The 56,703-nt window shown below is 68.1% G+C and carries 52 protein-coding genes (1 of these 52 only partly in view); 32 read left to right on the top strand and 20 right to left on the bottom strand.

What is annotated here, in order from left to right:
• Window positions 1-1,437, bottom strand: the 5' portion of a protein-coding gene (locus tag JNB50_RS01670) for an acyl-CoA carboxylase subunit beta (protein ID WP_208038388.1). Its footprint begins 177 nt before the window's first position; 1,437 of the gene's 1,614 nt are visible here — the first part of the coding sequence; its start codon is at window positions 1,435-1,437; the stop codon falls past the left edge of the window.
• A 76-nt stretch (window positions 1,438-1,513) separates the two neighbouring features.
• On the opposite strand from JNB50_RS01670, the gene JNB50_RS01665 reads away from it, so the two are divergent.
• Both JNB50_RS01665 and JNB50_RS01660 read left to right on the top strand, forming a co-directional pair.
• Entirely contained in the window at window positions 1,514-2,275 is a 762-nt protein-coding gene (locus JNB50_RS01665) for a biotin--[acetyl-CoA-carboxylase] ligase (protein WP_208038387.1), read from the top strand.
• A gap of 8 nt (window positions 2,276-2,283) precedes the next feature.
• Window positions 2,284-2,832 carry a PH domain-containing protein gene (locus JNB50_RS01660; RefSeq protein WP_243767905.1) on the top strand — a complete coding sequence of 183 codons (549 nt, stop codon included), beginning with the start codon at window positions 2,284-2,286 and terminating at the stop codon, window positions 2,830-2,832.
• Here the strand turns inward: JNB50_RS01660 and JNB50_RS01655 are convergent.
• Window positions 2,794-3,375: a GtrA family protein gene (locus JNB50_RS01655; protein WP_208038386.1), complete on the bottom strand. Its 582-nt coding sequence runs from the start codon at window positions 3,373-3,375 to the stop codon at window positions 2,794-2,796. The genes JNB50_RS01660 and JNB50_RS01655 overlap by 39 nt on opposite strands.
• A gap of 92 nt (window positions 3,376-3,467) precedes the next feature.
• Between JNB50_RS01655 and JNB50_RS01650 the strand changes: the two genes are divergently transcribed.
• The 4 genes from JNB50_RS01650 to JNB50_RS01635 all read left to right on the top strand — a co-directional run bounded on the left by JNB50_RS01650 (window position 3,468) and on the right by JNB50_RS01635 (window position 7,917).
• Window positions 3,468-4,658 carry a 5-(carboxyamino)imidazole ribonucleotide synthase gene (locus JNB50_RS01650; protein ID WP_279553412.1) on the top strand — a complete coding sequence of 397 codons (1,191 nt, stop codon included), beginning with the start codon at window positions 3,468-3,470 and terminating at the stop codon, window positions 4,656-4,658.
• A 78-nt stretch (window positions 4,659-4,736) separates the two neighbouring features.
• A complete protein-coding gene (gene purE, locus JNB50_RS01645; RefSeq protein WP_208038384.1) occupies window positions 4,737-5,240 on the top strand; it encodes a 5-(carboxyamino)imidazole ribonucleotide mutase in 504 nt (167 codons plus the stop codon).
• Window positions 5,237-6,595, top strand: a complete 1,359-nt coding sequence (locus JNB50_RS01640; RefSeq protein ID WP_208038383.1) for an LCP family protein — start codon at window positions 5,237-5,239, stop codon at window positions 6,593-6,595. The genes purE and JNB50_RS01640 overlap by 4 nt, the downstream gene beginning before the upstream one ends.
• 104 nt (window positions 6,596-6,699) lie before the next feature.
• Entirely contained in the window at window positions 6,700-7,917 is a 1,218-nt protein-coding gene (locus tag JNB50_RS01635; RefSeq protein ID WP_307794567.1) for an acyltransferase, read from the top strand.
• Here JNB50_RS01635 and JNB50_RS01630 read toward each other — a convergent pair.
• The 4 genes from JNB50_RS01630 to rfbB are packed head-to-tail and all read right to left on the bottom strand — an operon-like array spanning window position 7,878 to window position 12,096.
• Entirely contained in the window at window positions 7,878-9,092 is a 1,215-nt protein-coding gene (locus JNB50_RS01630) for an acyltransferase (RefSeq protein WP_208038382.1), read from the bottom strand. The genes JNB50_RS01635 and JNB50_RS01630 overlap by 40 nt on opposite strands.
• 13 nt (window positions 9,093-9,105) lie before the next feature.
• Window positions 9,106-10,254, bottom strand: coding sequence for a glycosyltransferase family 1 protein (locus tag JNB50_RS01625; protein ID WP_208038381.1), 1,149 nt, complete (start codon window positions 10,252-10,254; stop codon window positions 9,106-9,108).
• On the bottom strand, window positions 10,226-11,107 hold the full coding sequence (gene rfbD / locus JNB50_RS01620) for a dTDP-4-dehydrorhamnose reductase (protein WP_208038380.1): 882 nt from the start codon (window positions 11,105-11,107) through the stop codon (window positions 10,226-10,228). Before rfbD ends, JNB50_RS01625 begins: the two co-directional genes overlap by 29 nt.
• The gene (rfbB, locus tag JNB50_RS01615) at window positions 11,107-12,096 is read right to left on the bottom strand and encodes a dTDP-glucose 4,6-dehydratase (protein ID WP_208038379.1); all 990 of its coding nucleotides are present in this window, start codon (window positions 12,094-12,096) and stop codon (window positions 11,107-11,109) included. The genes rfbD and rfbB overlap by 1 nt, the downstream gene beginning before the upstream one ends.
• Window positions 12,097-12,167: 71 nt before the next feature.
• On the opposite strand from rfbB, the gene JNB50_RS01610 reads away from it, so the two are divergent.
• From JNB50_RS01610 to JNB50_RS01600, 3 genes are all read left to right on the top strand, one after another.
• Window positions 12,168-12,773, top strand: coding sequence for a dTDP-4-dehydrorhamnose 3,5-epimerase family protein (locus tag JNB50_RS01610; RefSeq protein WP_208038378.1), 606 nt, complete (start codon window positions 12,168-12,170; stop codon window positions 12,771-12,773).
• 16 nt (window positions 12,774-12,789) lie between these two features.
• Entirely contained in the window at window positions 12,790-13,650 is an 861-nt protein-coding gene (gene rfbA / locus JNB50_RS01605) for a glucose-1-phosphate thymidylyltransferase RfbA (RefSeq protein WP_208038377.1), read from the top strand.
• Between the two features lie 78 nt (window positions 13,651-13,728).
• Complete coding sequence (locus tag JNB50_RS01600; protein ID WP_208038376.1) at window positions 13,729-14,643, top strand: class I SAM-dependent methyltransferase; 915 nt, start codon at window positions 13,729-13,731, stop codon at window positions 14,641-14,643.
• A gap of 1 nt (window position 14,644) precedes the next feature.
• On the opposite strand, the gene JNB50_RS01595 is transcribed toward JNB50_RS01600, so the two are convergent.
• Window positions 14,645-15,508, bottom strand: coding sequence for a glycosyltransferase family 2 protein (locus tag JNB50_RS01595; protein ID WP_208038375.1), 864 nt, complete (start codon window positions 15,506-15,508; stop codon window positions 14,645-14,647).
• 74 nt (window positions 15,509-15,582) lie between these two features.
• Between JNB50_RS01595 and JNB50_RS01590 the strand changes: the two genes are divergently transcribed.
• The 11 genes from JNB50_RS01590 to JNB50_RS01540 all read left to right on the top strand — a co-directional run bounded on the left by JNB50_RS01590 (window position 15,583) and on the right by JNB50_RS01540 (window position 31,450).
• A complete protein-coding gene (locus JNB50_RS01590; RefSeq protein WP_208038374.1) occupies window positions 15,583-16,419 on the top strand; it encodes an ABC transporter permease in 837 nt (278 codons plus the stop codon).
• Complete coding sequence (locus JNB50_RS01585; RefSeq protein ID WP_208038373.1) at window positions 16,416-17,156, top strand: ABC transporter ATP-binding protein; 741 nt, start codon at window positions 16,416-16,418, stop codon at window positions 17,154-17,156. The genes JNB50_RS01590 and JNB50_RS01585 overlap by 4 nt, the downstream gene beginning before the upstream one ends.
• A gap of 13 nt (window positions 17,157-17,169) precedes the next feature.
• A complete protein-coding gene (locus JNB50_RS01580; protein WP_307794566.1) occupies window positions 17,170-19,716 on the top strand; it encodes a glycosyltransferase in 2,547 nt (848 codons plus the stop codon).
• A gap of 72 nt (window positions 19,717-19,788) precedes the next feature.
• Window positions 19,789-20,073, top strand: a complete 285-nt coding sequence (locus JNB50_RS01575) for a hypothetical protein (RefSeq protein WP_208038372.1) — start codon at window positions 19,789-19,791, stop codon at window positions 20,071-20,073.
• Window positions 20,074-20,081: 8 nt separating this feature from the next.
• Window positions 20,082-21,620: a glycosyltransferase gene (locus tag JNB50_RS25700; RefSeq protein WP_307794565.1), complete on the top strand. Its 1,539-nt coding sequence runs from the start codon at window positions 20,082-20,084 to the stop codon at window positions 21,618-21,620.
• Window positions 21,621-21,769: 149 nt separating this feature from the next.
• Window positions 21,770-23,551 carry a hypothetical protein gene (locus JNB50_RS01565; protein WP_208038371.1) on the top strand — a complete coding sequence of 594 codons (1,782 nt, stop codon included), beginning with the start codon at window positions 21,770-21,772 and terminating at the stop codon, window positions 23,549-23,551.
• Between the two features lie 141 nt (window positions 23,552-23,692).
• Window positions 23,693-25,759: a hypothetical protein gene (locus tag JNB50_RS01560; RefSeq protein WP_208038370.1), complete on the top strand. Its 2,067-nt coding sequence runs from the start codon at window positions 23,693-23,695 to the stop codon at window positions 25,757-25,759.
• Between the two features lie 194 nt (window positions 25,760-25,953).
• Window positions 25,954-27,951, top strand: coding sequence for a hypothetical protein (locus tag JNB50_RS01555; RefSeq protein WP_208038369.1), 1,998 nt, complete (start codon window positions 25,954-25,956; stop codon window positions 27,949-27,951).
• A 50-nt stretch (window positions 27,952-28,001) separates the two neighbouring features.
• A complete protein-coding gene (locus tag JNB50_RS01550; protein ID WP_208038368.1) occupies window positions 28,002-29,090 on the top strand; it encodes an NAD-dependent epimerase/dehydratase family protein in 1,089 nt (362 codons plus the stop codon).
• A 14-nt stretch (window positions 29,091-29,104) separates the two neighbouring features.
• Window positions 29,105-30,229, top strand: coding sequence for a non-hydrolyzing UDP-N-acetylglucosamine 2-epimerase (gene wecB / locus JNB50_RS01545; protein ID WP_208038463.1), 1,125 nt, complete (start codon window positions 29,105-29,107; stop codon window positions 30,227-30,229).
• A 36-nt stretch (window positions 30,230-30,265) separates the two neighbouring features.
• Window positions 30,266-31,450, top strand: a complete 1,185-nt coding sequence (locus JNB50_RS01540; RefSeq protein WP_307794564.1) for a glycosyltransferase family 4 protein — start codon at window positions 30,266-30,268, stop codon at window positions 31,448-31,450.
• Between the two features lie 55 nt (window positions 31,451-31,505).
• On the opposite strand, the gene JNB50_RS01535 is transcribed toward JNB50_RS01540, so the two are convergent.
• The 4 genes from JNB50_RS01535 to JNB50_RS01520 all read right to left on the bottom strand — a co-directional run bounded on the left by JNB50_RS01535 (window position 31,506) and on the right by JNB50_RS01520 (window position 34,947).
• Complete coding sequence (locus JNB50_RS01535; RefSeq protein WP_208038366.1) at window positions 31,506-32,534, bottom strand: polysaccharide biosynthesis protein; 1,029 nt, start codon at window positions 32,532-32,534, stop codon at window positions 31,506-31,508.
• A gap of 66 nt (window positions 32,535-32,600) precedes the next feature.
• Window positions 32,601-33,845, bottom strand: coding sequence for a hypothetical protein (locus JNB50_RS01530; RefSeq protein ID WP_208038365.1), 1,245 nt, complete (start codon window positions 33,843-33,845; stop codon window positions 32,601-32,603).
• Window positions 33,842-34,210: a DUF2304 domain-containing protein gene (locus tag JNB50_RS01525; RefSeq protein ID WP_208038364.1), complete on the bottom strand. Its 369-nt coding sequence runs from the start codon at window positions 34,208-34,210 to the stop codon at window positions 33,842-33,844. Before JNB50_RS01525 ends, JNB50_RS01530 begins: the two co-directional genes overlap by 4 nt.
• Entirely contained in the window at window positions 34,210-34,947 is a 738-nt protein-coding gene (locus JNB50_RS01520; RefSeq protein ID WP_208038363.1) for a glycosyltransferase family 2 protein, read from the bottom strand. Before JNB50_RS01520 ends, JNB50_RS01525 begins: the two co-directional genes overlap by 1 nt.
• 58 nt (window positions 34,948-35,005) lie before the next feature.
• Between JNB50_RS01520 and JNB50_RS01515 the strand changes: the two genes are divergently transcribed.
• Together JNB50_RS01515 and JNB50_RS25390 are read left to right on the top strand one after the other, a co-directional pair.
• Window positions 35,006-35,992 (top strand): glycosyltransferase family 2 protein, encoded by a 987-nt coding sequence (locus JNB50_RS01515; RefSeq protein WP_208038362.1) that lies wholly within the window; start codon window positions 35,006-35,008, stop codon window positions 35,990-35,992.
• A 209-nt stretch (window positions 35,993-36,201) separates the two neighbouring features.
• A complete protein-coding gene (locus JNB50_RS25390; RefSeq protein WP_279553356.1) occupies window positions 36,202-36,324 on the top strand; it encodes a hypothetical protein in 123 nt (40 codons plus the stop codon).
• 79 nt (window positions 36,325-36,403) lie between these two features.
• On the opposite strand, the gene JNB50_RS01510 is transcribed toward JNB50_RS25390, so the two are convergent.
• The 3 genes from JNB50_RS01510 to manA are packed head-to-tail and all read right to left on the bottom strand — an operon-like array spanning window position 36,404 to window position 40,225.
• Window positions 36,404-37,693 carry an O-antigen ligase gene (locus JNB50_RS01510; RefSeq protein ID WP_208038361.1) on the bottom strand — a complete coding sequence of 430 codons (1,290 nt, stop codon included), beginning with the start codon at window positions 37,691-37,693 and terminating at the stop codon, window positions 36,404-36,406.
• 10 nt (window positions 37,694-37,703) lie between these two features.
• A complete protein-coding gene (locus tag JNB50_RS01505) occupies window positions 37,704-39,053 on the bottom strand; it encodes an O-antigen ligase family protein (protein ID WP_307794563.1) in 1,350 nt (449 codons plus the stop codon).
• Window positions 39,054-39,067: 14 nt separating this feature from the next.
• Window positions 39,068-40,225, bottom strand: a complete 1,158-nt coding sequence (gene manA, locus JNB50_RS01500) for a mannose-6-phosphate isomerase, class I (protein WP_208038360.1) — start codon at window positions 40,223-40,225, stop codon at window positions 39,068-39,070.
• A 112-nt stretch (window positions 40,226-40,337) separates the two neighbouring features.
• On the opposite strand from manA, the gene JNB50_RS01495 reads away from it, so the two are divergent.
• Window positions 40,338-41,516, top strand: coding sequence for an acyl-CoA dehydrogenase family protein (locus JNB50_RS01495; RefSeq protein ID WP_208038359.1), 1,179 nt, complete (start codon window positions 40,338-40,340; stop codon window positions 41,514-41,516).
• A 22-nt stretch (window positions 41,517-41,538) separates the two neighbouring features.
• On the opposite strand, the gene JNB50_RS01490 is transcribed toward JNB50_RS01495, so the two are convergent.
• Entirely contained in the window at window positions 41,539-42,051 is a 513-nt protein-coding gene (locus tag JNB50_RS01490; protein ID WP_208038358.1) for a hypothetical protein, read from the bottom strand.
• Window positions 42,052-42,145: 94 nt separating this feature from the next.
• Between JNB50_RS01490 and galE the strand changes: the two genes are divergently transcribed.
• The 4 genes from galE (at window position 42,146) to JNB50_RS01470 (ending at window position 48,401) form a co-directional block, all read left to right on the top strand.
• Window positions 42,146-43,108, top strand: a complete 963-nt coding sequence (gene galE, locus JNB50_RS01485) for a UDP-glucose 4-epimerase GalE (RefSeq protein WP_208038357.1) — start codon at window positions 42,146-42,148, stop codon at window positions 43,106-43,108.
• Window positions 43,109-43,293: 185 nt separating this feature from the next.
• Window positions 43,294-43,614, top strand: a complete 321-nt coding sequence (locus tag JNB50_RS01480; protein ID WP_208038356.1) for a WhiB family transcriptional regulator — start codon at window positions 43,294-43,296, stop codon at window positions 43,612-43,614.
• A gap of 70 nt (window positions 43,615-43,684) precedes the next feature.
• Window positions 43,685-46,978, top strand: coding sequence for a glycosyltransferase family 2 protein (locus JNB50_RS01475; RefSeq protein WP_208038355.1), 3,294 nt, complete (start codon window positions 43,685-43,687; stop codon window positions 46,976-46,978).
• Window positions 46,971-48,401: a DUF5719 family protein gene (locus tag JNB50_RS01470; protein WP_208038354.1), complete on the top strand. Its 1,431-nt coding sequence runs from the start codon at window positions 46,971-46,973 to the stop codon at window positions 48,399-48,401. Before JNB50_RS01475 ends, JNB50_RS01470 begins: the two co-directional genes overlap by 8 nt.
• A gap of 48 nt (window positions 48,402-48,449) precedes the next feature.
• Here JNB50_RS01470 and JNB50_RS01465 read toward each other — a convergent pair whose 3' ends face one another.
• Complete coding sequence (locus JNB50_RS01465) at window positions 48,450-48,893, bottom strand: metallopeptidase family protein (protein ID WP_208038353.1); 444 nt, start codon at window positions 48,891-48,893, stop codon at window positions 48,450-48,452.
• Window positions 48,894-48,935: 42 nt separating this feature from the next.
• Here JNB50_RS01465 and JNB50_RS01460 point away from each other — a divergent pair, with 42 nt between their 5' ends.
• Genes JNB50_RS01460 through JNB50_RS01445 form a run of 4 tightly spaced genes read left to right on the top strand, consistent with a single transcriptional unit; the run spans window position 48,936 to window position 52,677 of the window.
• Window positions 48,936-49,148: a DUF3499 family protein gene (locus JNB50_RS01460; protein ID WP_055918289.1), complete on the top strand. Its 213-nt coding sequence runs from the start codon at window positions 48,936-48,938 to the stop codon at window positions 49,146-49,148.
• 10 nt (window positions 49,149-49,158) lie between these two features.
• Window positions 49,159-50,598 (top strand): phosphomannomutase/phosphoglucomutase, encoded by a 1,440-nt coding sequence (locus JNB50_RS01455; protein ID WP_307794562.1) that lies wholly within the window; start codon window positions 49,159-49,161, stop codon window positions 50,596-50,598.
• Window positions 50,599-50,644: 46 nt separating this feature from the next.
• Window positions 50,645-52,126 carry an adenosylhomocysteinase gene (gene ahcY / locus JNB50_RS01450; protein ID WP_208038352.1) on the top strand — a complete coding sequence of 494 codons (1,482 nt, stop codon included), beginning with the start codon at window positions 50,645-50,647 and terminating at the stop codon, window positions 52,124-52,126.
• Entirely contained in the window at window positions 52,126-52,677 is a 552-nt protein-coding gene (locus tag JNB50_RS01445; RefSeq protein WP_208038351.1) for a GNAT family N-acetyltransferase, read from the top strand. Before ahcY ends, JNB50_RS01445 begins: the two co-directional genes overlap by 1 nt.
• 2 nt (window positions 52,678-52,679) lie before the next feature.
• Here JNB50_RS01445 and JNB50_RS01440 read toward each other — a convergent pair whose 3' ends face one another.
• From JNB50_RS01440 to JNB50_RS01425, 4 genes are all read right to left on the bottom strand, one after another.
• Window positions 52,680-52,946: a type II toxin-antitoxin system RelE/ParE family toxin gene (locus JNB50_RS01440; protein WP_208038350.1), complete on the bottom strand. Its 267-nt coding sequence runs from the start codon at window positions 52,944-52,946 to the stop codon at window positions 52,680-52,682.
• On the bottom strand, window positions 52,943-53,221 hold the full coding sequence (locus JNB50_RS01435) for a type II toxin-antitoxin system Phd/YefM family antitoxin (protein ID WP_208038349.1): 279 nt from the start codon (window positions 53,219-53,221) through the stop codon (window positions 52,943-52,945). The genes JNB50_RS01440 and JNB50_RS01435 overlap by 4 nt, the downstream gene beginning before the upstream one ends.
• Window positions 53,222-53,284: 63 nt before the next feature.
• The gene (locus JNB50_RS01430) at window positions 53,285-54,187 is read right to left on the bottom strand and encodes a cyclase family protein (RefSeq protein ID WP_208038348.1); all 903 of its coding nucleotides are present in this window, start codon (window positions 54,185-54,187) and stop codon (window positions 53,285-53,287) included.
• 44 nt (window positions 54,188-54,231) lie between these two features.
• Window positions 54,232-55,164: an RDD family protein gene (locus tag JNB50_RS01425; protein ID WP_243767903.1), complete on the bottom strand. Its 933-nt coding sequence runs from the start codon at window positions 55,162-55,164 to the stop codon at window positions 54,232-54,234.
• 17 nt (window positions 55,165-55,181) lie between these two features.
• Here JNB50_RS01425 and JNB50_RS01420 point away from each other — a divergent pair, with 17 nt between their 5' ends.
• The gene (locus JNB50_RS01420; protein WP_208038347.1) at window positions 55,182-56,177 is read left to right on the top strand and encodes a stage II sporulation protein M; all 996 of its coding nucleotides are present in this window, start codon (window positions 55,182-55,184) and stop codon (window positions 56,175-56,177) included.
• The last annotated feature ends 526 nt before the right edge of the window (window positions 56,178-56,703 follow it).

Below are 56,703 nucleotides of genomic sequence, written 5' to 3'. Positions count from 1 at the left end.
GCGTGCCCGCACCGCGGCGACGTCCTCTCCCGCCTCCTCCGCGCGCTTGATCTCGCCGCGGTAGAGGATGTTGACGGCTCCCTGGCCTCCCATCACCGCGATCTCGGCGGTCGGCCAGGCGAGGTTCATGTCGGCGCCGAGCTGCTTGGACCCCATGACGATGTACGCGCCGCCGTAAGCCTTGCGCGTGATGATCGTGACCAGCGGCACGGTCGCCTCGGCGTAGGCGTACAGCAGCTTGGCGCCGCGGCGGATGACGCCGGTCCACTCCTGGTCGGTCCCAGGCAAGTAGCCCGGCACGTCGACGAGGGTGAGGATGGGGATGCTGAACGCGTCGCAGAAGCGCACGAACCGCGACGCCTTCTCGCCGGCGTCGATGTTGAGCGTGCCGGCCATCGCGCTCGGCTGGTTGGCGACGATGCCCACCGAGCGGCCCTCCACGCGCGCGAACCCGATGACGATGTTGGGAGCGAAGAGCGGCTGCACCTCGAGGAACTCGCCGTCGTCGACGATCCCCTCGATGATCGTGGTCACGTCGTACGGCTGGTTGGGCGAGTCCGGGATGATCGTGTCGAGCCGGCGGTCGGCGTCGGTGATCTCCAGCTCGGGCTCCGACTCGAAGACCGGCAGCTCGGCCAGGTTGTTCTGTGGGAGGTAGCTGAGCAGGGTGCGCGCGTAGTCGAGGGCGTCCTCTTCGTCGCTCGCGAGGTAGTGCGAGACGCCGGAGATCTTGTTGTGGGTGAGCGCGCCGCCGAGCTCCTCGAAGCCGACGTCTTCTCCGGTGACCGTCTTGATGACGTCAGGGCCCGTGACGAACATGTGGCTGGACTTGTCGACCATGATCACGAAGTCGGTGAGCGCGGGGGAGTAGACGGCACCGCCGGCCGCGGGGCCCATCACGATCGAGATCTGCGGGATGACGCCGGAGGCCGCGGTGTTGCGGCGGAAGATCTCGCCGTACTTGCCGAGGGCGACGACGCCCTCCTGGATGCGGGCGCCGCCGGAGTCGAGGATGCCGATCATCGGAACGCCGGTCTTGATGGCGTGATCCATCACCTTGATGATCTTCTCACCGGCCACCTCGCCGAGGCTGCCGCCGAAGATGGTGAAGTCCTGGCTGAAGACCGCGACGTTGCGGCCGTGGATGGTGCCGACGCCGGTGACGACCGCGTCGCCATATGGCCGCTTGGCCTCCATGCCGAACGCGTGCGTGCGGTGCCGGACGAACTCGTCGAACTCCACGAACGACCCCTGGTCGAGCAGGAGGTCGATGCGCTCGCGTGCGGTCAGCTTGCCCTTCGCGTGCTGCTTCTCGATGGCGGCCTGGCCGCTTGCGGTCACGGCCTCGTGGAACCGCTCCTTGAGGTCGGCGAGCTTGCCGGCGGTCGTGAAGGGATCGGGGGTCTGACGTGCTTCGGTGTCGGTCACGCCGTTCACTCTACCTGCCAGCCGAATGCCCGTGCCGTCTATGGAATCCTACAAATCCGGGCGGGTTCGCTGGCAGAATTGAGCAATGAACTTCCGCCGCAGCCGCGCCGTCGTCCCTGTTCTCGAAGTGCTTCCCGAAGCCTCCTCCACCAACGACGTGCTGCAGTCGCGCGCCGGTGACCTGCCGGATCTCGCCGTCGTGGTGACCGACAACCAGACGGGGGGCCGGGGCCGGCTCGGCCGGGTCTGGGTGTCGCCCCCTGGCACGTCGCTGGCCATCTCGGTGCTGCTGCGCCCCGAAGGCCTGGCACCGGAGGCGCTCGGCTGGTTCCCGCTGCTCGCCGGCGTGGCGATGAGCCGCGCACTCGGCGGGTTCACGGAGCGCGATGTCTCGGTCAAGTGGCCGAACGACGTGCTCATCGACGAGGCGAAGGTGTGCGGCATCCTGTCGGAGCTGCTGCCCGGGATGGACGGAGTGATCGTCGGGGCGGGGGTGAACCTGACGCTGCAGCGCGACGAGCTGCCCACGCCGACCTCCACGTCGCTGGCGTTGTCCGGAGCCGCCGACATCGACCCCGACGCCGTGCTGGCCGCCTATCTGACCCAGCTGAGCGTGCTCTACCGCGAGTTCGTCGCAGCGGGAGGCGACCCGATCCGCAGCGCACTGCGCGACGAGGTGTCAGAGGCCTGCCACACGCTCGGCCGCTCGGTGCGGGTCGAGCTGCCGGGAGGCGACGTCCTGCTCGGCACGGCGACGGCGATCGACGAGACCGGCCGGTTGATCGTGGAGTCGGATGCGGGGCCGACCGCGGTGGCGGCGGGCGACGTGACGCACCTGCGGTATTAATGGGAGACATGAGCAGTACGCCGGAGGGTTCGCCCGCGCCGCCTCCGGAGCGGGTCATCGCCCGTCTCCGGTCCAACGCCCGCGCGCTCTTCTGGCCGAGCCTCGCCCTCATCGCCGTCGCCGGCGGTGTCGGCTACTTCGCCGGACGGGTGTCCGAGGTCTGGGAGGTCGTCCTCCTCTGGTCGGCGGCCGCCGTCGCAACCCTGCTGCTGTTCCTGCTCCCGCTCGCCGTCTGGTTGAGCCGCAGGTACACCGTCACGACCCGGCGGCTCATCCTGCGCCACGGCTTCTTCGTGCGCGTGCGTCAGGAGCTGCTGCACAGCCGCGGCTACGACGTCGCGGTCAAGCGGACCTGGCTGCAGAGCATGTTCCGTTCGGGGGACGTTCGCATCAACTCCGGTCTCGACCGCCCGGTCGTGCTCAAGGACGTGCCGAAGGCCGATCAGGTGCAGCGGGCGCTCAGCGAGCTGATGGAGCACGCGCAGACGATCGTCGGGGTGCGTCGCCAGCAGTCGGAGTCAGTCTCCGACGAGACCACCGTCTGGGGTTCGCGCTAGCGTCGAGCCGGTCACCGTCGCCGGCTCGGACTTCGATGGCTGCGCGGTCGCAGCCTGGGCCTCCCGAACAGCTGCAGCCTTCTTCCGCTCGGCGCGGGCGGGGGAGAACACCCACCAGCGGTACAGGGCGAAGCGGAAAAGCATGCCGAGCGCCAGCCCGACGACGTTCGCCGAGATGTTGTCGGCGACCGGGTTCGACAGACCGAGCAGGTAGTGCGACACCCAGATGCACAGCAGCGGGATGCCGGTGCCGGTCGCGAGGCTGACGACGAAGAACTCGACGCCCTCGCGGGCCGCGTTCTGCTGGCGCTGACCAGAGAAGGCCCAGTAGCGGTTGCCGATCCAGTTGGTCAGGATCGCGATGACCGTTGCGATGATCGTCGAGTAGATGGTGGCGTGCTGCACGTTGCGCAGCACGATCAGCAGCATCACGTTGAACACCACGAGGTTCACGCCGAAGCCCACTGCGCCCACCGCGCCGAACTTGATCAGCTGCGGGAGGAGGCGGGCTGTGCTCGCCGTGGCGTTCGTCTGGGTCGTCATGCTCCAGCCAAGGGGATCGTCATGCTCCCGCCGATGGATGCGGGAAGATAGGAGGTGCGTTCGCCACAATACGCGAGCAGGGGCGGCCGTGTCTGGGAGTTGCCCGCGCAGCGTGTGAAGAGTATCGAGGAGAGACATCGGAGATGGCCAGGAACACGATCGGAGTCATCGGCGGCGGTCAGCTGGCACGGATGATGATTCCGCCCGCGGTCGCGCTCGGGATCGACATCCGCGTCCTCGAGGAGGCCGAGGGGATGAGCGCCGACCTCGCGGCCACCGGAGTCGGCGACTACCGCGACCTCGACACCGTGCTCGCCTTCGCGCAGACCGTCGACGTCGTGACCTTCGACCACGAGCACGTCCCTCCGGCGATCCTGCGTGAACTGGTGTCGCGCGGGATCCCCGTGCACCCGGGACCGGATGCTCTGCTGTATGCGCAGGACAAGCTGCAGATGCGCGCGAAGCTCAGCGAGCTGGGCCTGCCGGTGCCGGACTGGGCCGCGGTGGAGTCCGCCGACGAGCTCGGCGCCTTCCTCGCCGACCACGGCGGGCGCGCGGTCGTGAAGACGGCGCGCGGCGGCTACGACGGCAAGGGCGTCCGCGTCGTGTCGGAGGCATCGGGGGCCGACGACTGGTTCCTCGCGCTCGCCGAGGACGGTCGGGGCGGAGCGCTGCTGGTGGAGGAGCTCGTCGATTTCCGGCGCGAGCTCGCCCAGCTGGTCGCCCGGCGTCCGTCCGGCGAGATCGCCGTGTGGCCGGTCGTCGAGACCGTGCAGAAAGACGGCGTGTGCGCCGAGGTCATCGCGCCGGCCCCCGGCTCGACCGGCAGGGTCGCCCAGGTCTCCGCCGAGATCGCGACCCGCGTGGCCGAGGGCCTCGGCGTGACGGGCGTGCTCGCCGTCGAGCTCTTCGAGACCACCGACGGCCGGGTCCTGGTCAACGAGCTGGCCATGCGGCCGCACAACAGCGGCCACTGGTCGATCGAGGGCGCGGTGACCGGCCAGTTCGAGCAGCACCTGCGGTCGGTCCTCGACCTGCCGCTCGGCTCCACCGCCATGCGCGAGGAGTGGTCGGTGATGGTCAACATCCTCGGCGGCCCGGCGGAGGGAACGCTGCAGGATCGCTATCCGGCGGCCCTGGCCGCGCACCCCGAGGCGAAGTTCCACGGCTACGGGAAGGCGCCGCGCCCCGGCCGCAAGGTCGGCCACGTGACGGTCACGGGCGACGACCTCGACGACGTCGTCTACAGCGCGCGGGCGGCCGCGTCGTTCTTCGAGGGGTGATGGGGGTTCGGGGGAGGAGCTCCCCTCTCCCGCGCGCCTAACCCGCCCACCCCGCACCCCGCCCCTATCCTGGTTGCCATGCCCGCCCCCTCCCAGCCCCTGGTGTCCGTCGTGATGGGCTCCGACTCGGACTGGTCGGTGATGCAGGAGGCGTCACGACTGCTCGACGAGTTCGGTGTCGCCCATGAGGTAGAGGTCGTCTCCGCGCACCGGACGCCCGAGAAGATGATCGCTTTCGGCAAAGCGGCTGCCGGTCGCGGGGTCCGGGTGATCATCGCCGGCGCCGGCGGTGCCGCTCACCTGCCGGGCATGCTGGCCGCCGTCACGACCCTTCCGGTCGTCGGTGTCCCCGTTCCGCTGGCGCGGCTGGACGGCTTGGACTCGCTGCTGTCGATCGTCCAGATGCCCGCCGGTGTTCCGGTCGCGACCGTGTCCATCGGTGGCGCCAGGAACGCCGGGCTGCTCGCCGTCAAGATTCTCGCGACCGCCGACCTCGCCCTCTCGACCGCGCTGGCCCGTTTCGCCGACGATCTCGAGGCGAGCGTCGAGGAGAAGAACCGGGCGCTGAAGTCGAAGCTATGAGCTCGGCGACCGTGCTGCGCCATCCCGACGTGTCGTCGCCGGGCGAGATGACCGCACGCGGCTGGTGGCTCGTCGGTCTCAACATCGTCTTCCCCGGCACTCCGCAGCTGGTCGCCGGCAATCGAGTGCTCGGGCGCGTCGGAATCCTCGCGACGCTGCTGCTCTGGGCGCTCGCTCTGATCGCCCTGGTGCTGATGCTGCTCGCGCCGTCGTCGCTCTACACGTTCGCCACCCAGGCCGGAAGTCTCACCGTCGTCCAGATCCTGCTCATCGGGTACGCGGTGCTGTGGGTGGTGCTCACGCTCGACACCCTCCGGCTGGTGCGGCTGGTGAAGGCGCGGTCGAACGCCCGCGGCTGGATCGCCGCGTTCTCCGTGATCGTGCTTGCCGGTCTGGCCGGGACGGCCGCCTACGGGTCGACCGTGGCCGGGGCCGCGCGGGGAGCCCTGAGCGACATCTTCGCGGCCGGACCGTCCGTGCCTCCGGTGGACGGCCGGTACAACATCATGCTGCTGGGCGGCGACGCCGGACCGGACAGGGCGGGACTGCGTCCGGACAGCATGTCGATCGTGAGCATCGACGCGGCGAGCGGCAAGGCGGTCACGATCGGGCTGCCGCGCGACCTGAACCCGGTGCCGTTCTCGGCGAAGTCGCCGCTGCGCACGCTCTACCCCGACGGGTACGGCTATCACGACAAGTGCGACGTCGACGTGTGCCAGCTCAACTCCATCTACACCGAGGTCGAGCTGTACAAGCCCGAGCTCTACCCGAACGCGAAGAAGCAGCAGAGCGAGCCCGGCATCGAGGCGATGCGCGATGCGCTGGAGGGTGCGACCGGGCTGACCATCCAGTACTACGTGCTCATCGACATGCAGGGATTCGCCGACCTCATCGACGCCCTCGGCGGCGTGGACATCACCGTCAGCGAGAAGGTGCCGATCGGCGGCGACGAGAACCTCAACGGCGTCGTCGAGTGGATCCAGCCGGGAAAGCACCACCTGGACGGGTACCACGCCCAGTGGTACGCGCGGGCCAGGCACGGCACCAGCGACTACGACAGGATGGCGCGCCAACGCCAGCTGCAGGACGCCATCCTCACGCAGTTCAACCCACTCAACGTGGTGACCAAGTTCCAGGACATCGCGAAGGCCGGCGCCCAGGTCATGAAGACCGACATCCCGCAGTCGATGCTGGGATACTTCGTCGATCTGGGCATGAAGACACGCTCCCAGCCTGTCGACAAGCTGGAGCTGGTGCCGCCGGCCATCAACCCGGTCAAGCCGGACTACACGCAGATCCACCAGCTGGTCCAGCAGGCACTCTCGCCGGCGAAGCCGACACCGACGGGACGCTGAACCCTCCCAGGTGACCCCTGAACAGGTCACAGGAACCGCCCAGGGGCGACCCGTAGCGTCGCCGGCCTCCGGCGGGTACTGGTGGAAGGGTGGACGAGAAGAGCGTGACGAAGAACGGAGCACGACTGACGGCACTGGACGGCCTGCGCGGCCTGGCCGCCGTGGTGGTGCTCCTCCACCACGCGTTCTACACGAACCCGGAGTTCCCCGGAGCTCCCGGCGGCGGCCACGCACCCGTCGGCTCGCCGATGTGGTGGATCAGCTACACCCCGCTCAAGCTCGCGACCGCCGGCATGGAGTCGGTGATCGTGTTCTTCGTGCTCTCGGGGCTCGTCGTGACGCTGCCCGTGGTCCGCCGGCGCGGCTTCGACTGGGTGGCCTACTTCCCGCGGCGCGTCGTCCGGCTGATGGTCCCGGTCGTCGCCTCCGTGATCCTCGCGGCGGCATGGGTGGCGGCGATCCCGCAGGTGAGCACGCAGGCGAACGGCACCTGGCTCAGCAATTCGTCCACCCCGAACTTCTCGTGGGAGTACATCGTCAAGGCCGTCGACCTGCTCGGCGGCGACGGCCAGATCAACAACCCGTTGTGGTCGCTGCGCTGGGAGCTCGCGTTCTCACTGCTGCTCCCGGTCTTCGCGATCGCCGCCCTCGCCGTGCGCCGGTGGTGGATCGGCGGACTCGCACTGGCGTGCGCACTCACCTGGCTGGGCGCCCGCGCCGGATCGGCGGAGCTGGAGTACCTCCCGGCCTTCTTCGTCGGCGCGGTCATCGCAGTGCGTCTCGACCTGGTGCGGAACGCCGCCGATCGCATCAACCGCCGCTGGTTCCGGCACCCGCTCTGGGCGCTGCTGACCGTCGGGAGCGCTCTGCTGCTCATCGCGCCGTGGCTGGTCGGACCGGGGGTCGGACAGATCCTCGAGCTCGACCCCGTCCTCAAGGGTCTCGTGCCGATCGCCGCGGCGGGACTGGTGGTCGCGGCGCTCGGGTGGACGCCGCTTCGCGCGCTCTTCGAGTCGCGCCCACTCCAGTTCCTCGGTGCGATCTCCTTCAGCCTCTATCTCGTGCACGTGCCGATCATCATCTTCAGCACCTACCTGTTCGCCGGGCAGGCCTGGTACGTTCCGCTGCTGTTCGCGATCCCCCTGGCGGTGCTGGTGGCGGTCGGCTTCCGCTGGCTCATCGAGAAGCGCAGTCACGGCTGGTCGAAGGCCGTCGGCGCCTGGGCGTCGGATCGCTATCGCACCTGGTTCGGACGGGAGGACGGCGAGGAGGAAGGGCGCCGTCAGAGCGCGCCCGCCTCCGAGGAACGCGTCGTGGGCTGAACGGTGTGATCCGGGCGAACCGGTGCGGAGCGCGAGGCGAACGCGCTGGAGACCAGCTGTCCGAACCATCGCGAGAGGGCGTGCGATCGCCTCTCGACGAGCCAATAGAACACTACGGCGGCCCCGAGCGCGCTGACGATCGCGAGACCGGCGACCACGGGGAGGGATGTCCCCCGGAGCACGTAGGCGAACGCGACGATGATCGGCACGTGCACGAGGTAGAGGCTGAACGAGATCCTGCCCGCCCATTGGAAGGGCCGCAGTGAGAGCAAGACACCGAGCGGCCGCCACTCCAGGCAGCACACGATAAGCCCCAGCGCCGCGACCGGCTGGATGCCGAATAGGGCGGTAGTCGTCAGAGGGTGTCCTGCCGGCACGAGCCACGAAGAGATCAGCAGCAACGCCGATCCGGCAAGTGCGATGAGCCACACCAGCCAGCCCGCGCGCCAGGAGCTGATGCGTATGCCGGCCGACCGGATCATCGGCAAGCCGACGGCCGCGAGTGCGCCCACGAAGAAGGCCGGGAGGTAGTGGAACGCGTCGGCGCCGGCGTCCTTGCCCAGGAACACCGAGAACACGGCGAGGGCCAGCAGAAGCGGCCACCAGCGGCGCAGCAGCACGGCTGCGCCGACGAAGAGCGGCAGCATCATCGAGAACGCCATCTCCCAGTAGATCGACCAGAGCGGGTTGTTCAGCGCGAAGTCGCCGGTCATCGGGTCGAGGTTGGCAAGGAACCGCTCGATCGACACGGGGTAGACGCTCGTCGCAGCAACCCACGACGAGCGCGCCTGCTCGGGGTTCTGCGCCACCAGCAGCGCGAGCGCGGCCCCGAGCAGGATCGAGCAGACCACCGGTATCCCGATGCGCACGAGTCGCCGCGGGTAGTACGCCATCCAGTCGAACGGGCGGCCGTTCAGCAGCGGGAGGGTGAGCACGAACCCGCTCAGGACGAAGAAGACGATGACGGCCTCCGGGCCGGCGGTGAGGAGCTTCAGCGGGGAGTACGTCAGCCACCAGGAGATCGAGCCGGCGTGCGGTGTCTGTCCGCCCATGTAGGTCGCCGCGAACGGCGGGTACAGCAGCGACACATGGTGGACGACGACGATCAGGGCGGCGACGCCGCGGAGGCCGTCGAGCGCCGACAGCCGTCTCGGCAGCGGGGGGAGTGCTGGCACGTGTGTTTCCGTTTCAGAGATCGGCGTGCAGCTGCCAGACCCGCTCAGCGGAGTCGCGCCAGCTGAACGCACGGGCCCGGTCGGAGGCGAGCACGCCCAGCCGGGAGCGCAGGTCGGCGTCGTCGAGCACGCGGCCGATGGCGCCGGCCAATCGTTCGCTGTAGCCGGAGTCGTCGTCGGCGGAGGCAGGCCGCTCCACTACGAGGCTCGCGCCGGCGGCGACCTCCACGAGCGCGGGGTCGTTCGAGTGGATGACCGGCAGACCGAACTTGAAGGCCTCCACGATCGGCAGTCCGAAGCCCTCCGCGAGGCTCGGGTAGACGAACATCGTCGCGCGGTCGAGCACCACGGCCAGGTCGGCGTCGTCGAGGCGTCCGAGAGCCCGCACCCGGTCCTCGGGGAGTCCGGCGGCTGCCGCGACGCCGGTCGCGGTGCCGTCGCCGTAGCGGTCCGGCCCGGCGATCAGCAGCGGGATCCCCTGAGCCTCCGGCCGGGCGACGGCCCGGATGAGCGGGGCGATGCCCTTGCGCGGCATGATCGAGCCCAGGGTGAACGCGTATTCCGGAGGCAGCTGCAATCGGGCGGCGCGCTCGTCGGCGTCGGCGGGGAGCCGAAGCGACGTCGCGGGCGCTCCGCCGATCACCCGGATACGATCGCCGAAGTCGAGCACCTCGGCGAGCCTGTCCGCGACGGCGTGGGTGGGGACGACGACGGCGGCGGCGAACTTGCGCGCGCGCTTGGCCATCGCCTTCGTCCAGAGCACCGACGCGGCTCCCAGCGACTCGGCGTGTGTCCAGGCGAGAGCGTCGTGGATCGTGACCGCGATCTGGTCATCGGCATCAGCGGAGCGCTGCTTGCGCAGCGGTGCCAGGAGGCTCGGCGCGTGGATCATCCCGCGCACACCGCCGACGGCGATGCCGGACTGCCACGCGAGGGCGAGCTCGCGCCGGGCGAGGGGGAGGCGCACCAGGTCTGCGAGCCCCGGCAGCGACGAACGGATGGCGTCCAGTTGCTCGTCGGGCACGTTCGACACGAACGCGCGCACGTCGCAGCCGGCTGGGGCGGTGGCGATGAGCTGACGTGTCAGCTCTTCCGTGTACCTCCGGGTACCACCGGTCTCCGCAGCGGTGAGGTCATCGACCACCACGCTGAGTGTCGTCATCTGTCTCCAGCTCCAGGACTCCGTGCCGTGCCGCGTCTGCCAGGGCTTCCTGCCAGGACCGCAGCGGAGCGAGCCCGGCCTTGGCCCAGGCCTCGTGTCCGAGGACGGAGTAGGACGGTCGCGGTGCGGGTCGCACGAACGTCGCGCTGTCGGTCGGTGTGACCCTATCAGGGTTCAATCCGGCCGCGCTGAAGACCGCCTTGGCGAAGTCGAACCAGCTGGCCTGGCCGGAATTCGTGCCGTGGTAGACACCGGGAGGCGCGTCCGACTCGATCAGGGTGACGATCTGGTCGGCGAGGTCGCCCGTCCACGTCGGCTGTCCCAGCTGGTCGGCGACGACGCTCACCGTCTCGTGAGTGGCGGCCAACTTCACCATAGTTCGCGCGAAGTTCGCTCCGCCGGCGCCGTAGAGCCACGCGGTGCGGACGACGTAGGTGCCCGCGGGGTGCGCCGCCAGCGCGAGCTCCTCGCCGGCGGCCTTGGTGCGGCCGTAGGCGTTGATCGGGTCGCGCGGGGTGTCTTCGGCATAGGGCTCGGTCGCGTGGCCGTCGAACACATAGTCGGTGGAGACCGTCACGTAGCGCGCGCCGATCGACGCGGCGGCGATGGCGAGATTCTCGGTGCCGACGGCGTTGATCGCGTAGGCCTCGTCCTCGTGCGTCTCGGCGTCATCGACCTTGGTGTACGCCGACGCGTTGACCACGGCATCGTGCCCGGAGACGGCCGCGATCACAGCGTCGCGGTCGGTCACGTCGAGCTGCGCACGACCCAGCGCCGTCACCGTGTGAGCGGCGAACGCCTTCTGCAGGTCTTGCCCGAGCTGGCCGTTCGCTCCCGCGATGAGGACGCGCATCAGTTGTCCAGCGCGGCGCGCGCCTTCAGCGGCTCCCACCAGTCGCGGTTGTCGCGGTACCACTGCACGACATCCGTGAGACCCTGCTGGAACGGCACCAGCGGCTCGTAGCCGAGCTCGTTCTGGATCTTGGAGATGTCGACCGAGTAGCGCAGGTCGTGGCCGAGGCGGTCGGCGACCCGGTCGACGTAGGACCAGTCCTTGCCCGTGGCCTCCAGCAGCAGCTCGGTGAGCTCCTTGTTGGTCAGCTCCGTGCCTCCGCCGATGTTGTAGATTTCGCCGGCGCGGCCGTTCACCAGCACCATCGCGATGCCGCGCGTGTGGTCGTCGACGTGCAGCCAGTCGCGGATGTTGTTGCCCTCGCCGTACAGCGGGACGTGCTTGTCGTCGATGAGGTTGGTGACGAAAAGCGGGATGACCTTCTCGGGGAAGTGGTAGGGGCCGTAGTTGTTCGAGCAGCGCGTGATCGAGAGGTTGAGCCCGTGCGTGCGGAAGTAGCTGCGGGCCAGCAGGTCGCTGCCGGCCTTGGAGGCCGAGTAGGGCGAATTGGGCTCGAGCGGGCGGTCCTCCGCCCACGAGCCCTCGGCGATCGACCCGTAGACCTCGTCGGTCGAGACGTGGACGAAGCGCTCGACCTTGTTGCGGAGGGCGGCGTCGAGCAGCTGCTGCGTGCCGAGGACGTTGGTCTCCACGAAGATGGAGGCGTCGCGCACCGAGCGGTCGACGTGCGACTCCGCCGCGAAGTGCACCACCGCGTCGATCGTGGGGAAGAGCTCGTCGAGAAGACCGCCGTCGCGGATGTCGCCCTTGATGAACGTGTAGCGGGGCGAATCGGCGACCGGGGCGAGGTTCGCCAGGTTGCCCGAGTACGTGAGGGCGTCGAGGACGACGACCTCCGCGCCCTCGAGGCCGGGGTAGGCGTCCTGCAGGGTCCGGCGGACGAAGTTGGAGCCGATGAACCCGGCGCCACCGGTGACGAGAATCTTCATGCGGATGGGCTGCTTTCTGTCGGTGAACCGCCATGGAGTCTACAGTGAGCCCCGATTGGTAGACTCCCGGGGTGCAGATCCGAGAACTTTCGATCCCCGACGCCTACGAGATCACCCCGGTGCAGCACGCGGACGACCGCGGCCTGTTCTTCGAGTTCTACCGATTCGACCGGCTGGAGGAGGCCGTCGGCCACTCGCTCGACCTCAAGCAAGGCAACACCTCCGTGTCGCGCCGCGGCTCGGTCCGCGGCATCCACTTCGCCGACATCCCGCCGAGCCAGGCCAAGTACGTCATGGCCCCGCGCGGCGCCGTGCTCGACTTCGTCATCGACATCCGCGTCGGCTCCCCGACGTTCGGCCGGTGGGACTCCGTGCTGCTCGACGACACAGACCGCCGCGCGATCTACGTCGCGGAGGGCCTGGGGCACTGCTTCGTCGCGTTGACCGACGACGCGACCGTGAGCTATCTGGTCACCGACGTCTACAACCCGGGGCGTGAGCACGGCATCAACCCCCTCGACGCCGAGATCGCCCTCGAGTTCCCCGTTCCGGCGGACGAGCTCCTGCTGTCGCCCAAGGACACCGACGCGCCGGGCCTCTCGGAGGCACGCGAGGCCGGTCTGCTCCCGACCTGGGACGCGGCCCGCGCCTTCTACGCCTCCCTCGACCAGAAGTAAGGACGACACCACCCTCATGCGCGGAATCATCCTCGCCGGCGGATCCGGCACCCGACTGTGGCCCATCACCAAGGGCATCTCGAAGCAGCTCATGCCCATCTACGACAAGCCGATGGTCTACTACCCGCTGTCGACCCTGATGATGGCGGGGATTCGAGAGATTCTGATCATCACCACGCCTGAGTACAACGAGCAGTTCCGTGCCCTGCTCGGAGACGGCTCGCACCTCGGCATCCGTCTCGAGTACGCAGTGCAGCCGTCGCCTGACGGTCTCGCCCAGGCGTTCATCATCGGCGAGGAGTTCATCGGCGACGAGTCGGTCGCGCTCGTCCTCGGCGACAACATCTTCCACGGATCGGGGCTCGGCTCGGCTTTGCGGCAGCACAACGACATCGACGGGGCCCTGATCTTCGCCTATCAGGTGAGCGACCCGACGGCGTACGGCGTCGTCGAGTTCGACAACAACTTCACTGCGGTCTCGATCGAGGAAAAGCCGGCCAAGCCGAAGAGCAAATTCGCTGTCCCCGGCCTCTACTTCTACGACAACTCGGTCGTCGAGATCGCCAAGACCATCGAGCCGAGCTCGAGAGGGGAGCTCGAGATCTCCACGGTCAACGAGCGCTATCTCGAGAGCGGCAAGCTGCAGGTGCAGGTGCTCGACCGCGGCACAGCATGGCTCGACACCGGCACATTCGAGTCGATGATGCAGGCGTCGGAGTATGTGCGCGTCATCGAGGACCGCCAGGGCTTCAAGGTGGGCTGCATCGAGGAGATCGCCTGGCGAGCGGGCTGGATCACCGACGCGCAGCTCGCGGTGCTTTCGCAGCCCCTCCTGAAGAGCGGCTACGGCAAGTACCTGGCTGATTTCCTCGCTTAGCTCCGACTCGCCCGGTGGATGCCGTTGGATGTGGCATCATCAGCCATTAGCAATGACGCGAGCGACCGGAGGAATGCGATGATCGAGGGACCCATTGAACCCGTGCTTCCCGGCAGGGAGGCGTGGTTGAGCGCGGTCTCGTACTGGCACCCGTCGCATCTTCCCCTGAGTGCGTGGGTTCGCCACGCCCCCTTCGCCTCCTGGATCGTATCCGCACTGCGCCCGGGGACGATCGTCGAATTGGGCACTCACTGGGGCTACTCCTATTTCGTCTTCTGCGAGGCGATCCGCCGACTGGGACTGAGCAGCACCGCATTCGCCCTGGATTCATGGGAGGGTGAGGAGCACGCCGGAGTCTACGGGTCGGAGGTCTACGACTACGTGGCCTCGGTCAACGACCGGGAGTACTCGTCATTCTCGACGTTGCTCAAGGGCTACTTCGACGACTCGCTCGCCGCGTTCGACGACGGCAGCATCGATCTCCTTCACATCGACGGGCGTCATCGCTACGAGGACGTCAGACACGACTTCGAGCACTGGCTTCCAAAGGTCTCCGATCGCGGTGTCGTACTATTCCACGACATCACGGAGCGGAGGGACGACTTCGGTGTCTGGCAGTTCTGGGACGAGATCCGCGGCAGCTATCCGTCGTTCGCGTTCGAACACGAGCACGGTCTGGGCGTCCTCGGGGTCGGAACGGAGCTGCCGGAGGAGATCCGGACTTTCTTCGCTTCAGCAGCAGAGCGGCCCGAGCATGTTCGTCGCGACTACGAGGCGCTCGGCGAGGACATCGCCCGAACGATCGCGTTCCGAGACGAGCGCGACGTGTACGTGAGAGCCCTCGGTGAATTGCGGACAGAGACCGCGCGTGCCCTCGCCGAACGAGACGCAACCCTCCTGGGACTCACGAACCAGCTCGAGGCAATGCGACGGAGCGCCAGCTGGCGCGTCACCGCTCCGGTCAGAGCTGTGACCCGGAGCCTGCATCGCTGAATCAGCGCCCGCGGCGGGTGCTCAGCCAGGAACGGATCGAGAGTCCGGCGGACAGTACGATGCGCGTCGGCCAGAGTAGCGGTCCTGGATACTTCCGCTGCAGGAAGCGCTTGGCGCTTGCATGATGCGCTCGAACCATGTTCGCTGATTCCCGCGTCGTCGAATGGGCGCCACTGTGCTGCACCGAAGCCGTCGGATCGAAGACGTTTCGATAGCCTGCTTCGCCGAGCCGCATGCCGAGGTCGACGTCCTCGAAGTACATGAAGTATCCGGTGTCGAATCCGTGCAGGCGATCGAACGCCTCGCGCCTGACGAGAAGACAGGCGCCGGAGAGCCAACCCGCGTCCCGGACATCGAATCGGGTGTCTTCCCGGCGGTAGGCGCGAGTCCAGGGATTGGTCGGCCACAAGTTGGCGAAGAGAGCATGGCCGATGCCCGTCCGAATCGACGGCACAGCTCTCGCTGACGGATAGACGTCCCCCTCGGGGGTGAGCACAGCCGGACCCACCGACCCGATTGAGGGATCCGCGTCCCCGCGAGCCGTGAGCGAGTCCAGGCTCCCCGGCCCGAGAACGACATCAGGGTTGGAGACGAGGATCCACTCGACACTCGCGGGCAGCTGTTCCACCGCGGAATTGACGGCGCCGCCATATCCACGGTTGTCCGTCATGGCCAGATAGAGCGCCCCTTCGGCCTCGGCGAGAGAACGCGTGATGCCGTCATCCGGCTTGTTGTCTGCGACGACCACGAGTGGGCGCTGGGAGGACGAGTCACGAACCGACCGGAGGAATCCTGGGAGTACGTCGTCGGATCCGTAGGTGACGGTGACGACAGCCGTGCGGGGGGTCGGGTCGGCGCTACTCATAGATCAAACAACTATATCCGTTAGGGTATGTTGATCTCTGGTCTGCGTGCAGCCGTTGAAAACCGTGAGGATCTATGTCATATCTCAAAGAGGTTCTCTCGTCCCGAGAGCTCCTCGCGAATCTCACGCTCCGTGAGATTCGTGGTCAATACAAGAGGACGATTTTCGGCCAGCTCTGGTCGCTCGTCAACCCGCTCGCCTCGATGCTGGTCTATACCATCGTCTTCGCGTTCATCATCCGTGTCCAGCCGGAACCCGGGAACCCTTCCGGCCTCGATATCTTTCCTCTGTGGTTGCTCTGCGGCCTTCTGCCGTGGGGCTTCTTCGCCAGTGTCGTCCAGGTGGGTATGGGCTCGCTCCTCGCGAACGCGGGACTCATCCAGAAGGTCTACTTCAACCGCATCGTCCTTCCACTCTCGTATGTCGGATCGATCGGCTTCAACTGGCTGTTCGAGATGGCTGTCCTTCTCGTCGCCCTCGTCATCTTCGGATCGTTCGTGTGGCCGTGGATACCTCTGCTGATCGTGGTCATGCTCCTCCTGGCCGTCTTCGCGGCCGGTCTGGCACTGATGCTCTCGATCGCGAACGTCCATTTCCGCGACACCCAGTACTTCGTGGGAATCCTCATGCAGATCTGGATGTATCTCACGCCGATCATCTATCCGATCTCGCTGGTGGACGCGCAGTCCGCGAGGATCGGCGGCCTGATGGGCACGTCCATCACGATCGGGGACCTGTACCGTCTCAACCCGATGGAGAGGTTCGTCGCTGTCTTCCGCAATCTTCTCTACGACAACCGCTGGCCCGAGGTCAGCGACATGCTCTATATCACTCTGTTCTCATTGGTCGTCTTCGCGCTCGGGCTCCTGGTGTTCCGCCGAAACGAGAAGGGTCTTGCTGAAGCACTATGACAGCGACTGCCGTCGACGTCCATGAGGTGAGCAAGAAGTTTCGCCTGTACCACGAGCGCAATCAATCGCTGAAGTCCGCGATCATGCGCGGCCGTCGGTCCGTCCATGAAGACTTCTGGGCGCTGAAAGACGTCTCGTTCGAAGTGCCGGAAGGGTCGACGTTCGGCCTCATCGGAAGCAACGGGTCCGGTAAGTCGACTCTTCTCAAGTGCCTCGCGCGGATCTACACCCCGGAAAAGGGAACGATCACGGCGAGAGGGAAGCTCGCCGCCCTCCTCGAAGTCGGATCCGGATTCCACCCGGAGCTCTCGGGCCGCGAGAACGTCTTCTTGAACGGGTCGATCCTGGGGATGTCCCGCAAAGAGATCACTCGCAAGTTCGACGAGATCGTCGAGTTCTCAGGTGTCGAGCAGTTCATCGACCAGCCGGTGAAGAACTACTCCTCTGGTATGTACGTTCGACTCGGCTTCTCCGTCGCAATCAATGTCGAGCCTGAGATCCTGGTCGTCGACGAGGTCTTGGCGGTCGGCGACGCGGACTTCCAGGAGAAGTGCCGCCAGAAGTTCGTCGAGTTCAAGCAGCAAGGCCGCACCGTGATCCTGGTCAGTCACGCGATGGGCCAGGTCAAGGACATGTGCGACCATGCCGCCTGGCTCAGTCATGGCGAGCTGGTGTCGGTCGGCGAGGCAGGGCCGACCATCGACGCGTACCTCGCATCCCTCAGCCATCCGAGTTGACGAGCCTCTCCCTGTGCCCCGTTCGCAACCCCGTAAGGTGTTCCCTGTGAAAAAACGTCGAGCCGGTGTCGTATCTGTCGTGTTGGTGAATTTCCGTGGCGCCGACGACACGATTCACGCCGTCGAAGAGCTCCAACGACTCGACTGGCCGAGGGAACAGCTCGAGATCGTGGTGGTCGAAAACGGTTCGGGCGACGACAGCGGCGCGCGTCTGCGCGAACTGGGGGACGCGATCGTGCTCGTAGAGTCGGTGGAGAACCGTGGCTTCGCCGGCGGCTCGAACCTCGGTGTCGCGAAATCCACGGGCGAGTTCGTCGCATTCCTGAACAACGACGCCCGACCCGACGCCCGGTGGATCGCCGAGGCCATGGCGACGTTCGAGCGGTCGCCGAGGATCGGCGCTGTGGCGAGCAAAGTGCTCGACTGGGAAGGCGAGCGCGTCGACTTCGTCGATGGGGCGGTGACGTGGTACGGCATGGGCTACAAGCCTCATGCCGGAGAGCGCGATCGAGGGTCCTGGGACGAAGAGCGCGACGTCCTGTTCGGCACCGGCGCAGCGATGTTCGTGAGGGGTGCGGTCTACGATGAGCTGGGTGGGTTCGACGAGGACTACTTCATGTTCTACGAAGACGTCGATCTCGGATGGCGGCTCAATCTCGCGGGTCATCGATTCCGGTATCAGCCGCGATCGCTCGCGTACCACAAGCATCACGCGTCGATGGACAAGTTCGGCTCGTTCCGGGAACAGTACCTCCTGGAGCGGAACGCGCTCTATACGCTCTACAAGAACCTCGACGACGACTCGCTCGCCCAGGTGCTCTCCAGCGCCGTCCTGCTGGCTGTGCGCCGCGCGACAGCTCGAGGCGAACTCGACACCACCTCTCTCGACATCCGGCGCGCGGGCGATGACTCGGTCCCCGTCGAGTCGGTGAGCAAGCAGACGCTTGCAGGCATTTACGCGATCGACCAGTTCGTCGAGTTGCTGCCGGAGATGACGGCCAAGCGGGCGGCTGTCCAGGCCGGCCGGGTCCGTACCGATCGCGATATCTCCGGTCTGCTGGGAGTGACCGACGAGCCGGCCTATCCGATCGAGCCGTATCTGCGTGGGTACGAGAAGATTGTGGACACCCTCGGCCAACTCGGTCTGCAGCGCCGGACCCGCGTGCTGGTGATCACCGGCGACCCCGTAGGCGAACGCATGGCCGGGCCGGCTATCCGCGCGTGGAACATCGCCAAGCTCCTCTCCGAAGAGCATGACGTTCGTCTGGTCAGCATGTCGTCGGCGGAGCCGCTCGACGATGTGGTGGAGGTCGGCGTGATTTCGTTGCATCGACCGAAGACCGTCGTGGAGCACGAAGAATGGGCCGACGTGATCGTTGTGCAAGGTCACGCGCTCGAACTCTTCCCGAGCCTCGAGAAATCGAACAAGATCCTTGTCGTCGACATCTACGACCCGATGCATCTCGAACAGCTCGAGCAGGGGCGGGGCAAATCGATCAACCAGTGGAACAAGCAGATCTCCGAGGCGACGGAGTCGCTCAACCACCAGCTGGCACTCGGGGACTTCTTCTTGTGCGCCTCGGAGCAGCAGCGCCACTTCTGGCTGGGACAGCTGGCCGGCTTGGGCCGTGTGAACGCCTACACATACGCTCACGACACCGATCTCGACAATCTCATCGCCGTGGCACCGTTCGGCATTCCGGAGGAGCCTCCCGTCGCGACCCGTCCGGCCATGCGCGGGGTGGTGCCCGGCATCGGCGCAGACGACAAGATTCTCATCTGGGCGGGTGGCATCTACGACTGGTTCGACCCCGAGTCGTTGATCGAGGCGATCTCCGCCTTGTCGAGCGCGCACCCTGAACTTCGGTTGTTCTTCATGGGCGTCAAACACCCGAACCCCGCCGTGCCGGAGATGGAGGCGGTGACGAGGGCGAAGCGACGCGCTGCGGACCTCGGCGTTCTCAACACGCACGTCTTCTTCAACGAATCGTGGGTGCCGTACGACGAGCGCCAGAATTACCTGCTCGAAGCCGATCTCGGAGTCTCCACCCATTTTCAGCACGTCGAGACGACGTTCTCGTTCCGGACCCGAATCCTCGACTACCTCTGGGCCGGCTTGCCGATCGTGACGACCGCCGGAGATTCGTTCGGCACTCTTGTCGAAGCGGAAGAGCTCGGCGCAGCGGTCCCTGAGCAGGACGCCGCCGCTCTCGCCGCGGCGATCGAGCGATACCTCTATCACAAGCCGAGCGCAACGACCGCGCGCAAGAACGTCGAGCGGCTCCGTGAGACGTTCCGCTGGCGCCGGACGTTGGCCCCGCTGGTCGAATTCCTCCGGGATCCGAAGCCTGCAGCGGACAAAGGAGCGGCAGCCGCCCAGCGCTCGAAGCAGGGCAAGGGACTCCGAGCTCGGCCCGCCGTCTACGTCGCCCCCAAGCGAGCGACCGGGGTTCGGCGCGACTTTCAGCGTGTGGCGTATTACCTGAACGAGGGCGGCCCATCCGCGGTCGTCGAGCGTTACCGCGCTCGGCTCAAGCGTAAGCGCGAGGCTGGACAGTGAGTCCGGTCGGCGGAACCATCGATAGGATCACCCGGGGGGACGAAGCGGGACTGTGACCCGCGGACAGAGATTATGAACGATAAGACGAACATCGATGACGAGCTCACGAGGCTGCGCACCGAGAACGAAGAGCTCCATCGGGCACTGCGCGAGCTCAGCCATGCGCAACTCATCGCGCGGGATGTGGAGCTCGGGCTGCGCGCTGAACTCCTCCAGACCAGGCTCAACCTGATCAACGACGCGGCTACTCACCAGCACACGGTCAACCTCATCCGGCAGTCCACCACCTGGAGACTCGGACGACTGCTCACGAAGCCGTTTGCGGCTGCTCGTAAAGTCGGACGCAGACTCAAGTGAACACCATCGTGTTCTCCGTCGTCGTTCCGGTCTACAACACCCGTCAAGACCTCTTGCTGGAGATGATCCGGTCCGTCACCACCCAGACGTACCCGCACTGGCAACTGGTCCTCGTCAACGATGCGTCGCCCGACCTCGGCGTTTCGGGGGTGCTCGCCGCTGCGGCCGTCGAAGACCGTCGAATCGTCGTCGTAGAGCGTGCCGTCAACGGGGGAATCGTGGCTGCCTCCAACGACGGCATCGCGGCAGCGACGGGAGACTTCGTCGCCCTTCTGGACCACGACGATCTCCTGGCCCCTGAAGCGCTCGAGCGCGTTGCCGAGGCCATCCGGAACGGAACGAATGTCGACTACGTCTACACGGACGAAGACAAGGTGACGACGGACGGGACCTTCTACGACCGATTCGATAAGCCCTCGTGGTCTCCTGAGCGCCTGCGCGGTCAGATGTACACCAGTCACCTCTCCGTGATACGCACGAGTCTGGTCCGAGAAGTCGGCGCATTCCGCCCGGGTTTCGACGGCTCTCAGGACCACGACCTCATCCTCCGCGTGACCGAACGCGCTCGGGGAATCGTGCACATCCCCGAGGTTCTCTATCATTGGCGTGCCGTCGAGGGATCCACCGCGCTGGACATCGACAGCAAGTCCTACGCCTGGGATGCGGGAGTGCGTGCTGTCGACGAGCACCTCAAGCGGAGTGGCATCAAGGCGCGAGCGGTCAGAGGTCCGGTTCCCGGAACCTACACGGTGGAGCGCGAGCCGCAGCTCGACCGATCCGTCAGCGTCATCATCCCGACCAGGGGCACCCGCGGCGTCGTCTTCGGTGAGGAGCGCGTGTTCGTCGTCGAGGCAGTGCGATCTCTTCTCGAGAAGACGGCGCACCGGGACCTCGAGATCGTGGTCGTGTACGACGCTGAAACTGATCCTGCCGTCTTGACGGAACTGTCCGAGATCGCGGGAGATCGACTGACCCCCGTGCTTTTCAGCGGCGTGTTCAACTTCAGTCGGAAGTGCAATGCCGGCGTCCTGGCCTCGCGGGGCGACGCGGTGGTCTTCTTGAACGACGATGTGCAGGCCATCAGCGACGAGATCGTCGGTCAGCTGCTGGCACCCCTCGATGAACCGGACGTGGGGATGACGGGTGCGTTGCTCCTCTTCGAGGACGGCACGATTCAGCACGCTGGGCACCAGCATCACGATGCCAACTTCACGCACGCCTACTTCGGGTACACCGCCGACGCCTACGGGGCCTTCTCCTCGCTTCTGTTCAACAGGGAAGCGTCCGGACTCACAGCTGCGTGCATCGCCATGCCCAGGAGCGTCTTTCTCGAGGCGGGCGGTTTCTCGGAATCGCTTCCTGGCAATTTCAACGACGTCGACTTGTGTCTCAAGGTCGGCACGCTGGGCTACCGTCTCGTGTGGCTCCGCGGCGTGCAGCTCTATCACTTCGAATCGAAGTCCCGTGTGACCACGGTGCAGGAATGGGAACAGCGGATCCTCATCGATCGGTGGGGGTTGCCGGAGCGCGACCCGTTCCTGGCATGAGGCTCGGTTTTCGGATCGGGGTGGCTACGGCCGCCGCAGTCCTCGTCGTCATAGGCATTCTTGCTCTTCGGGCGACGCACCACCTGCAGGGTATCTGGACGGTGCTCCTCGTTGCGGTCTTGTTGTGCGCGGTTCCCATCTCGCGCTCCTTGTCCCGTCGTATCCTCCTCGGCGGCGCGCTGATGCTGGGCTGGACCCAGGTTCTCTGGTGGCTGCCGCTGAACCGAGCACTGGATCGCTCCGGGATCCTGCTCGCGCTTCTGGCGGCAGGACTGACGGCCTGGGCGATTATCGCCCGTCCGCAGGGGGGCGTCCTGCGCGCCCTGCTCCCGCGCACGCGCTGGACGGACATCGCGCCGCTGGGTGCGGCGGTCGCGGGTGTGGTCTACACGCTGCCATTCCTTCGCTCGCCGAACGACGCTTCCACGCTCAACGTGCTCCTGAAGTCCGGTTGGGACCACGTGGCGCACTACGCGATGTACGCCTGGTACGCAGGCGGGGGAGATCTGACAGGAACCTTCGCCGCGATGCCGGACGGGTCGACCGTGACGTTCGACAACTATCCGACGGGCTATCACATGACGGCCGCGGCGCTGGGCGGACTGGTCACGGGGCCGGGGGCCACCCCGGGACCGCGGTCCTATGGGATCGCGATCGCGTTGATGTTGATCGCGACCGTCGTCGTCATCGCCGCAGCGATCGCGCAACTTCCGGCTCTCCGGGTCAGGCCCGCGCTGGTTCTACCGCTGGCGGCTCTTCCGGTGACGGGGTACCTCCTCGGTCCGGGTACCGTGAGCTTCGCGAGCGGGTTCCCGAACTTCGTATTCGCCTGTGCCCTCGTGGGCATCGCCGGGGCAATCGCCATCACAGGGGCTCGAACGTTCTCACCGCTGACGATCTTCGCGCTGAGCGGGCTCGTGGTGGCGACGGCGCACTCCTGGCTGCTCCTCGTCCCCCTCACCAGCTTGGCCTTCGCCGCTGTTCTCGTCCCGTTCTCGCGCGCGCGGTACCGCCAGTCGCGGGCGAAGGTGATCCTCGCCCTCGCGGGTGTGCTCGCGGGTGTCGCCGGAGTCGTGGTCGCGCTCGTCGTCTCGTTCCGTGTTCTGAACGGCGCCACGCTGGCGGCCGGGGGGTCGGGGGGATTCGACGCGACATCCCTGATCGGCGTCTGTCTCGCGTCGGCCGGGCTTGCCATCGTCGGATTCCTGCGGTGGCGAGAGCGCAGGTCGCGTACGGCATGGCTGCGGGCCGCGGTCGTCGCCGCCGTGCCACTCCTCGCCCTGGCGATGCTCGCTGTCATCGGTCTGCAGCAGGTACGGTCGACCGGACACGTGAGCTACTACTTCGAGAAGCTTGCCGCCGCCACGGTGCTGGTGGGGCTCGTGACCATCCCGGTCGGCGCTGTCTACGCGTTCGGGGCCGCGCGGCGGCGAACTCGCGTGCTGTGGTGGGTGGCTGCCGTCACAGCGACCGGTGTCGTCGTCCAGGCGTTCGGATACGTCGGCCCGACTGCGTCGAGCATCAACTCTGCAATCGCGCCGGGACTGCATTACCGAGCCGATGCCTCGGCTCTCATGGGGGTGTCGGAGGAATCCATGCGGATGATTCGCGCCTCCGACGTTTCCCGGCAGCACGGCGGCCGGACAATCTACCTCGCGGTGCTTCCCGCGGATCCGCTCCCTCGGCTCGCCGACCAGTGGCATCTTTCCCTGGGAGGTGTCTGGACGCATGCGACGGACCGCCCTGGTGCGCTCCTCGACATGACCGGCTTGGCCTCCCCGGATGCACGCGACAAGCTGCCGGCGCGAGTCGCTGCGATGCTCGAGGCCGAGCCGTCGTTCAGTGTCGTCGTGGCTCCGGACCTGTACATGGAGATTCGCGACGGGGTTCCGGCTCAGTACCGATCGCGCGTGCTCACCTGGACATTGTGACCGGAAAGGGGGGTATCCCTGGCGCCGCCCGAGGCGTGTTGTAGGTGCGCAGAGGCCAGGCGGCGCGTAATCTATGGGGGCGACCTCGTTACCCGTGCGAGAGCTGCCAGTTTCCCTCTGCAGACCCCCGGAGAGCGCTCGATGAAGCCAGCACGACGACGATTCACCGCTATTGCGGCCCTCTTCGCGATCGTGGGAGCGCTGTTGGGGTACGGGGTCGCGCAGCCGACGCCGGCCCAGGCGTTGTCTGGGTCGGACTTCGATCCCGGCTACATCATCTCCGACCAGATGTTCTTCGACTCGGGATCGATGGCGTGGACCGACGTGCAGAACTTCTTCAACTCCGCCGAGCCGCGGTGCGCCATGGCCAATGGCATCCCATGCCTGCGGTACTACACGCTCACGACGTTCAGTCGGGCGGCGAACGCTCAGTGCGGCGCCTATCAGGGCGGCCCGAGTGAGCCGGCAGCGGTCGTCGTCGCCAAGGTGGCTCAGGCGTGCGGTATCAGCCCCAAGGTGCTCATCGTCCTGCTCGAGAAGGAGCAGGGCCTGGTGTCGGCGGGTTCTCCGTACGCCCGCCAGTACGAGGCAGCCACCGGTTATGCCTGCCCCGACACGGCACCGTGCGATTCTCAGTACTACGGGTTCTACAACCAGGTCTACAAGGCCGCGTGGCAGTTCAAGGAATACACCATCCACGCGAGCGACTGGCGTTACAAGATCGGCAACAACGCCATTCAGTACCATCCGAACGCCGCGTGCGGGGCACCCGTCGTCAACGTTCGCAATCAGGCCACGGCCAACCTCTACAACTACACGCCGTACCAGCCGAACGCCGCCGCCCTCGCCAATCTGGGGGGGACAGGTGATTCCTGTTCGTCGTATGGCAACCGGAACTTCTGGGTGTTCTACAACAACTGGTTCGGCTCGCCCACGTACAGCGATGTCGGCAGCCCCGTTGGCAACCTCGATGTTCTGCAGGCGGTGCCGGGAGGCGTGCGGGTAGCCGGCTGGGCGTTCGATCCGGACACGACTGCTTCCATCCCCGTCCACGTGTATATCAACGGCGTCGGCTATCCGATCCTGGCGAGCAACGATCGCCCGGACGTGGGCGCCACCTGGCCGTCGGTCGGTTCGGCACACGGCTTCGATGCGACGCTGCCCCCGACAGGGTCCGGTCCGCAGACCGTCTGTGTCTACGGGATCAATATCGCTCCACCCGGACAGAACAAACTCTTTACCTGTCAGACCGTCCCTGGGCTCACCGGTTCACCGATCGGTGTGGTCGACAGAATGGCCGCCGTCGGTGGCAAGCTCACTGTTGCCGGGTGGGTTTACGATCCCGATACGGCTGCATCGACGAAGGTGGCGATCTACGTCGACTCCGCCGGCTATATGTTCGATGCCGCGCTCGATCGCGCGGATTTCGCTGCGGCATACCCCGGATACGGGCCGAAGCACGGGTATGACCAGACAGTGCCGATCGGGCCCGGCTCCCACCAGGTCTGTGTGTACGGCATCGAGATCGCCGGCACGGGCGCGAACCAGCTGATCACTTGCCGGACGGTGACGAGCTACTCCGGCTCACCCATGGGCGCCCTCGATGTCGTCTCCTCCAGTCCCGGTGTCTATAACGTGGGCGGATGGACGTTCGATCCGGACACATCCGCGTCGACCCCTGTTCACATCTACGTGGACGGGACCGGGGTCGCGGCGACCGCCGACCAGCCGCGTTCGGATATCGCGGCGCTGTTCCCCGGCTACGGCGCCAACCACGGTTTCAACGTCAGCGTGCCGGCACAGCCGGGCGTCCACAACGTCTGCGCGTACGGCATCAACATCGTGGCGCCGGGCGACAACGTCCAGCTGGGATGCCGTCAGGTGGCGGGAATGAGCGGCAGCCCGGTCGGTGTCGTGGATTCGGTCGTCGTCGGACCCGGTGGCACGGTGACTGCGTCCGGATGGACCTACGACCCTGACACGACGCAGCCGATTCCCGTGCACATGTACATCGACACGGCCGGCGCGGCATTCACGGCTGACAAGTCGCGCCCCGATGTCGGCGCGGTCTATCCGGCCTATGGCGCCAACCACGGGTACACGGTCTCGTCCACGGCCGGCCCGGGGCAGCACACCGTTTGCCTCTACGGGATCAACATCGGTCCGGGGAGCAATCAGCTGCTGGGTTGTCGGGTCATCACGATCTGACCGCCGCAGAATCGCCTTCCGGGATCTCCCAGGCAGCCCTGTCGCGCGCTGATAAGGTGGGTCATCGTGGACGGTTTCCGCACTGTTCACACACGCACGTCTCAGTTCGGTGAGCGCCGGCGAAATGGCGAGAGGGAGTTTCGACGGTGCGAAGAACCGCTGAAGGCGCTGGGGGTGCGCGCCTGTTCCTTCGAATGACGACGGCGTGGGCACGATTCGTCGCACCGTCCGCGACCGGCTTGCCGACCTGGCGGACGATCGTCGCCTTCCCGATTCTCGTCACTGTCGTCCTCGGTGTGATGATCGTTCTCGGCTATGGCGGTACGTCGTCCGGTGTGCACGCCATGAACCTGGGATTCGGACACGATCCCCGGCTGATCGCGGGGATCCCCCGGGCCATTCGGTCGGACGAGTGGCTCGTCCAGCAGGGCTGGGTCGTGTCGCAACACGTCCGTGGCAACCCCGTCGTCAACGGGAACTTTCCCGGCGGAACGGACATGACCGTTCTCAACGAGCTTCCGAACTGGGACTGGTCCTCGCTGTTTCGCCCGCACTTGTGGGGCTACCTCCTCTTCGGCCTCGACATCGGTGCGGCATGGTTCTGGTGGATCCCGGCCATTGCCGTGCTGAGCGGCGCCTACCTTGTCGTGCTCATGCTCGTGCCGCGCCGTCCCTTCACCGCCGCGGTTCTCGCTGTGAGCGTCCTCTTCATGCCCTTCGTCCAGTGGTGGTACACCCCGAGTACCCTCTGGTCCGTCGCTTGGCCGTTGATCGCGATGGCCGGCACCGTCTGGATCATGAAGGACGTTCGACGGTGGACGCGCTGGCTGTGGGCCGGACTGATCGGCTACACCGCGATCACGACGGCGATGGGCTTGTACGTGCCGTACATCCTCCCGGGCGTCCTCGCCTTCCTCGCCTTCGCGATCGGTATGCTGCTGCGCCGCTGGCGCGGAGACGGCGTCCGATTCCGCACCATGCTGACCCAGATCGTCCCGCTGCTCGTCACGGGCGCCGCGGCCATGGTTGTACTGGGTGTCTGGGTCGTGACGCGGTGGTCGACGATCATGGCGATCCAGTCGACCGTGTATCCAGGCCAGCGCTCGATCCCCACGGGGTACCTGTGGACCCAGGATCCCCATCTGACCGGGATCGGCGGGTTCCCCTGGAACCAACTGCTGAAGTCGACGTCGATGCCGACGCTCGTGGGCGGGAACTCGTCCGAGGGTTCCGGCATCCTTCTGCTCGCGGCCTTCCTCACACCCGGTCTGGTGTGGCTCCTGGTCATGGCGTGGAGACGTAACCGGCGGCCGGACCTGCTGGTTCTCACGATGCTCGTCTTCCTTGCCATCTGCGCCGCCTACCTGCTTGTGCCGGGCTGGGACGCGATCGCACGGCTCCTCCAGCTGGACCGTGTTCCGCCCGAGCGGTTCCGAATCGTATTCCTCGTGCTACTTCCGGTGATCGCTGCTCTCGTCATAGAGAAGGTGGACGCCCTCCGCACACGATGGACGTGGGCTCCCGGCGTTCTCTCCGCACTTCTGACCGCGGCGTCGTTCGTGCCGCTGGTCGTGACGTTCCGCGAGCTTGACCCGATCGTCTTGAAGCTCACGCCCCGGTGGCCGATCATCGCTGCCGTCATAGTCATCGCGGTGTTCCTCTTTTTCGTCCGGTCGCTCGCTCCGATCGCCGCCCTCGGCATCCTCTCCACCGTCCTCGTCACAGGCTGGGGGGTGAACCCGGTGTACCGCGGCGTGTTCGACCTGAGCTCGACGTCGGCGGGCCGCGCCGTCGAGCGCATCGATAGAGCCGAACCGGGGACCTGGATCAGCGTGGGGTCTGCTGAGGCGCGCGCGACGATCGTTGAGAGCGGCGTCGAGTCGCTGACGGGCGTTCAAGGCTATCCGTCGAAGAAGATGTGGGACGAAATCGACCCGACGGGCAAGTACGAGTACGAATGGAACAGGCTCGGCCATGTCGGATGGTCCCTCGGTTCCGGCCCCGTCACGGTCACCAACCCCCAGGCCGACGTGATCGACGTCACTGTGGACCCCTGCTCGCCGTTCGCCCAGGCGCATATCGACTACATCCTCGCCGACGTGAAGATCGCGCCGACCTCGTGTCTCACGCCCGTGGCGTCCACGATCGAGGGCAAGACGCGCATGACCGTGTACCGTGTCGGCGCGTCCTGAATGCGACGATAAGATTGGCGATTGATGTCTGGAGATCGGAGTAAGCGGCGATGACGGGAGTGGCCCTCACCGGCGCACGCGGATTTCTCGGTTGGCATGTTCGTTGCGCACTCCGTGAGCGCGGCGTGGAGTCGCTGCCGATACCAGTCGGTGACGACTTCTCCCAGGCGGACACGATTGCGGCGGTCGACGGCTCCTCTCGTCTGATCCATCTGGCCGGCGTCAACCGGGGAACCGACCACGAGGTTCAGGAAGGCAATCTCCGATTCGCCCGGCAGGTCGCGGAGGCGCTTCGGGCCGCCGCTGATCCTCCGGAGGTCGTCGTCTTCGCGAACTCGGTTCAGGCGACCGGCGACTCCGTCTACGGAGATGCCAAGGCGCGCGCCGCTGAGATCCTGCGCGAGGCGGCGGAGGCGCGAGGCGTCCGTTTCGAGGACCATCTGCTGCCCAACCTCTTCGGAGAGCACGGGCGACCGTTCTACAACTCTGTTGTGGCGACTTTCAGCCACCTCTTGGCCACGGGAGGGACGCCGGAGATCGCCATCGACCGCGAGCTCGACCTTCTCCACGCCCAGGACGCCGCCGACCTCCTGATCGGCTCAACCGCTTCGGTCGACGACCGCGTCACTCAGGCGACTGTCGGCGACGTCCTGAAGAAGCTGTCCGACATCGCCGCCCGATATCGTTCGGGTGAAATTCCGGACATCGCGGCGTCCTTCGATCGTGACCTCTTCAACACGTACCGTTCATTCTCCTTTCCTGTGCAGGGGCCGTTCGAGTTGCGTGCCAACAGCGATGCACGCGGGTCGTTCTTCGAGCTCATTCGATGCGGTGGGGGCGAGAGCCAGTCGTCGTTCTCGACGACGGCTCCGGGGATCAGCAGGGGCGACCACTTCCACCGACGCAAGGTCGAGCGTTTTGCGGTCGTCGAGGGAGCGGGGGTCATCTCCATGCGACGGCTGTTCACGGATGAGGTCCTGCGTTTCGAGGTGAGTGGAGCTCGCCCGATGGCCATCGACATGCCGACGCTGTGGTCGCACAAGATCGAGAACATTGGTGAGCAGACCCTGGTCACCAGCTTCTGGGCGAATGAGCTCTTTCGTCCCGACAGTCCAGACACGATAGCGGAGGCCGTGTGAGCGAGCGCAAGAAGATGAAGGTCATGACGGTGGTCGGGACGCGTCCGGAGATCATCCGGCTCGCGGCCACGATCGACCGACTGGAGCGGGAGACCGAGCACGTCCTGGTCCACACAGGCCAGAACTACGACTACGAGCTCAACGAGGTCTTCTTCGAAGATCTCGGGCTGCGTCGCCCCGACCACTTCCTCGAGAGCGACACGTCGTCCCTCGGCGCGGTCCTCGGCTCCGTGCTGAGCCGGATCGAGCCGATCCTCCTGGCCGAGCGACCCGACGCGATGGTCGTGCTCGGCGACACGAACAGCTGTATTTCGGCCGTCATGGCCAAGCGCCTGCAGATTCCCGTCTACCACATGGAAGCCGGCAACCGCTCCTACGACGAGAACGTCCCTGAGGAGGTCAACCGGCGCCTGGTCGACCACGTGGCCGACTACAACCTGGTCTACACCGAGCACGCGCGCCGCAACCTGCTCGCGGAAGGCATCCATCCCTCCCGCATCCTCCTGACCGGTTCGCCGATGCGCGAAGTCCTCGAGGCGAACCGCGAAGGAATCGACGCCAGCGACGTGCTCGAGCGCCAGGGACTCACCGAGGGGGAGTACTTCCTGGTGAGCATGCACCGCGAGGAGAACGTCGACAACCCGGAGCGTCTCGCTTCCGCGCTGGCGGCCCTGCAGGCACTGGCCGAGGAGTACGGTGTGCCGGTGCTCGTCTCGACCCACCCCCGCACGCGCAAGCGCCTGGAGGACCAAGAGGAGGACGCCAAGCGCGGCCTCATCTTCCACCCGCCGTTCGGTTTCCACGACTACGTAAGGCTGCAGAAGTCCGCGAAGCTGGTGCTTTCCGACAGCGGCACCATCAGCGAGGAATCGGCCATCCTCGGCTTCCCGGCCGTGTCGCTCCGCGACGCGATCGAGCGCCCGGAAGCGATCGACACCGGCGTCACCATCACGACGGGTGTGGAAACGGCGACGGTTCTCGACGCGGTCGCCATGACGCTCGAGCAATTCGCCACGGACGGACCGGCCAGCTCGCCGTTCGAGTACGACATCGACGACGCCTCCCGCCGGGCCGTGAACTTCATCCGTTCAACGGTAGGAACGCACCACGCGCGTCGTGCGATCCGCCGCAAGGGCTAGGCCGTCCGCACTGTGCGTATCCTTTTCATCCACGAGGTGAACTACCTCAACAAGGTGATCTTCGAGATGCACGAGTTCCCGGAGCTCCTCGCGCTCAAAGGGCACGACGTCTCGTTCTTCCACTACCCGGAAGCTCCTGATGAGCCCGGGGTCTCCTGGCGGACGACACGGCAGACGATCAGCGGACGTGTGCACCCCGAGGCCCGCATCCGTCTGATCACGCCGCCGACTTTCGGTGGCGGATCATTCGAGCGTTACCTCGCGCCGCTGCTGGCGACGCCCGCACTGCGACGCGAGATACGTAGTGGGGGCTATGACATCATCGTGCTCTATGCGGTCCCGACGACGGGATGGCAAGCGGTGAGCATCGCCAAGCGAGCGCATGTGCCCATCGTCTACCGCGCCCTGGACGTCTCCCACCAGATCAGGGAGAATCCGCTCGCTCCGCTCATCCACAAGGCGGAGCGCTATGTAGCGGGGAACGCCGGCCTGGTCTCTGGGAACAATCCCGCGATGACCGACTACTGCGTCCGGATCTCGAACCGCACCGGCCCCACCAGCACGGACCTGCCCCCGATCGACCTGTCGCACTTTGAGGATTCCGGAGCGCACGACGTGCGTGCATCCCTCGGGCTGACCGCAGACGACAAAGTGCTCCTCTACATGGGCACCTTCTTCGAGTTCTCCGGGCTCGACGTGCTGATCGACGACCTTGCGCCCCGGTTCGCCGAGCATCCAGAGCTCAAGCTGGTCCTGGTGGGCGGCGGGGAGCTCGACGCGCAGCTTCGCGCGACGGTGCACGAGCGTTCTCTCCAGGACCGCGTCATCTTCACCGGCGTCGTCCCCTACGCCTCCCTGCCGGGCTATCTGGCTTCAGCGGATGTGGCGGTCAATCCGTTCCGCCCGGAGCTCGTGACCAACGTGGCTCTTCCTCACAAGGTGTTGCAGTACATGGCCGCCGGCGTGGCGACCGTGTCGACCGACCTCAGCGGGCTGCGTGGCGTTCTCGGAGACGACTCCGGGGTGACGCTCGTCGAGCACCAGCACGACATCGCGAGCGTCGCAACCCGCCTCGCCTACGAGCCCGCGCGCGTGCGTGCCGACATCGTGCGCCGGCAGCGGGACTATGTGGACCGCACGTTCTCCAAACAGCTGGCGGTCGACGCCTTCGAGAAGACGCTCGAGTCGCTTGTGTTGGCGCCGGCGACACCGGAGCGCTGAACGCACGCGTCCCGGACCACACAGGTGATCCGGGACGCGTGAAGCGCCGGGCGCGTCAGTGCGCGGCGACGATGGCCTGGATCTCCGGGAGGGTGAGGAGCAGCTTCTCAACTCCCTCGACGTCCAGTCGCTCGGTGTTGTGCGAGGTGTACGACTCGACTGTGGCGCCGTGGTCCGCCCCCTCTTCGAAGTACGGGCGGTAGTCGAGCGTGCGCGTGTCGAGCGGCACTCGGAAATAGTCGCCGCGGTCCTCCGCGTTCGCCATCTCCTCGGAGCCGAGGAGCGACTCGAACAGCTTCTCGCCGTGGCGGACGCCGATGGTGTCGACGTGGGGCTGCGGCACCCCGATCACATTTGCGACGGCCTCGAGAAGGGTCGCGACCGTGCTTGCCGGCGCCTTGCGCACGAAGAGGTCGCCCGTGGTGGCCTGCGTGAACGCATACTCGACGAGGTCGACCGACTGGGCGAGCGACATCAGGAACCGGGTCATGTTCGGGTCGGTGACCGTCACGTTGGCGCCGGACGTGAGCTGGTTCACGAAGAGCGGGATGACCGAGCCGCGAGAATACATGACGTTGCCGTAACGCGTGACGGAGATGACCGTGTCCGAGTCCTGCGATTCGCGCGCCATGGCGAGCGCCGTCTTCTCCATCACGGCCTTGGTCATGCCCATCGCGTTGATCGGGTAGACGGCCTTGTCGGTGCTCAGGCACACGACCGAACTGACGGAGTGGTCGACGGCGGCGCGGATGACGTTCGCGCTGCCGTTGATGTTCGTGGCCACTGCCTCGAGCGGGAAGAACTCGGCGGACGGAACCTGCTTGAGGGCTGCGGCGTGGAAGACGTGGTCGCTGCCGCGCACGGTGCGCGCGACACTCAGGGGATCCCGCACGTCACCGATGTAGAAGCGGATGCGGGGATCGCGGATAGCGTGACGCATGGCGTCCTGCTTGGATTCGTCGCGACTGAAGATCCGCACTTCTCCGACGTCCCGCGTGAGCAGGTACTTCGCCATGGTGGAGCCGAACGACCCGGTGCCACCCGTGATCGTCACGACGGAGTCTTTGATCTGTCTCTGCTTCATCAGTCTCTTTCAGCTGGTACGGGCGAGGGCACGGACGGGCCTCGCCGACGAAAGGCACCTGCGATCCTATCGCACGGCGATTTCGGTGGTCGCCGAAGGGCGGGCGCCGACGAGGTAGACCGTGTGCACGAGGAGTCCCGCCATCGGGCCGATCAGCAGCGCGAGTGCCGCGCGCTGGTCGATCGGGAGCGGCAGGAGTAGAGCGCCCGTGGTGCCGAGAGCGGCGACGAGCCAGCCCGCGGTGAAGATCGAGTGCCGTCCCAGCACGAGCACGGCCGGCGCGGAAACACACATTCCGGCGAGGATCCCGGCTGTGCCGACGAACGCGCCGAGCAGCCAACCCGAGGGGGCGGTCGTGCCGGGGAAGAGGAACTCGAACACGGGAGGACCGATGAGCCAGGCGACGGTACCCAGGACCGCGCCGGCGGCGATGACGGCGACCTCGAGCATCACGAACAGCCGGAACAGCCGGTCGCCAGCGCCGCGGAAGAGCACGATCAGAAAGCTCTGCGCCGCCATCGCCACGACGATCAGCGGTGCGCGGACCAGGGTCGCCGCCAGGATGACCAGTCCGAGCTGTTGGGAGGACGCCTCGGGCGATGTGGCGGTGAGCAGAGTCGGGAAGCCGCTGACGAGCAGGCCCATCGACGCCGCAGCGACGATTGTGCGTGTGGCGTTCCAGCTCAATCTGCGGTACCCCGCGTCAAGGAAGGTGGAGGCCGCCCCCCGACGGACAGCCACGAGTCCGACGGCCGCCGCAATAGGCGTGGGCACGGCCGCAGCCCAGGCCAGGGGGACGATGGCGGAGGTGACCAGCAGTACCGCACCGATCAAGACCAGGCGCAGCAGACCCTCGGTGACGACGACGAGGAAGATCGCCTTCCACGCCCGGCGGCTGTAGAGCGTGCCCGTGATCACGGCTAGCGGTACGTAGGAGGCGCTGCCGAGGGCGAGCGGCCAGACGAGCGCCCAGTCGCCGCTGAAGACTGCGCCGACCCAGAGCGGGGCCGACAGCGGGATGACGATCAGCACGAGCAGTCCCGCCCCGACCGCGAACACCGAGGCCCGCGCAGGCACCGGTCCCATGGGCGGATCGGTCCTGCTGGATCGCGTCGTCTCCTGCTGGATGCCGGAGAGCGCCGCGATGACGAGGAACAGCGCCGCCCAGAAGACCGCGAAGCCGGCGTAGGCGCCGACGCCGATCACCCGGGGCACAAGCCAGGTGATCACATAACCGGCGACCCCGACCAGACCGGTCGCGACCAGGACCAGCACGAAGCCGGACGAGCGCGGCTGTGACTGGTCGCTCACCTGTCCAGCTTGTCGTCGCGCGCCTCGAGTTGTGCGATCCTCAGCTCCTGGAGCGCGCTGCGCTCGGCGAGCAGCCGGGTCTGCGCCTCGAGACGGGTGAGCTCGGAGCTGTTCTGGATGCAGACCAAGAAGAGGATCGCGACGCTGACGAAGAAGACGAGATTGGTCGGCACGGCGACACCGACCACCGACGCGGCCCAGGCCAGTGTCGACGGGAAGACGCCGACGATCAGGGCGAGGATGCCCGCGATCAGCCACCAGATCGCGTGGCGTTCGCGCAGGCGGCGTCGGCGCATCATCTCGATCACGACGATGAGCGTGATCAGTGCTGCTGCGATCCCGAGGAAGTAGCTTGCGAGACTCATCAGACGGCGATTTCCTTCTCGGTCACGACGACCGGCGGCCGGAGGAGGGCGAACACGAGCGCCATCCCCGCACGTCCGAGGTAGACCGCGGACTTGACGGGGTTGTGCGACGGGATGCCGGCGGCGCGTGGGCGCATAGCGACGGGAAGCTGGGCGATCCGGCAGCCGGAGCGCGCGGCGATGACGAGGGACTCGATCGTGTCGCCCAAGTACTCGGCGGGGTAGTGGTCGGCGAAGATACGTACGGCCTTGGGACCACTCGCCCGGAAGCCCGAGGTGGTATCGGTCAGCTTGGACTTGGCGACCCGGGACAGGACGGAGGCAAGGAAGACCATCGCCCAGCGGCGCGGGCCGCGGACTTCGTAGTCGCCCTGCCCGGCGAAGCGGGCGCCGAGGACGATATCGTTCGTGGCGAGTGCCGCCACCAGCTCGGGCACATTGCCCGGGTCGTGCTGGCCGTCGGAGTCGACCTGGACGACGTTGTCGAAGCCGTTCTCCAGGGCGTAGACGAAACCGAGGCGCATGGCTCCGCCGACACCGAGGTTGTACGGCAGCGAGGCGACGATCGCGCCCGCCGCCGCTGCGCGGGCGGCGGTGCTGTCCGTCGAACCGTCATCGACGACGAGGCAGGTGACGCTGGGGAGCTTCTCCTTGACCTCCCGGACGACCTCCGCGACGGAACCCTCTTCGTTGAGCGCGGGCATCACGATGAGGGTGCGCGCGAGGGGATCGGTCATGGGAGTCGAGTCTACCGAAAGCGGAGGGCTCCGGTTTGCGCGCGGCTAGGATGGGCGGATGCCCCCGAGCCCAGCCCTCTCCGTATCGGTCGCGCTCTGCACGCGCAACGGGGAGCGGTTCATCGCCGCGCAGGTGAAGAGCATCCTTGCCCAGGAGCCGCGTGTGGCCGAGCTCGTCGTCTCCGATGACGGATCCAGCGACAGGACGCTCGCGATCGTGGAGGAGACCGTGCGCGCGCACGGAGCCGGCGTGCGGCTGCGGATCCTGCGCAACGCCGAACCGCTGGGCGTCACCGCGAACTTCGAGCAGGCGATCGCGGCCTGCACGGGAGACCTGGTCGCGCTGAGCGATCAGGACGACGTCTGGCATTCCGGACGGCTCGCAGCGGTCGTCGCGCCGTTCGAGGACGAGCGGATGCTGCTGGTGCACAGCGACGCCGCGTTGGTCGGCGCCGACGGTGAGCCGTTGGGCGGGACGCTCTTCGAGGCGCTCGCCATCACCGCAGAGGTCCTCGCCGAGGAGAACTCCGGCGATGCCCTCGGTCTGCTGCTGCGCCGCAACGTCGTGACCGGGGCGACCACCGTGCTGCGGGCGAGCCTGGCCGCGCGGGCACGACCCTTCCCCGACGGCTGGGTGCACGACGAGTGGCTGGCGGTCTGTGCCGCGATCCTTGGCTCCCTGCACGGCCTCGCGGCGCCCACCATCGACTACCGTCAGCACGGCGCCAACCAGATCGGCGTCATTCGCCCGACCCTCCGCTACAAGATCGCGCGCGTGTTCGAGCCTGGGGCGACGCGCCAGGCGCGGCTGGCCCGTCAGTTCGCCCAGCTGGCCGAGCGGGCACCCGGATTCCCCGAGCTGTCGGACACCGATCGCGCGAGAATCGCCGAGAAGGCGGAGTTCGAGGCGAACCGCTCGCGGCTTCCCACGAACAGGCTGCGTCGGATCGGCCCGATACGCCGACTGGCACGAGGTCGGCGATACGAACGGTTCGCCAGCCAGGGTGCTCTGGACGTGCTGCGCGACCTGATGCGCGCCGACTGAGCGGGCTCTCGCCTCAAGGCGGTAGCGAGCGGCTATGCGTCCGACAACGGCGTGGCAGGATCTCGAGACGATGACCATCCCGACGAGCGCGACGACGGGTGCCGCATCGCGTACGGGACGAACCGTTTCACGTATCCGCCGGTGTCCAACCCAGCCGGCATCGGGGGCTGCCCGTGCAGGTTCGCGGCCAACGCGGTGAGGCGGCCGGAGTGCTGTGCAACAGCGGCCAGGCGTTCTCCAGCGAGGCGGAGAGCGCCGCCGTGCTGAAGCCCGGTGACGGCGCGCGATTCGCCGATATCGAGTGCGTCGCCCTCATGGCCGGGATGTCGTAAACCGAGACCGCGACCGACCACGGCTTCCGCGTCACGCTCGACGACTCCTCGCTCCGTTAGCCGCGCAGCCGACCGGAGCTCAAGTGTTCTCCCGGTGCGGCAGCCGCAGCCGCCAGCTCATGCCCTGGGACGCCTTGACGGTGCAGATCACCAGCAGCATCCAGCCCGACTCGATGAGGATCGAGCTCTCGAACACGCTGGTGACCAGCAGCGAGACCATCACCAGCGGCGCCCACGCGTAGACCACGCTGCGCCGGTTGGACGCGAGCAGCCAGGACCGGCTGAAGGCCAGGGCGATCAGCGCGACGAAGAGCAGCAAGCCGATGAAGCCGACCTGGAGGTACACGTCGAGGTAGGCGTTGAGGCCGTTCGGGTGGTAAGTGCTCGTCGCATCCTGGATGGCGTTGAACGGGTAGAGGTCGGTCGGCCAGGCGCCGACCCAGCCCCAGCCCGTGATCTGGTTGATCGGGATGAGCTCCCAGATCTGGATCCACAGCTTGTAGCGCACCTGGAAGTCAGCGCGGGCGTTCAGCAGGTCTATCACGCGCGTGCGGTAGATGTACGCGGTGACGAGGGCGGCGATCGTCAGGACCGCGAGCCCCCACTGCACCAGGGTGCGGCGGTGTGCGGGAACCTTGCGCAGCAGGTACAGCGCGAGGGTGGCGAACCCTACGACGACCGACACGGCTGCGATCACGGGGGAGTGCGCCAGCAGGATGCAGAGCACCGCGAGCGTGATCGAGTACGCCGCGAGCTGCGGTCGCACCGAACGCGTGCGCAGCTCGACCAGGAAGGTGACGAACGCGATGAGGGCGACGATGCTGAGTGCGTTGCGAGAGCCGAACAGTCCCTGGATCGGGCCTCCCGCAGCGATGTTGCCCGCGATCCCGAGGAAACGGATCGGGACGTCGAGCAGCAGCCCGCTGAGGATCTCGAGGGCGAGCGACACGGTCAACAGCGCGCGGAGGGCGTCGCCGACCACGCGGACGATCTGGATGGCATCGCGCACCAGCGCGATGTAGACGGCGAGAAAGGCGAACAGCAGCTGGTAGACGACTCCGGCCAGGGTGGCCCACTGGTAGTCGCTCCAGATCAGCGAGAGCGCGCACCAGCCGACGAACAGCAGTGCGGAGATCGGCAGCAGGCCGTGCCACTCGATCAGCTTGCGCTGCGCGATGAACGACAGCGCGGCCAACACGGCGATCGTGCAGAGCGCGCCGATCAGTCCGGGCCAGCCGATCACGGCGCGGATCGCGTGCGTCGAGAACCCCGTCACGACCGCGAGCAGGGCGAGCGTGGAGGTGAACCTCGCCGATCCGAGGAACTCGGTCACCGCGGGTGGCACCAGAGTTCGACGCGGTACGGCCATGAAGAGAATCCTACGGCGCGGACTGCTTGGTCTTCACGGCGACGAGCACGAGGAGCGTCCAGCCCGCCTCGATCAGAATGCGGCTCTCGGCGAGGCTCTGCGCGAGGAGTGCGGCGAGGAGGAGCAGCGGCAGGAGCGTCAGAGCGGTGTACGGCAGGTCGTCGCCCGCGGCGAACCGGGGGCGGTCGACGGCCTGGAACCACGACCTCCACAGGGTGCTGACGATGAGCAGCGCGAAGATCACCAGGCCGACGATCCCGAGCTGCAGCCAGACGTCGAGCCAGGCGTTGTGCGCCTGCAGGTAGACCACGCCGCCGCGTTCGGCGAGGTTCTTGAACGGCGACACCCACGGCGCCCAATAGCTCACCCAGCCCCAGCCGAACGCCGGCCGCTCCTGCGCGAGGTGGATGACCGAGTTCCAGATCGTGAGCCGGCCGGTGAGGTCTTCGCTCTTGCCGAGCAGCACGGGGATCTTCGAGGCGAACAGCACGACGGAGACGACCGCGACGACCACCAGGGCGGCGGCCGTCAGGTAGACCGGTCTGCGGCGTTCGGGGCCGACGTGCCTGGTCCACAGCGCGAAGCCGAGCACGACCGCGGTGAACACCGTCGCCACGAAGACCGTGGACGAGCGTGTGAGCGCGAACGTCACGACCGAGACGACCAGCCAGGTGATCGCGGTGCCCCGGCGGATGGTGTGATCGGCGAGCTGGACGCCGAACACCACCAGCGAGAGCAGCGCGATCATGGCGAGCAGGTTGCTGTTGCCCACGATGCCCTGGATCTGGCCGCCGTGGAACAGCAGGTCGCGGCTCCAGTAGAACGCCGATGGGATGTGCCCGGTCGGCGCGGGCTGGGCGGGCGTGAGCGGCAGGATCGGGTGCCGCACGAAGACCGCGACGATCAGTTCGAACAGCAGCGACAGCCCGAGGATCCAGCGGAACGCGTTGGCGAGGGCGGTCAGCACTGCCCGCCAGCTCAGGCACAGCGCGAGGAACACCGCGGCGGCCGTCGTGGCCAGTTGGGCGAGGATCCCGAGCGCGGTCGCGCCGGGGTAGGCCGACCAGGCCAGCGAGACGATCGCCAGGGCGAGGAAGAGCACCAGGGTCTTCGGCGTCTTGCGCCAGCGGAACGCCGGCCGCGTCCTGACCAGGAAGACGATGCTGCCGACGGCCAACACGGCGGCGAGCACGAAATAGCCCGGCCAGCTGATCAGGTTGCGCCAGAAGTCGCCGGCGAAGAGCGTGAACAGCAGCAGTACGGCGAACACGGACGCGCCGGTCCCTGAGGCCCCCCGCGCGGTGCGGATGCGGTCGCGCAGCGACGCACCGCCGGACGGCACGGGTCTCGGGCTGTTCACTCCCGCAGAATAGCTCACCGGTTCTGCGTCGCGAGGAAGAGCGTCCCCGCACCGCCGACGACCGACAGCCTGAGCTCGTCCTCCGTCACCACGGCGGCCTCGCCGCGCGTCAGGCGCAGCGCCTCCGTCGCGCCCTCGAGCTCGAGGTCCCCTGCCGTGCAGAGGACGATCGCGGTTCCCGGCAGCTCGACGGAGGCCGACGGCACGTCCCCGCCCACCTCGATCCGGGTGAGCCGGAAGTCGGGGATGTCGGGGACGAACTCCTCGACACCGGGCGCCGGGCGTTCGCGCACCATCGGCGTCACGGCGAACGGAGCGAAGTCGAGGATGCGCACGAGCTCGGGGACGTCGATCCGCTTGGGCGTGAGTCCACCGCGCAGGACGTTGTCGGAGGCCGCCATTAACTCGATGCCGAGGCCGCGCAGGTAGGCATGGATGTTGCCGGCGGGCAGGTAGAGGGCGTCGCCGGGCCGGAGGGCGACCCGATTGAGGAGCAGCGCGAGCACGATGCCCGGGTCGCCGGGGAAGGCGGCGGCCAGCATCCGGACGGTGTCGGCGTCGACGCCCTCGGCGTCTCGGGCGGCGGCGACGACCGCGTCGACCACGTCGGCGACCTCCGGTGCGCCACCGAGAAGCCACTCGGTCGCTCGGCGGAGCACCTCGGCCGCGGGTCCGTCGAGCGTCGCGGCGAACGCGGCGACCGCCGGGTCGTCGCCGGCGAGGGCCTCCAGCGCCGCGCGGCTGTGGGTCGGCTCGCGGAAGCCGCACAGGGCGTCGAACGGGTCCGACAGGGCGAAGATCATCTCCGGCTTGTGGAACGGGTCCTTGTAGTTGCGCTCCGGCGAGTCGGCCGCGAGGCCCTCCGCGTTCTCGCGCTCGAACCCCGCGCGCGCCTGGGCGGACGAGGGATGCGCCTGCAGCGACAGCGGGCTCGCCGCGGCGAGCACCTTGAGCAGGTACGGCAGCGAGCCCGAGGTCTCCGCCCAGTGGGCCAGGTCCGTCGCTCCGTCGGTCTGAGTGGAGTCGAGGATCCGTGCGGGGGAGCCGGGATGCGCGCCCAGCCACAGTTCCGCCTCCGGCGCACCGCTGGGCGTCGTGCCGAGGAGGCCGGCGATCGCCGTGGTGGATCCCCACGCGTAATCGCGCGGGGTGTTGCCGATGCGCACAAACATCCGTGGCCTTCCTTCCGGTCCGGTTAGACCAAACTACCAATCGCGTTGCCGCGCTCCTGGCCGTTCCCTAGGCTGACGACGCCTCTGCCCGACCGGACGCAATGGAGCACACATGGCCTTCGAGACCCTCGCCAGCGACTTCTACGGCTTCGAGAACCTCCTCACCGAGCGCGAGAAGGACTTCCTCGCGAACCTGCGTGCTCGCTTGGAGGGCGAGATCAAGCCGATCGTCAACGAGTACTGGGAGCGGGCCGAGTTCCCGCACCAGATCATCGACGTGCTGCACGGAGCCGGTGCGATCGGGCTGGGCTTCGCCGAGACGGCGCCGTTCGAGAACTCGGCGGTCTTCCGTGGCTGGGTGGCGCTCGAGCTCGCCCGTGTCGACGCCTCGGTCAGCACCTACGTCGGCGTGCAGAACGGCCTCGCGCTCGGCGCGATCGGCGTCTGCGGGTCCGCGGAGCAGCGGGCGGAGTGGCTGCCCAAGCTGGCGAGTGGGGAAGTGCTGGGCGCCTTCGGTCTCACCGAGCCCGACTCCGGTTCCGACTCGGCACAAGGCCTGCGCACCATCGCGACCCGCGACGGCGACGACTGGATCCTCAACGGCTCGAAGCGCTGGATCGGCAACGCGACCTTCAGCGACATCACCGTGATCTGGGCGAAGAGCGCGGAGGACGGCCAGGTCAAGGGCTTCATCGTCCCGACCGGCACACCCGGATACACCGCGACGAAGATCGAAGGCAAGCAGTCGCTGCGCATCGTCCAGAACGCCGACATCACCCTGGAGAACGTCCGGGTGCCCGAGGCGCTGCGCCTGCAGAACGCGAACAGCTTCCGCGACACCGCCGCCGTGCTGCGGCTGACTCGCGCCGAGGTCGCCTGGGCCGCCGTCGGTGTCGCGGTCGGCGCCTACGAGGCCGCCCTGCGCTACGCGAAGGAGCGCGTGCAGTTCGGCAAGCCGATCGCCAAGCACCAGCTGATCCAGGACCTCCTGGTGAAGTCGATCGGCGACATCACCGCCTCCATCGCCCTGTGCACGCGCGTCTCGCAGATGCTCGACGACGACGAGCAGCGCGACGAGCACTCGGCCCTCGCGAAGGCGTTCGCGACCGCGCGGATGCGCGAGACCGTCGCCCGCTGCCGCGAGCTGATGGGCGGCAACGGCATCGTGATCGACTACGACGTCGCCCGGTTCTTCGCCGACGCGGAGGCCCTCTACTCGTACGAGGGCACCCGCGAGATGAACACGCTGATCGTCGGCCGGGCGATCACCGGCGAGGCCGCGTTCGTCTGACTCCCGGCGGTCCGTCGACCGCTCAGCCCGGCGGGAGGACGCCCGCGGCCCGCGCGGACGCTTCCCGCTCCAGCCGCAGGGCGAACCGGTGGGCGAACAGCAGGGGGATGATCCCGAGCACGCCGAACGAGATGTCGATCAGCTGCCAGCCGAGCGGGATGCCGCGCACGGCGCCGGCGATGAGCGCGAGCGGCACGATGCCGGCGCAGGCGATCATCCCGAACCGCAGGACCCAGATGTTCCTGACCGGATCGATCAGCGGCCCGACGAACGCAACGGCGATGACCAGGTGGGCGAAGGCGAGCCAGTCGGTGCCGTACGACAGGAACGGGTAACGGGCGGTGTCGTCCAGCGCGAGATGCACGCGGTCGACCCATTCCACCAGGCCGGGCGCCAGGTCGGGCGTCACCGTGGCGTGCAGGGTCTGAGAGGCGAGCGACACCTCCCACGCCAGCGGGAAGGCTGTGATACCGCTGAGCACGAGGCCCGCGATGAAGATCACGATCCAGGTCCGCGCCGCAGCAAGGGTGCTCATGCCCCGACCCTAGGAGGCGCCACCCCGCCGAGTCGTCCTCCTCGCGGACGATAGGGTTCTCACGACCCCTTTTCGCTCGAGGCTGGAGGACGCCGTGGCGTGGTTGGTGACCGGAGGTGCCGGATACATCGGCTCCCACGTTGTGCGGGCGTTCCGCGCCGAGGGGATCGACGTGGTCGTCGTGGACGACCTGTCCAGCGGCCACGAGGAGTTCGTCCCGTCCGAGGTGCCCTTCTACCGCGGCACCATCCTCGACGGCGACCTGCTGGAGCGGGTGTTCCGCGAGCACACGGTCAGCGGGGTCGTGCACGTTGCCGGGTTCAAGTACGCCGGCGTCTCCGTCCAGCGCCCGCTGCACACCTACGAGCAGAACGTGACGGCGACCGCCGTGCTGCTCGCGGCGATGCAGGAGGCGGGGGTCGACGCGATCGTCTTCTCGTCGTCCGCAGCGGTCTACGGAACGCCGGACGTCGAGACGGTCACGGAGGCGACGCCCAAGAACCCCGAGTCGCCCTACGGCGAGTCCAAGCTGATCGGCGAGTGGCTGCTGCGCGACCAGGGCGTCGCCGCCGGCCTCCGCCATACCTCCCTCCGCTACTTCAACGTGGTCGGCTCTGGCGACCCCGCGCTGCGTGACACCAGCCCGCACAATCTGTTCCCGCTCGTCTTCGACGCCCTGGTCGACGGCCGCGTCCCGCGGATCAACGGAAACGACTACCCGACGCCGGACGGCACGTGCGTGCGCGACTACATCCACGTCGCCGATCTGGCCGTCTCGCACGTGGCTGCGGCCAAGCGCCTCGATGCGGGCGAGTCGGTGGAGCCCGTGTACAACCTCGGCAGCGGCGATGGTGTGAGCGTCGGCGAGATCATGTCGACGGTGGCGTCCGTGACCGGCATCGCCTTCACCCCAGAAGTGGGGCCTCGACGTGCGGGCGACCCGGCGAGGATCGTTGCGTCGGGAGAGCTCGCAGCCCGCGACCTCGACTGGAAGATGCGCCACACTCTCGACGAGATGGTAGGCAGCGCCTGGGAAGCACGCCAGGCGGCGTCCTGAATCCCGACCAACGGGGGTAGACAGGTCGGGCGTGTCGCGATCGTTGTCGTTCGTCGGCGCGTCGTGAAGTCTCGACCAGGCGTTAAGGCTTTACGATTCGCGACTTGACTGGAGCGAATGACAACGGTGTAATTATTGCGACACGTCAAATGTGTCGCTGACAGTTCAAGGGTGGGGAGACCGATATGGCAGTTCCTGAATATCGTTCTGGGGTACCCGACGACTGGTTCATCGATCCGGTGCGACTCGGGGTTCCGGGTGTCCGGGCGGGCGTCGACGACGACAACCCGCTCGCGTGGCAGTCCGACGCTCTGTGCGCGCAGACGGATCCCGAGGCGTTCTTCCCCGAGAAGGGCGGCTCGACGCGTGACGCGAAGCGGATCTGCACCTCGTGCGAGGTCCGATCCCAGTGCCTCGAATACGCTCTCTCGAACGACGAGCGGTTCGGCATCTGGGGCGGTCTCTCGGAGCGCGAGCGCCGCAAGCTCCGCAAGCGCGCCGGCTGACCGGGTCGAATACGCGCCGCGCCCGAGGCACTACCGGGATCGGCGCAGCCCCAACTTAGGCTGACTCCCGATGTATCCGAGAGTCACCGCCATCGTCGTCGCCCACAGCGGCGGCCCCCGCCTGCAGCGCACTCTCGACGCCATCGCGGCGCAAACCCGCCAGCCGGACGCCGTGATCGCCGTCGACTGCGCGAGCACGGACGACGCCGCGCGCCTGCTCGCGGACGCCCGCCCCACCCACCTCCTCCGCAGCGGCGAGAAGCTCCCGTTCGGCTCGGCGATCTCGACCGCCGTACGCGTCCTGCCGCCCACCTCGTCGCCCGACGAGTTGCTTTGGCTGCTCGCCCAGGACACCGCACCCGAGCCGGAGGCCCTCCAAGCTCTGCTCGGCGCTCTCGAAGTCTCGCCCTCCGTCGCGGTGGTCGGTCCCAAGCTGGTCGACGCCGAGGATGCCGCGTTCATCCGCGAGTTCGGCGAGGCGATGACCCCGTTCGGCGCCTCGCTGCCGCTGGTCGAGAACGAGCTCGACCAGGCCCAGCACGACGGACTGAGCGACGTGCTGGCTGTGTCGTCGGCGGGAATGCTTGTGCGCCAGCCCGTCTGGGAGGCCCTCGACGGGTTCGACCCGGCGCTCCCGACCGTCGACGACGGTCTCGACTTCTGCACACGAGCACGCCTCGCCGGCTACCGGGTGACCCTGGTCGCGCAGGCTCGCGTCGCGGTTGGCGGCGATGGGCTCGCCGGCCCCAACCTGTCGCGCAAGTGGTCGGTCCGTCGAAAGCTCGCGGGGGAGCGACGTCGAGCGCAGCTCCACCGCCGCATGGCGTACGCGCCGGGCTGGGCGGTCGTCCCGCACTGGTTGACGCTGGTGCCCCTCGCGATCCTCCGCTCGATCCTGCGGTTGCTGCGCAAGGAGCCAGGCTCGGTCGGCGGCGAGTTGGGTGCCGCGTTCCGGGTCGCGTTCTCCGGGCTAGCGGTCAGCAACGCCCGCCGGCGCCTTGCGAAGGCCAAGACCGTGTCCTGGGCCGCGATCGCGCCGCTGCGGATCCCGTTCGGCGATGTGCGCCGGAGCAGGGCGCTCAAGCGCGAGGCGGCGCTGGTGCGCCAGCAGGGCGAGCGCCAAGATCTCGACTTCTGGGGGACCGGCGGCGGCTGGACCGTGCTGGCGGCACTGGTCATCGGGGTCGCGCTGTTCTTTCCGCTCGCGTCGTCTTCGGCCATCACGGGCGGCGGGATGCTGCCGCTCGACGCCTCGGTCGGCCAGCTCTGGGCGAACCTCGGCTACGGCTGGCGCGACGTCAACCTCGGGTTCGTGGGGGCGGCGGATCCGTTCTCGGCCGTCCTCGCGGTGCTCGGCACCCTGACCTTCTGGCAGCCCAGCGCCTCCTTGATCGGGGTCTGGCTGCTCGCGCTCCCGCTCGCGGCGCTCGGGGCGTGGCTCGCGGCGGCGCGCCTCACCGTCCGCCCGACCATCCGGGCCTTCGCGGGCATCGCCTATGCGATCGCCCCGACGCTGTTCATAGCCCTGCAAGGTGGCCGCCCCGGCGCCGTCCTCGCGCATGTCCTGCTGCCCTGGCTCTTCTTCGCCGGGCTGGCCGCCCGTCGCTCCTGGACGGCCAGCGCGACGACGGCACTGCTGGCGGCTGCGACCGTGGCCTGCGCCCCCGTGCTCATCCCGGCGCTCGTCGTGGCATGGATCGCCGCCATCGCGTTCGCTGGACGCCGCGCCGCCCGGATCGTCTTCATCCCGCTGCCCGCCGTCGTGCTGTTCGCACCGCTGGTCTGGCAGCAGGCGGCCCGCGGCGCCTGGCTGTCCGTTCTCGCCGACCCTGGCGTCGTGCTCGACGCCCGGAAGACGCCCGCCTGGCAGCTCGCGCTCGGCTTCCCCGACGGCACGCTGGGAGGTTGGCACGCCATCGCGCAGACCTTGACGTTCGGGACCGGCGCCGGCAACGTACTCGTGCCGATCCTGCTCGCGCCCCTCGGCATCCTGGCGATCCTCGCGCTCTTCCTCCGCGGGACCGTGCGGGCCGTCGTCGCGCTGCTCGTCGCGCTCGCCGGTTTCCTGACCGCCGTGGCCGCTCTGCACGTGGAGGTCGCCGTAAGCGGCTCGACGGTCGCACCGATCTGGCCGGGCAGCGCCCTGAGCCTTTACTGGATCGGGCTGGTCGGGGCGGCGGTGCTCGCGCTGTCCGCATTGAAGCGCGGGTCGCTGGCGCCGGCGTGGGTCGCCATGATCACCCTGGCGATCGCCGCGGTCCCTGCTGCGGTCGCCACGCACAACGGCCAGGCGGCCGTCAGCGCAGCGGACGGCCGGACGATGCCCGCCGTCGTGACGGCGAAGGCGGCCACCCAGCCGCGCACCGGCACCCTGCGCATCACGCCGCAGCCCGACGGTGGCATCGAAGCGGAAGTCGTCCGCGGCGCCGGCCAGACCCTCGACGGCCAGAGCACGCTCAGCACCACGTCGCGCTCCCTGACGTCGGAGCAACGTGAGCTCGCCACCCTGGCAGGCAATCTGTCGTCGCGCAGCGGCTACGACGCGTCGGGCGAGCTCAAGCGACTCGGGATCGACTTCGTGCTGCTCACTCCGGCGGCGACCGCGCTGAACGAGAAGCAGGCCGGCACCGAGCCGGACACCACGGCCGCCGCTGCGACCAGGACCCGCGCGAGCGTCGCCATGGACGCGGACCCGCTCCTGGTCTCCGTCGGCCAGACGACGACCGGTTCGCTCTGGGCCTTCGATCGCGGCACCGCCGTCGTGCCTCCCGCCGCCCAGATCCCGCCGGACGCCGGTGGCATCTGGAGACTGATCGTGCTGCTCGTGCAGGGCGTGATCGTCGGCTTCACGCTCCTGCTGGCCATCCCCACCACGCGCTCGGCCGATCGGGTGTCGGAGCTCAACGCCCGCAGGCCCGAACGCCGTCACGGCGGGGAGCCGCCGGCGATCCAGCCGGACGACGAGCCGGATCCGCCGTCGGACGGCGACGTGCCCATCGCGGAATCCAGCCTCGACGAGTGGGAGGCGGAGCCCGCCGAGGAGGCGGCCGTCGAGTCGTACGACGAGGAGGTCGGCTCCGCCCCGGCGGAGCCGGAGCCGGCGCAGGAGTCCGAGCCAGCACGGCCCGAGCCCGAGCCTGAACCCGAAGCCGAGCCTGAACCCGAGCCTGAACCCGAGGCCGAGCCTGAACCCGAGCACCCGTCCGAGCCTGAGCCCGAGTCCGAGCCCGAGCGCACGCCCGAGCCCGAACCCGACCTCGACTCCGCGCCCGTCACCGTCGGGGCGCCGACGACCCTGGAGGACGGCCTCGATGAGACCATCATCCGACCGCGCCCGTCGACAGAGGGGAGCGACCGTGGCTGACCGTCGAGCACTCGCCCAGGGCGGCGCCCGCGCGATCGGAGGAGTCGTCGGCATCGGCATCGCGGCCGCCGTCATCGCCGGCGCGACGCTGCTGCCGCTCTCCGGTTTCGCGATCGACTCACCCTCCCAGACCGTGCGTCCCGTTCCGGCGGACCAGCAGCGTGTGTGCCCCGGCCCTGTGCTCGCCCTCGCGGCCGACGCCGGTCAGGCCACCCGCCCGAGCGCCATCGGCGATCTCACCACCGTCTACGGAGCTTCGGGGGCCGATACGCAGTCGCGCCGCCTCAAGCCGGACGCCGAGACCACTTCGTCCGACCAGGCGCCGCTCGCGTTGACGGCGACGACCCCGCGGGGCGCGGGCCACGCCCCGCTCTTCGCCGGGGCGCAGGTGCAGGGCGTGACGACCGACGATCTCGCCGGCCTGGCCGCGGCCGCCTGTGCGGAGCCGTCGGCCGACAGCTGGCTCGTCGCGGGTTCCACCACGCTCGGTCAGACCAGCCTGGTGATGCTCGCGAACCCGACCTCCGTCGATGCGACGGTCAACCTCGACATCTACACAGAGACCGGGCGCGTCAGCGCACCGGGGGCCACCGGTATCCTCGTGCCTGCCGGGTCGCAGAAGGTCGTTCCGCTGGCCGGTCTCGCTCCCTCGGCGACGGCGCCCGTCGTGCACGTGACGACGACGGGCGGCCAAGTGGTCGCAACGATGCAGCAGAGCTTCGAGCAGGGCATCCAGCCCCGCGGCGTCGAGCTCGCAGGCGCGACGGGCGCCCCCGGGCGGGTGCAGACCATCCCCGGCGTGACGATCGCGTCGCTTGCGGCGATCACCGCCGGCCAGTCGGCCGAGAGCGTGGGGGTGGACTACCCGGCCGTCCGGATCCTGGTGCCGGGCGACCAGGACGCCAAGATCACCATCGGCGCCGTCGGCGAGACCGGGACGAGCGCGGGCAACTCGTACGCGCAGACGGTGAAGGCCGGAAACGTCGCCGAGATCCCGCTGGACAATCTCAAGGACGGCAGCTTCACGGTGACCGTCCGTTCGGACGTGCCCGTCGTCGCCGCGGTGCGCACCTCCGTCATCGGTACGACGTCCCGTGATTTCGCGTGGTTCACGTCGACCGCACCCCTCGGCCACACGCAGCTGGTCGCCGTTCCGCCCGGACCGGGCCCGCAGCTGCACTTCGCCAACGCGGGGGAGAGCGACGCCAAGGTGACTGTCCAGCGGTCGGCCGGAGAGTCGAGCACGGTGACCGTCCCGGCCGAGGGCGGCGCCAGCCTTGCCGTGGCCAGTGGTCGGTACACACTGACCGGCGTCGACGGCCTCGAAGTGAGCGTGAGCGTGAACGGGGACGGCATCGCGAGCTCCTTCGCAGTGGCACCGGCCGGACCGCTCGCGGCGCCGATCGTGGTCTATCCGCACTGACCCGATGGCGCTCGACGCCTGACGTCCCGGTCGACGCGGGGCCTCGAGTCAGAAGTGCCGGAAGCGGTCGGGTGCGAGATCCCACGGGTCCTTGCCGAGCAGCTCGGCGACCGCTCGGAACACGCACCCTTCGATGTACATGCGGCGGTGCAGGTCGTCGTCGCGATGCAGCTTGGTGAGGCGCTGGATGGGCACGCGGTACAGCACGATCCGCCGGCGGGCGTGATCCACGAACCAGCGGTCGACGCCGTCGGTGCCGGTGTTGCCGATCGGCGTCGCGGCGACCTCGAAGTGGACGTTCGCGAGCTCCTCCGGCCACACGCCCTTGAGGTAGTCGGCCGTGGAGGCGACCGTCATGTCGAAGAAGTCGATGCGGTTCTGCAGCATCGGCAGGTGCGGGCCGGTCACCGGACCGCGCGCCCCCCTGCCGTGACGGCTGCGCCAGCGGCTGGTCGCCGGAGGGTTGCTGCTGGTGCGGCGGTTGCGGGGCATGTCGCAATCCTACGTCGGTGGTGCTCCGGTAGTCTGAGCGCGATGTTGAGCCGTCCGTGTTCCCGTGTCGCCTGCCCGCGCGACGCCGTGTCGACGCTGACCTACGTGTACGCCGACTCGATGGCGGTGCTCGGCCCGCTCAGCCTCTCGCACGAACCCCACTCCTACGACCTGTGCGCCATCCACGCCGAGCGCCTGTCGGCGCCGCAGGGGTGGCAGATCGTGCGCCACGAAGTCTTCGGCGAGATCAAGTAGGGTGACCCGCGTGCATGACTCTGACCCGATCGACGACATCCGCGCGGCCCTTTCGGCCGTGGTCAAGACCTACGACGTCCGCGGTCTGGTCGGCAGCGGGCTGACGCCCGAGATCGTCACCGCCGTCGCCGCCGGATTCGTCGACGAGATCGGCGCAGCCGGGTCCGAGGTCGTGGTCGGTCACGACATGCGCGACTCCTCGCCGGAGTTCGCTGCGGCCTTCGCGCGCGGCGCCCGTGCCCGCGGGGCGGACGTCGTCTCCATCGGTCTCTGCTCGACGGACGAGTCGTACTACGCGTCGGGAGCGCTCAACGCAGCGGCGGCGATGTTCACCGCCAGCCACAACCCGGCCACCTACAACGGCATCAAGCTGTCGCGCGCCGGCGCCCAGGGCATCAGCCTCGACACCGGGCTCGCCGCCATCCGCGACCGGGCCGCGGCATACCTGGCCGAGGGTCTCGTCGAAGTCGACCGGCCGGGAGGCTGCCGCGAGCTCGACGTCCTCGCCGACTACGCCGCGTACCTTCGCCGTCTCGTCGACCTCAACGGCATCCGGCCGATCCGCGTCGTCGTCGACGCCGGCAACGGTATGGGCGGACTCACCGTCCCCGCCGTGCTCGGACAGGCCGCCGGCCTGCCCGCGCTGCCGATCGAGATCGTCCCGATGTACTTCGAGCTCGACGGGAGCTTCCCGAACCACGAGGCGAACCCGCTCGAGCCCGCCAACCTGGTCGACCTCCAGGCCGCCGTCGTCGAGCACGGCGCCGACCTCGGGCTCGCCTTCGACGGCGACGCCGACCGCTGCTTCGTCGTCGACGAGACGGGTGCAGCGGTCTCGCCCTCGGCGGTGGCCGCGATCGTCGCCCTCCGCGAGATCGCCCGGGTGCGCGCGACCGATCCGGACGCCGACATCACGATCATCCACAACCTGATCACGTCGAACATCGTCCCGGAGACCATCGAAGCCGCAGGAGCGACGCCGTACCGCACCCGCGTCGGCCACTCCCTCATCAAGGACGCGATGCGCGAGACCGGTGCGGTCTTCGGCGGGGAGCACTCGGCGCACTACTACTTCCGCGACTTCTGGAGCGCCGACAACGGCATGCTGGCCGCGATGCACCTGTTGGCCGAGTTCGGCTCGCAGGACCGCCCGCTGTCGGAGCTGGCCGCCGTCTACAGTCCGTACTCGCAGTCCGGCGAGATCAATTCGTCGGTGGAGGACGTGCCGGCGGCGTACGCGCGGATCGTCGAGACCTTCACCGGCCGCGCCGAGTTCGACGAGCTCGACGGCCTCACCGTCACCGGTCTGACCGACGAGAGCGAGCCGTTCTGGTGGTTCTCGGTGCGGCCGTCGAACACGGAGCCGCTGCTGCGGCTCAACGTGGAGGCGGCCGACATCGCCACGATGGCGCGCGTCCGCGACGAAGTGCTGGGGCTTATTCGGGCGTAAGCTCGTCGCCGCCCCTTAGCTCCACCGCGCATGACAGAATAGCCGCATGCCTTCGTCTGCCATTGACACCTCCCTGCCGTTCCGGGTCGCGGACCTCGCGCTCGCCGAGGCGGGGAGGCACCAGATCCGGCTCGCCGAGAACGAGATGCCGGGCCTGATCGCCCTCCGCGAGGAGTTCGGCCCGACGCAGCCGCTCAAGGGCGCGCGCATCGCCGGCTCCCTGCACATGACCGTGCAGACCGCCGTGCTCATCGAGACGCTCGTCGCCCTCGGCGCACAGGTGCGCTGGGCGAGCTGCAACATCTTCTCCACGCAGGACGAGGCCGCAGCGGCGATCGCCGTCGGCCCGCACGGCACCGTCGATGCGCCCGCCGGCGTGCCCGTCTTCGCCTGGAAGGGTGAGACGCTCGAGGAGTACTGGTGGTGCACCCAGCAGATCTTCGACTGGACCACCGAGGCGCGCGCCGTCGACGCCGACTGGACCGGCCCGAACCTGATCCTCGACGACGGCGGCGACGCGACGCTGCTCGTGCACAAGGGCCGCGAGTTCGAGCTCGCCGGCAGCGTGCCGAGCGATGCTCCCGGCGACAGCCACGAGTACCGCGTGATCCTGGCGGCCCTTCGCGCCTCCCTCGCCACCTCCTCCGACCGGTGGACGCGCGTCGCCGACGGCATCCTCGGCGTCACGGAAGAGACCACCACCGGTGTCCACCGCCTGTACGAGCTCGCCAAGGGCGGCGACCTCCTGTTCCCGGCGATCAACGTCAACGACTCGGTCACCAAGAGCAAGTTCGACAACAAGTACGGCATCCGGCACTCGCTCCCCGACGGCCTCAACCGCGCGACCGACGTGCTCATGGGCGGCAAGGTCGCGTTCGTCTGCGGCTACGGCGACGTCGGCAAGGGCGCAGCGGAGGCCCTCCGCGGTCAGGGTGCTCGCGTGATCGTCAGCGAGGTCGACCCGATCAACGCCCTCCAGGCGGCCATGGACGGCTTCCAGGTCACCACGCTCGAGTCGGTCGTCGGCGAGGTCGACATCGTCATCACCGGCACGGGCAACCTCAACGTCGTCACCCTCGACCACATCCTCGCGATGAAGCACCTCGCCATCGTCGCCAACGTCGGCCACTTCGACAACGAGATCGACATGGCCTCGCTGGAGGCCCTCCCCGGCGTCGAGAAGGTCGAGATCAAGCCGCAGGTGCACGAGTGGCGCCTCCCGACCGGCCGCAGCGTCCTCGTGCTGTCCGAGGGACGCCTGATGAACCTCGGCAACGCCACGGGCCACCCGAGCTTCGTGATGAGCAACTCGTTCACCAACCAGGTGCTCGCCCAGCTCGAGCTCTACGTCTCGACCGAGAAGTACCCGGTGGGCGTGTACGTGCTCCCGAAGCACCTCGACGAGAAGGTGGCGCGACTCCACCTCGCCGCGCTCGGAGTGAAGCTGACGACCCTGACCGACGAGCAGGCCGCGTACATCGGCGTCCCCGTGGACGGCCCGTACAAGGTCGACCACTACCGCTACTGATGGCGCTCGAGTTCGCGGACCGGGAGCTGCCCGGAGGACTCGTCCTGCGGGTGAGGCGCGAGGAGGACGCCGCCGCGCTCGCGGCAGCGTACGCGCGCAACCGCGGGCACCTGGCGCCCTGGGACCCGACGAGGTCGGAGGAGTTCTTCACCGAGGCGGGCCAGCTGGCTCGCACGCGCGAGCTCCTCGCCCTCCACGCGATCGACGCCGCGGTGCCGCTCGTGATCGTCGACGGCGACGAGATCGCCGGCGGGATGGACCTGAGCAACGTCGTGCGCGGTGCGTTCCAGAGCGCGATGGTCGGCTACTGGCTCGACCGCGGCCACACCGGCCGCGGCCTGGCATCCGTCGCGCTCACGGCGCTGCTGGAGGCCTGCAGGGACGACTTCGGGCTGCACAGGGTGCAGGCGGCCACGCTGCTCGCCAACCACGCCTCCCAGTCGGTGCTCACGCGCGCCGGCTTCGAGCGGATCGGCGTCGCTCCGGCCTACCTCAAGATCGCGGGCCGCTGGCAGGACCACGTGCTCTTCCAGCGCATCCTGCACGACTGAGGTCAGCGACGGCGGTAGACGTCTGCCCGATGGTCGACGCGCACCACGAGCACTCGGACCCGGTCGTCGTCGATTTCATAGAGGACGCGGTAGGGCCCCCGTTGTGCGCTGAACAGCCCCTCCAGCTCTCTGCTGAGCGGCTTGCCCACCCGGTACGGCGAGCGGGCGAGGTCGCCGAAGGCGAATTCGATCACCGCCGAGACGATGCGTGGAGGGATCCGCTCGAGATCACGTGCCGCCGGCGACGAGAAGATGACCTCGTACGTCACGCGGTGCGCTGGGTGCCGAAGCGGGCTCGAACCTCCGACTCGCTGAGCCCCCTGCCCGTCGCGAGCTCGCTCCGGGCCTCGCTCACCGCCTCCAGAGTGCCCTGCTGAGAAAGCCAATAGAGCGTTTCCTGCAGGGCCTCCCACTCGTCGATTCCCACGATCATCGCCGCAGGGACCCCGTTCTTGGTGATGGTGACCTGCTCGTGAGTGGTCGCGGCGGCATCGACGAGCTCGTTGAGGTGGCTCTTCACCTGAGAGATCGGAAGGGTTTGCATGGTCTCACTGTAGTCCGAATAGAGGTCTGCAAGAGACCTTTATTCGGACCCAAAAGAGCCCCTTCACACCTCCGCGAAGGCGCGCACCGGGAACGTCCCGAACCCCTCCACCGCCGGCGGCGCGGCCGTGAACCGCGTGCCGCGCGCCGGGAGGTCGCCGAGGCGGGTCAGGTGCTCGACGACGTGGATGCCGCGAGCGAGCAGGATGCTGTGCGCGGGCCGCGAGCCCTCGTTCTCCGTGTCGTCGATGTTCAGCGAGTCGATCCCGACGAGCGCGACGCCGCTGCGGGCCAGGTGCTCGGCGCCCGCCTCGGTCAGGTACGGGGCGCCCGTGGCGTACTCCGGGGTGCCGAAGTGCCTGTCCCAGCCGGTGTGGAGCAGCACCGCGGACCCGGAGAGCTCCCTGTCGTAGAAGACCTCTGCGGGGATGCCGCGCTCTGCGGCGTCCGTCAGGTGGAACACCTCCGCCCGCAGCCCCACCAGCGTGGCGAGGTCGAGCGACGCGAGGTCGCCGCCGTCGGCGTAGCGGTGGAAGGGGCTGTCCAGGTAGGTGCCGGTGTTGCCGATCATCGTGATGACGTCCATCGCGAACTCGGTGCCGGGAGCGTACCGCTCGCGCGACGCCTCACGTGTGAGGTGAGGGGTGATGACCGGTTCGGGGAGGCCAGGGTAGGTGACCAGTCCGGCACGGATCGGGTGGCTGAGGTCGACGATCCGCGTCACGCCGCGATCGTCGGCCGGCGCAGCCATGCCGCGGCTGCCTCGATGCGGTTCCTCGACGATGCGGAGGCCGCGGAGCTCGACAGAGCCGACGAGCGCGAGACCCAGGTGCCGGACGAACAGCTCGGCGACCTCGGCCTCCCCGACCGCGGCTGTCGGCACGTCCAGTCGGAAGCCCTCTGTGGTCAGGCCGCCACCGTTGACGAACGACACCACCGCATCGAAGTGGGCACGGTACTCGGTCATCGGCGCTCCTGGAGGGTGGCCGGCCGAAGGGCCGGGAGGGTGGATCAGCGGTCGGGGAAGCCGTGCGGGAGGGCGTCGAGCACCGGCTCGAGGCGCTGGAGCCGTTCGGCCTCCAGGGCGAGCCCTGCGGCGTCGCGCTGACGGCGGAGGACGGCGACGGCCACCAGGAACGACTCGGCGTCGACCTGCGGCAGCGGCGAGACGAAGGGTGCGGCCTCCCGCGCGAGCTCGGTGCTCAGCCCGATGCGCGCCGCGACCGTCAGCTGCGGCGCCTGGCGCACGAACTGGGCGATCCGGCGCGACAGCCGGTCCGGGAGCCGGCCGACGTCGGCGGTCTGCGCCCAGCCGTAGAGGTGCGCGGGCAGGAAGAGGGTGAGCGGCTGCGGGTGGGGGACGCGCTCCATCTGGCTGTACGTACCCGCCAGCAGATCACCCAGGCGCTTGGACCGGGTGTTGAGGAGGCCGGTGAGCGCGGCGATGCCGCCGAACGTCATGTAGATCTCGAGCACGCCGACCAGGGCACGGATGAACGCGTGTCGGAATCCGGTCGCTCCGCCGTCGTCGCGCACGATGCGCGCGCCGACCGCGAGCCGGCCGAGCGAGCGGCCGTGGGTCAGCAGCTCCATCGCGGTCGGCAGCACGACCATGCCGAAGACGAGGATGAGCACGACCAGTGCGCGAGCCAATGCGGCGTCGAGGCCGCCTCCCGTCGCGACGAGGAGCAGGATGCATCCCAGCATCACGAGCATCGAGAACAGCCAGTCGATCATCGTGCCGGCCGCGCGGAGGATGTAGCTGGCCGGCTTGACGTCGAGAGTGACGGCCTCGCCTGTCACGAGTTCGCGCTCGGCACCGGCCTGGGCCTGCGCCGCACCGGGCTGGCCCGCGCCCGGCTGGGCCGCACCGCGCTGGGCCGCGCTCGATGGTCCCGTTCGGGGCTGACCCCCGCTCGGGAGCATGGGCGCTGATGCCGTCATGGCTATCATTCAAGCAGATGGATCTCGACGCATACACGGCAGCGCGCAGTGCCGACTGGGACAGGCTCTCCCGGCTGGCCGCGCGGCGACGCCTGGACGGCCGCGACGCCGACGAACTGATCGACCTCTACCAGTCCGGGGCCGCCGATCTGTCGGCGATCCAGACCAGTGCGGGTTCCACCGCGGTCGGCGACAAGCTGTCGGTGACGCTGGCCACTGCGCGGCTGCGTTTCACCGGGGCCGGCACCAATCTGTTCTCGCAGATCCCGCGCTTCTTCGTGCTGCAGCTGCCCGCCGCGCTCTACCGGATCCGCTGGATCGTGCTGGCGGTGGCGGTCTTCACGATCGTCGTCGCGACGCTCTACGCGCTCTGGATCACCGGCAATCCGCAGGTCTTGCGCAACCTCGGGGACGACGCGGCGCTCAAGCAGTATGTGAACCACGAGTTCGTCGACTACTACTCGAACAACCCGGCGGCGTCGTTCGCCGGTCAGGTCTGGACAAACAACGCCTGGATCGCCGCCCAGTGCATCGCGTTCGGGATCACGGGGTTGTGGGTGCCCTACGTCCTCGTGCAGAACGCGGTCGGGGTCGGCACCGCGGCGGGCGTGATGTTCGCGTACGGTCGCGGCGACGTCATGTTCGCCTACATCCTCCCGCACGGCCTCCTGGAGCTCACGAGCGTCTTCGTCGCGGCGGCAGCGGGCCTGCGGATCTTCTGGGCCTGGATCGCCCCTGGAGCGCGCACCAGGGGCCAGGCGCTGGCGGAGGACGGCCGGGCCTTGTTCACGGTCGCTGTCGGCTGCGCGATCACACTCTTCGTCTCCGGCCTCATCGAAGGCTTCGTAACCCCGTCGGCCCTCCCGGTCTGGGCCAAGATCGCCATCGGCGTGCTGGCGCTGGCCGCGTTCCTCTTCTACATGCTCGTGGTCGGCCGCCGCGCGGTACGCGCGGGCGAGACCGGCGACCTCACCGAGTTCGAGGCCGGCGACCGCCGCGTCGTCGCCGGCTGACGCGGCGCTGCGCCGCGTCGCGCCGCGTCGCGCCGCGCGGCGTCTTGCCCGCGGCTTTCGTGACGAATCTCGACATTCGTGCCACGAATCTCGAGATTCGTCACGAATCATCGCCGAGGAACCGCTCGCTCGTCACGAGCCGTCGTCGGGCTCGGGAAGTATATTGGCGACGAATGTAGCCGGCGCACCGCCGGCGCCACACCGCGGCGCTCTTCCGCGCGCTGTCGCCTCTCTGCCGCGACATTCGGGACGAATGTGGCGATTCGTGGCACGAATGTCGACATTCGTGACGAATCCCGACGTGGCGATGCGCGGCGTCGGCGCTGCGGCGCCGTCGCGCTTCGCGTCGCCTCGCGCGCTGTCGTCTCTCTGCCGCGACATTCGTGACGAATGTGGCGATTCGTGGCACGAATGTCGACATTCGTGACGAATCTCGACGTGGCGATGCGCGGCGTCGACGCTGCGGCGCCGTCGCGCTTCGCGTCGCCTCGCGCGCTGTCGCCTCTCTGCCGCGACATTCCGTACG

Source organism: Leifsonia sp. TF02-11, assembly GCF_017565305.1.
Classification (GTDB): Bacteria; Actinomycetota; Actinomycetes; order Actinomycetales; family Microbacteriaceae; genus Leifsonia.
Note: the sequence above shows the minus strand (reverse complement) of the source record. Positions and strands in the feature narration are given on the sequence as shown.

Excerpts from the sequence above, each read along its gene's own strand:
- JNB50_RS01575 (WP_208038372.1), top strand. The coding sequence starts at position 19,789 with ATGAACGATAAGACGAACATCGATGACGAGCTCACGAGGCTGCGCACC.
- JNB50_RS01595 (WP_208038375.1), bottom strand. The coding sequence starts at position 15,508 with ATGAGTAGCGCCGACCCGACCCCCCGCACGGCTGTCGTCACCGTCACC.
- JNB50_RS01555 (WP_208038369.1), top strand. The coding sequence starts at position 25,954 with ATGACGACGGCGTGGGCACGATTCGTCGCACCGTCCGCGACCGGCTTG.
- JNB50_RS01600 (WP_208038376.1), top strand. The coding sequence starts at position 13,729 with ATGATCGAGGGACCCATTGAACCCGTGCTTCCCGGCAGGGAGGCGTGG.
- JNB50_RS01430 (WP_208038348.1), bottom strand. The coding sequence starts at position 54,187 with ATGACCGAGTACCGTGCCCACTTCGATGCGGTGGTGTCGTTCGTCAAC.
- wecB (WP_208038463.1), top strand. The coding sequence starts at position 29,105 with ATGAAGGTCATGACGGTGGTCGGGACGCGTCCGGAGATCATCCGGCTC.
- JNB50_RS01625 (WP_208038381.1), bottom strand. The coding sequence starts at position 10,254 with ATGACGACACTCAGCGTGGTGGTCGATGACCTCACCGCTGCGGAGACC.
- JNB50_RS01490 (WP_208038358.1), bottom strand. The coding sequence starts at position 42,051 with ATGAGCACCCTTGCTGCGGCGCGGACCTGGATCGTGATCTTCATCGCG.
- rfbB (WP_208038379.1), bottom strand. The coding sequence starts at position 12,096 with ATGAAGATTCTCGTCACCGGTGGCGCCGGGTTCATCGGCTCCAACTTC.
- JNB50_RS01420 (WP_208038347.1), top strand. The coding sequence starts at position 55,182 with ATGGATCTCGACGCATACACGGCAGCGCGCAGTGCCGACTGGGACAGG.
- JNB50_RS01665 (WP_208038387.1), top strand. The coding sequence starts at position 1,514 with ATGAACTTCCGCCGCAGCCGCGCCGTCGTCCCTGTTCTCGAAGTGCTT.
- JNB50_RS01515 (WP_208038362.1), top strand. The coding sequence starts at position 35,006 with ATGCCCCCGAGCCCAGCCCTCTCCGTATCGGTCGCGCTCTGCACGCGC.
- JNB50_RS01475 (WP_208038355.1), top strand. The coding sequence starts at position 43,685 with ATGTATCCGAGAGTCACCGCCATCGTCGTCGCCCACAGCGGCGGCCCC.
- JNB50_RS01445 (WP_208038351.1), top strand. The coding sequence starts at position 52,126 with ATGGCGCTCGAGTTCGCGGACCGGGAGCTGCCCGGAGGACTCGTCCTG.
- rfbD (WP_208038380.1), bottom strand. The coding sequence starts at position 11,107 with ATGCGCGTCCTCATCGCGGGAGCGAACGGCCAGCTCGGGCAAGACCTG.
- JNB50_RS01465 (WP_208038353.1), bottom strand. The coding sequence starts at position 48,893 with ATGCCCCGCAACCGCCGCACCAGCAGCAACCCTCCGGCGACCAGCCGC.
- JNB50_RS01510 (WP_208038361.1), bottom strand. The coding sequence starts at position 37,693 with ATGGCCGTACCGCGTCGAACTCTGGTGCCACCCGCGGTGACCGAGTTC.
- JNB50_RS01560 (WP_208038370.1), top strand. The coding sequence starts at position 23,693 with ATGAAGCCAGCACGACGACGATTCACCGCTATTGCGGCCCTCTTCGCG.
- JNB50_RS01480 (WP_208038356.1), top strand. The coding sequence starts at position 43,294 with ATGGCAGTTCCTGAATATCGTTCTGGGGTACCCGACGACTGGTTCATC.
- JNB50_RS01425 (WP_243767903.1), bottom strand. The coding sequence starts at position 55,164 with ATGACGGCATCAGCGCCCATGCTCCCGAGCGGGGGTCAGCCCCGAACG.
- JNB50_RS01435 (WP_208038349.1), bottom strand. The coding sequence starts at position 53,221 with ATGCAAACCCTTCCGATCTCTCAGGTGAAGAGCCACCTCAACGAGCTC.
- JNB50_RS01660 (WP_243767905.1), top strand. The coding sequence starts at position 2,284 with ATGAGCAGTACGCCGGAGGGTTCGCCCGCGCCGCCTCCGGAGCGGGTC.
- JNB50_RS01520 (WP_208038363.1), bottom strand. The coding sequence starts at position 34,947 with ATGACCGATCCCCTCGCGCGCACCCTCATCGTGATGCCCGCGCTCAAC.
- JNB50_RS01460 (WP_055918289.1), top strand. The coding sequence starts at position 48,936 with ATGTTGAGCCGTCCGTGTTCCCGTGTCGCCTGCCCGCGCGACGCCGTG.
- JNB50_RS01495 (WP_208038359.1), top strand. The coding sequence starts at position 40,338 with ATGGCCTTCGAGACCCTCGCCAGCGACTTCTACGGCTTCGAGAACCTC.
- JNB50_RS01535 (WP_208038366.1), bottom strand. The coding sequence starts at position 32,534 with ATGAAGCAGAGACAGATCAAAGACTCCGTCGTGACGATCACGGGTGGC.
- JNB50_RS01590 (WP_208038374.1), top strand. The coding sequence starts at position 15,583 with ATGTCATATCTCAAAGAGGTTCTCTCGTCCCGAGAGCTCCTCGCGAAT.
- JNB50_RS01550 (WP_208038368.1), top strand. The coding sequence starts at position 28,002 with ATGACGGGAGTGGCCCTCACCGGCGCACGCGGATTTCTCGGTTGGCAT.
- JNB50_RS01585 (WP_208038373.1), top strand. The coding sequence starts at position 16,416 with ATGACAGCGACTGCCGTCGACGTCCATGAGGTGAGCAAGAAGTTTCGC.
- ahcY (WP_208038352.1), top strand. The coding sequence starts at position 50,645 with ATGCCTTCGTCTGCCATTGACACCTCCCTGCCGTTCCGGGTCGCGGAC.
- rfbA (WP_208038377.1), top strand. The coding sequence starts at position 12,790 with ATGCGCGGAATCATCCTCGCCGGCGGATCCGGCACCCGACTGTGGCCC.
- manA (WP_208038360.1), bottom strand. The coding sequence starts at position 40,225 with ATGTTTGTGCGCATCGGCAACACCCCGCGCGATTACGCGTGGGGATCC.
- JNB50_RS01655 (WP_208038386.1), bottom strand. The coding sequence starts at position 3,375 with ATGACGACCCAGACGAACGCCACGGCGAGCACAGCCCGCCTCCTCCCG.
- JNB50_RS01525 (WP_208038364.1), bottom strand. The coding sequence starts at position 34,210 with ATGAGTCTCGCAAGCTACTTCCTCGGGATCGCAGCAGCACTGATCACG.
- JNB50_RS01640 (WP_208038383.1), top strand. The coding sequence starts at position 5,237 with ATGAGCTCGGCGACCGTGCTGCGCCATCCCGACGTGTCGTCGCCGGGC.
- purE (WP_208038384.1), top strand. The coding sequence starts at position 4,737 with ATGCCCGCCCCCTCCCAGCCCCTGGTGTCCGTCGTGATGGGCTCCGAC.